The sequence below is a fragment of the Ascidiaceihabitans sp. genome, from assembly GCF_039986515.1.
Lineage (GTDB): Bacteria > Pseudomonadota > Alphaproteobacteria > Rhodobacterales > Rhodobacteraceae > Ascidiaceihabitans.
Map to the genome: position 1 here is coordinate 906749 of NZ_JBDWQO010000007.1, position 55814 is coordinate 962562.

Annotated in this window: 61 protein-coding genes and 1 pseudogene (2 of these 62 running past the window's edge); 35 read left to right on the forward strand and 27 right to left on the reverse strand. The window is 54.0% G+C overall.

Annotation, left to right across the window (positions count from 1 at the left end):
* A protein-coding gene (gene tgt, locus ABJL60_RS07085; protein WP_348373679.1) for a tRNA guanosine(34) transglycosylase Tgt crosses the window boundary here: on the reverse strand, positions 1-329 show its 5' portion. Its footprint begins 811 nt before the window's first position; 329 of the gene's 1140 nt are visible here — the first part of the coding sequence; the start codon lies at positions 327-329; its stop codon lies beyond the left edge, outside the window.
* A gap of 198 nt (positions 330-527) precedes the next feature.
* Here tgt and ABJL60_RS07090 point away from each other — a divergent pair, with 198 nt between their 5' ends.
* Positions 528-1940 carry a hypothetical protein gene (locus tag ABJL60_RS07090; RefSeq protein WP_348373680.1) on the forward strand — a complete coding sequence of 471 codons (1413 nt, stop codon included), beginning with the start codon at positions 528-530 and terminating at the stop codon, positions 1938-1940.
* Between the two features lie 123 nt (positions 1941-2063).
* Here the strand turns inward: ABJL60_RS07090 and ABJL60_RS07095 are convergent, their stop codons facing one another.
* Entirely contained in the window at positions 2064-2858 is a 795-nt protein-coding gene (locus ABJL60_RS07095; protein ID WP_348373681.1) for a hypothetical protein, read from the reverse strand.
* A 4-nt stretch (positions 2859-2862) separates the two neighbouring features.
* On the opposite strand from ABJL60_RS07095, the gene ABJL60_RS07100 reads away from it, so the two are divergent.
* On the forward strand, positions 2863-3198 hold the full coding sequence (locus tag ABJL60_RS07100; RefSeq protein WP_348373682.1) for a hypothetical protein: 336 nt from the start codon (positions 2863-2865) through the stop codon (positions 3196-3198).
* A 92-nt stretch (positions 3199-3290) separates the two neighbouring features.
* On the opposite strand, the gene ABJL60_RS07105 is transcribed toward ABJL60_RS07100, so the two are convergent.
* The 6 genes from ABJL60_RS07105 to ABJL60_RS07130 form a co-directional block, all read right to left on the reverse strand.
* Positions 3291-3860: a TetR/AcrR family transcriptional regulator gene (locus tag ABJL60_RS07105; RefSeq protein ID WP_348373683.1), complete on the reverse strand. Its 570-nt coding sequence runs from the start codon at positions 3858-3860 to the stop codon at positions 3291-3293.
* 15 nt (positions 3861-3875) lie between these two features.
* Positions 3876-4922, reverse strand: a complete 1047-nt coding sequence (locus tag ABJL60_RS07110) for an FAD-dependent oxidoreductase (RefSeq protein WP_348373684.1) — start codon at positions 4920-4922, stop codon at positions 3876-3878.
* Positions 4923-4925: 3 nt separating this feature from the next.
* Positions 4926-5657 (reverse strand): SDR family NAD(P)-dependent oxidoreductase, encoded by a 732-nt coding sequence (locus tag ABJL60_RS07115; RefSeq protein ID WP_348291280.1) that lies wholly within the window; start codon positions 5655-5657, stop codon positions 4926-4928.
* Positions 5609-6277, reverse strand: a complete 669-nt coding sequence (locus tag ABJL60_RS07120) for a cupin domain-containing protein (protein ID WP_348373685.1) — start codon at positions 6275-6277, stop codon at positions 5609-5611. The genes ABJL60_RS07115 and ABJL60_RS07120 overlap by 49 nt, the downstream gene beginning before the upstream one ends.
* A 35-nt stretch (positions 6278-6312) precedes the next feature.
* Positions 6313-6933 (reverse strand): glutathione S-transferase, encoded by a 621-nt coding sequence (locus tag ABJL60_RS07125; RefSeq protein ID WP_348373686.1) that lies wholly within the window; start codon positions 6931-6933, stop codon positions 6313-6315.
* A gap of 193 nt (positions 6934-7126) precedes the next feature.
* Positions 7127-7966: a LysR substrate-binding domain-containing protein gene (locus tag ABJL60_RS07130; RefSeq protein WP_348373687.1), complete on the reverse strand. Its 840-nt coding sequence runs from the start codon at positions 7964-7966 to the stop codon at positions 7127-7129.
* 75 nt (positions 7967-8041) lie between these two features.
* Between ABJL60_RS07130 and ABJL60_RS07135 the strand changes: the two genes are divergently transcribed.
* Positions 8042-8197, forward strand: a complete 156-nt coding sequence (locus ABJL60_RS07135; protein WP_348373688.1) for a hypothetical protein — start codon at positions 8042-8044, stop codon at positions 8195-8197.
* A gap of 581 nt (positions 8198-8778) precedes the next feature.
* Here ABJL60_RS07135 and ABJL60_RS07140 read toward each other — a convergent pair.
* Positions 8779-9198, reverse strand: a complete 420-nt coding sequence (locus ABJL60_RS07140; RefSeq protein ID WP_348373689.1) for an FCD domain-containing protein — start codon at positions 9196-9198, stop codon at positions 8779-8781.
* Between the two features lie 601 nt (positions 9199-9799).
* Here ABJL60_RS07140 and ABJL60_RS07145 point away from each other — a divergent pair.
* The 6 genes from ABJL60_RS07145 (at position 9800) to ABJL60_RS07170 (ending at position 14770) form a co-directional block, all read left to right on the forward strand.
* The gene (locus tag ABJL60_RS07145; RefSeq protein ID WP_348373690.1) at positions 9800-10783 is read left to right on the forward strand and encodes a TRAP transporter substrate-binding protein; all 984 of its coding nucleotides are present in this window, start codon (positions 9800-9802) and stop codon (positions 10781-10783) included.
* Between the two features lie 96 nt (positions 10784-10879).
* On the forward strand, positions 10880-11374 hold the full coding sequence (locus tag ABJL60_RS07150) for a TRAP transporter small permease subunit (protein WP_348291268.1): 495 nt from the start codon (positions 10880-10882) through the stop codon (positions 11372-11374).
* A complete protein-coding gene (locus ABJL60_RS07155) occupies positions 11371-12681 on the forward strand; it encodes a TRAP transporter large permease (RefSeq protein WP_348373691.1) in 1311 nt (436 codons plus the stop codon). Before ABJL60_RS07150 ends, ABJL60_RS07155 begins: the two co-directional genes overlap by 4 nt.
* A 94-nt stretch (positions 12682-12775) precedes the next feature.
* A complete protein-coding gene (locus tag ABJL60_RS07160) occupies positions 12776-13519 on the forward strand; it encodes a glucose 1-dehydrogenase (protein ID WP_348373692.1) in 744 nt (247 codons plus the stop codon).
* 16 nt (positions 13520-13535) lie between these two features.
* On the forward strand, positions 13536-13847 hold the full coding sequence (locus ABJL60_RS07165; RefSeq protein WP_348373693.1) for a cupin domain-containing protein: 312 nt from the start codon (positions 13536-13538) through the stop codon (positions 13845-13847).
* A gap of 2 nt (positions 13848-13849) precedes the next feature.
* Entirely contained in the window at positions 13850-14770 is a 921-nt protein-coding gene (locus ABJL60_RS07170) for a sugar kinase (RefSeq protein ID WP_348373694.1), read from the forward strand.
* A gap of 165 nt (positions 14771-14935) precedes the next feature.
* Here ABJL60_RS07170 and ABJL60_RS07175 read toward each other — a convergent pair whose 3' ends face one another.
* Positions 14936-16558, reverse strand: coding sequence for a thiamine pyrophosphate-binding protein (locus ABJL60_RS07175; RefSeq protein WP_348373695.1), 1623 nt, complete (start codon positions 16556-16558; stop codon positions 14936-14938).
* A gap of 129 nt (positions 16559-16687) precedes the next feature.
* Here ABJL60_RS07175 and ABJL60_RS07180 point away from each other — a divergent pair, with 129 nt between their 5' ends.
* Positions 16688-17149: an Lrp/AsnC family transcriptional regulator gene (locus tag ABJL60_RS07180; RefSeq protein ID WP_108828178.1), complete on the forward strand. Its 462-nt coding sequence runs from the start codon at positions 16688-16690 to the stop codon at positions 17147-17149.
* Positions 17150-17600: 451 nt separating this feature from the next.
* Here ABJL60_RS07180 and ABJL60_RS07185 read toward each other — a convergent pair whose 3' ends face one another.
* Positions 17601-17834, reverse strand: coding sequence for a hypothetical protein (locus ABJL60_RS07185; RefSeq protein WP_348291256.1), 234 nt, complete (start codon positions 17832-17834; stop codon positions 17601-17603).
* Positions 17835-18367: 533 nt separating this feature from the next.
* On the opposite strand from ABJL60_RS07185, the gene ABJL60_RS07190 reads away from it, so the two are divergent.
* Both ABJL60_RS07190 and ABJL60_RS07195 read left to right on the forward strand, forming a co-directional pair.
* Positions 18368-18634: a hypothetical protein gene (locus tag ABJL60_RS07190; protein ID WP_348291254.1), complete on the forward strand. Its 267-nt coding sequence runs from the start codon at positions 18368-18370 to the stop codon at positions 18632-18634.
* A 98-nt stretch (positions 18635-18732) separates the two neighbouring features.
* Positions 18733-19074: a zinc ribbon domain-containing protein YjdM gene (locus tag ABJL60_RS07195; protein ID WP_348373696.1), complete on the forward strand. Its 342-nt coding sequence runs from the start codon at positions 18733-18735 to the stop codon at positions 19072-19074.
* 65 nt (positions 19075-19139) lie between these two features.
* Here the strand turns inward: ABJL60_RS07195 and ABJL60_RS07200 are convergent, their stop codons facing one another.
* A complete protein-coding gene (locus tag ABJL60_RS07200; RefSeq protein WP_348373697.1) occupies positions 19140-20291 on the reverse strand; it encodes an amidohydrolase in 1152 nt (383 codons plus the stop codon).
* Positions 20292-20419: 128 nt separating this feature from the next.
* Positions 20420-20626, reverse strand: coding sequence for a hypothetical protein (locus ABJL60_RS07205; protein ID WP_348373698.1), 207 nt, complete (start codon positions 20624-20626; stop codon positions 20420-20422).
* Between the two features lie 360 nt (positions 20627-20986).
* On the opposite strand from ABJL60_RS07205, the gene ABJL60_RS07210 reads away from it, so the two are divergent.
* The gene (locus ABJL60_RS07210) at positions 20987-21226 is read left to right on the forward strand and encodes a hypothetical protein (protein WP_348373699.1); all 240 of its coding nucleotides are present in this window, start codon (positions 20987-20989) and stop codon (positions 21224-21226) included.
* Between the two features lie 45 nt (positions 21227-21271).
* On the opposite strand, the gene ABJL60_RS07215 is transcribed toward ABJL60_RS07210, so the two are convergent.
* The 4 genes from ABJL60_RS07215 to ABJL60_RS07230 all read right to left on the reverse strand — a co-directional run bounded on the left by ABJL60_RS07215 (position 21272) and on the right by ABJL60_RS07230 (position 24780).
* Positions 21272-21775 (reverse strand): hypothetical protein, encoded by a 504-nt coding sequence (locus ABJL60_RS07215; RefSeq protein WP_348373700.1) that lies wholly within the window; start codon positions 21773-21775, stop codon positions 21272-21274.
* Between the two features lie 87 nt (positions 21776-21862).
* Positions 21863-22546, reverse strand: coding sequence for a hypothetical protein (locus ABJL60_RS07220; protein WP_348373701.1), 684 nt, complete (start codon positions 22544-22546; stop codon positions 21863-21865).
* A gap of 3 nt (positions 22547-22549) precedes the next feature.
* Positions 22550-23956 carry a selenium-binding protein SBP56-related protein gene (locus ABJL60_RS07225; RefSeq protein ID WP_348291240.1) on the reverse strand — a complete coding sequence of 469 codons (1407 nt, stop codon included), beginning with the start codon at positions 23954-23956 and terminating at the stop codon, positions 22550-22552.
* Positions 23957-24021: 65 nt separating this feature from the next.
* Positions 24022-24780: an IclR family transcriptional regulator gene (locus tag ABJL60_RS07230; protein ID WP_348373702.1), complete on the reverse strand. Its 759-nt coding sequence runs from the start codon at positions 24778-24780 to the stop codon at positions 24022-24024.
* Between the two features lie 89 nt (positions 24781-24869).
* Here ABJL60_RS07230 and ABJL60_RS07235 point away from each other — a divergent pair, with 89 nt between their 5' ends.
* From ABJL60_RS07235 to ABJL60_RS07265, 7 genes are all read left to right on the forward strand, one after another.
* Complete coding sequence (locus tag ABJL60_RS07235; protein ID WP_348291237.1) at positions 24870-25982, forward strand: S-(hydroxymethyl)glutathione dehydrogenase/class III alcohol dehydrogenase; 1113 nt, start codon at positions 24870-24872, stop codon at positions 25980-25982.
* Positions 25983-25985: 3 nt separating this feature from the next.
* Positions 25986-26858 carry an MBL fold metallo-hydrolase gene (locus ABJL60_RS07240; protein ID WP_348291235.1) on the forward strand — a complete coding sequence of 291 codons (873 nt, stop codon included), beginning with the start codon at positions 25986-25988 and terminating at the stop codon, positions 26856-26858.
* Between the two features lie 37 nt (positions 26859-26895).
* A complete protein-coding gene (locus ABJL60_RS07245) occupies positions 26896-28110 on the forward strand; it encodes an FAD/NAD(P)-binding oxidoreductase (RefSeq protein WP_348373703.1) in 1215 nt (404 codons plus the stop codon).
* 446 nt (positions 28111-28556) lie between these two features.
* Positions 28557-29507 (forward strand): AraC family transcriptional regulator, encoded by a 951-nt coding sequence (locus tag ABJL60_RS07250; RefSeq protein WP_348291230.1) that lies wholly within the window; start codon positions 28557-28559, stop codon positions 29505-29507.
* 114 nt (positions 29508-29621) lie between these two features.
* Positions 29622-29984 (forward strand): hypothetical protein, encoded by a 363-nt coding sequence (locus ABJL60_RS07255; protein ID WP_348373704.1) that lies wholly within the window; start codon positions 29622-29624, stop codon positions 29982-29984.
* A 263-nt stretch (positions 29985-30247) separates the two neighbouring features.
* Positions 30248-30733, forward strand: a complete 486-nt coding sequence (locus tag ABJL60_RS07260) for a YHS domain-containing (seleno)protein (RefSeq protein WP_348291226.1) — start codon at positions 30248-30250, stop codon at positions 30731-30733.
* Positions 30734-31012: 279 nt separating this feature from the next.
* The gene (locus tag ABJL60_RS07265) at positions 31013-31729 is read left to right on the forward strand and encodes a hypothetical protein (protein WP_348373705.1); all 717 of its coding nucleotides are present in this window, start codon (positions 31013-31015) and stop codon (positions 31727-31729) included.
* Between the two features lie 279 nt (positions 31730-32008).
* Here ABJL60_RS07265 and ABJL60_RS07270 read toward each other — a convergent pair whose 3' ends face one another.
* The 3 genes and pseudogenes from ABJL60_RS07270 to ABJL60_RS07280 form a co-directional block, all read right to left on the reverse strand.
* The gene (locus tag ABJL60_RS07270; protein WP_348373706.1) at positions 32009-32770 is read right to left on the reverse strand and encodes a hypothetical protein; all 762 of its coding nucleotides are present in this window, start codon (positions 32768-32770) and stop codon (positions 32009-32011) included.
* A 234-nt stretch (positions 32771-33004) separates the two neighbouring features.
* Positions 33005-33175: pseudogene (locus ABJL60_RS07275) on the reverse strand (integrase core domain-containing protein); the annotation flags it as partial.
* Between the two features lie 125 nt (positions 33176-33300).
* A complete protein-coding gene (locus tag ABJL60_RS07280) occupies positions 33301-35871 on the reverse strand; it encodes a methyl-accepting chemotaxis protein (RefSeq protein WP_348373707.1) in 2571 nt (856 codons plus the stop codon).
* A 332-nt stretch (positions 35872-36203) separates the two neighbouring features.
* Here ABJL60_RS07280 and ABJL60_RS07285 point away from each other — a divergent pair, with 332 nt between their 5' ends.
* The 6 genes from ABJL60_RS07285 to ABJL60_RS07310 all read left to right on the forward strand — a co-directional run bounded on the left by ABJL60_RS07285 (position 36204) and on the right by ABJL60_RS07310 (position 39658).
* Entirely contained in the window at positions 36204-36548 is a 345-nt protein-coding gene (locus tag ABJL60_RS07285) for a hypothetical protein (RefSeq protein ID WP_348373708.1), read from the forward strand.
* Between the two features lie 134 nt (positions 36549-36682).
* Entirely contained in the window at positions 36683-37765 is a 1083-nt protein-coding gene (locus ABJL60_RS07290; protein WP_348373709.1) for a hypothetical protein, read from the forward strand.
* A 9-nt stretch (positions 37766-37774) separates the two neighbouring features.
* Positions 37775-38359 carry a hypothetical protein gene (locus ABJL60_RS07295; RefSeq protein WP_348373710.1) on the forward strand — a complete coding sequence of 195 codons (585 nt, stop codon included), beginning with the start codon at positions 37775-37777 and terminating at the stop codon, positions 38357-38359.
* A gap of 208 nt (positions 38360-38567) precedes the next feature.
* Complete coding sequence (locus tag ABJL60_RS07300) at positions 38568-38930, forward strand: SUF system Fe-S cluster assembly protein (RefSeq protein WP_108828111.1); 363 nt, start codon at positions 38568-38570, stop codon at positions 38928-38930.
* Positions 38931-38982: 52 nt separating this feature from the next.
* Positions 38983-39333, forward strand: a complete 351-nt coding sequence (locus ABJL60_RS07305) for an iron-sulfur cluster assembly accessory protein (protein WP_348373711.1) — start codon at positions 38983-38985, stop codon at positions 39331-39333.
* Position 39334: 1 nt separating this feature from the next.
* Positions 39335-39658 (forward strand): TfoX/Sxy family protein, encoded by a 324-nt coding sequence (locus ABJL60_RS07310; RefSeq protein WP_348373712.1) that lies wholly within the window; start codon positions 39335-39337, stop codon positions 39656-39658.
* Positions 39659-39664: 6 nt separating this feature from the next.
* Here the strand turns inward: ABJL60_RS07310 and ABJL60_RS07315 are convergent, their stop codons facing one another.
* Complete coding sequence (locus ABJL60_RS07315) at positions 39665-40570, reverse strand: 2-oxoglutarate and iron-dependent oxygenase domain-containing protein (protein WP_348289613.1); 906 nt, start codon at positions 40568-40570, stop codon at positions 39665-39667.
* 126 nt (positions 40571-40696) lie between these two features.
* Here ABJL60_RS07315 and tpiA point away from each other — a divergent pair, with 126 nt between their 5' ends.
* Positions 40697-41446, forward strand: coding sequence for a triose-phosphate isomerase (gene tpiA, locus ABJL60_RS07320; RefSeq protein ID WP_348373713.1), 750 nt, complete (start codon positions 40697-40699; stop codon positions 41444-41446).
* 153 nt (positions 41447-41599) lie between these two features.
* Here tpiA and ABJL60_RS07325 read toward each other — a convergent pair whose 3' ends face one another.
* From ABJL60_RS07325 to ABJL60_RS07345, 5 genes are all read right to left on the reverse strand, one after another.
* Positions 41600-42979, reverse strand: coding sequence for a TRAP transporter large permease (locus tag ABJL60_RS07325; protein ID WP_348289617.1), 1380 nt, complete (start codon positions 42977-42979; stop codon positions 41600-41602).
* A gap of 4 nt (positions 42980-42983) precedes the next feature.
* Positions 42984-43679: a TRAP transporter small permease gene (locus tag ABJL60_RS07330; protein ID WP_348289619.1), complete on the reverse strand. Its 696-nt coding sequence runs from the start codon at positions 43677-43679 to the stop codon at positions 42984-42986.
* Between the two features lie 67 nt (positions 43680-43746).
* Positions 43747-44754 carry a DctP family TRAP transporter solute-binding subunit gene (locus tag ABJL60_RS07335; RefSeq protein ID WP_348289621.1) on the reverse strand — a complete coding sequence of 336 codons (1008 nt, stop codon included), beginning with the start codon at positions 44752-44754 and terminating at the stop codon, positions 43747-43749.
* A 236-nt stretch (positions 44755-44990) separates the two neighbouring features.
* Positions 44991-46220: a sigma-54 dependent transcriptional regulator gene (locus ABJL60_RS07340; RefSeq protein WP_348373714.1), complete on the reverse strand. Its 1230-nt coding sequence runs from the start codon at positions 46218-46220 to the stop codon at positions 44991-44993.
* The gene (locus ABJL60_RS07345; protein WP_348373715.1) at positions 46217-48004 is read right to left on the reverse strand and encodes an ATP-binding protein; all 1788 of its coding nucleotides are present in this window, start codon (positions 48002-48004) and stop codon (positions 46217-46219) included. Before ABJL60_RS07345 ends, ABJL60_RS07340 begins: the two co-directional genes overlap by 4 nt.
* Positions 48005-48150: 146 nt before the next feature.
* Here ABJL60_RS07345 and ABJL60_RS07350 point away from each other — a divergent pair, with 146 nt between their 5' ends.
* Together ABJL60_RS07350 and ABJL60_RS07355 are read left to right on the forward strand one after the other, a co-directional pair.
* Entirely contained in the window at positions 48151-48786 is a 636-nt protein-coding gene (locus ABJL60_RS07350; RefSeq protein ID WP_348373716.1) for a LysE family translocator, read from the forward strand.
* Positions 48787-48892: 106 nt separating this feature from the next.
* Complete coding sequence (locus tag ABJL60_RS07355; RefSeq protein ID WP_348289628.1) at positions 48893-50074, forward strand: cytochrome P450; 1182 nt, start codon at positions 48893-48895, stop codon at positions 50072-50074.
* Here the strand turns inward: ABJL60_RS07355 and ABJL60_RS07360 are convergent.
* A complete protein-coding gene (locus ABJL60_RS07360) occupies positions 50071-50532 on the reverse strand; it encodes an Lrp/AsnC family transcriptional regulator (protein WP_348289631.1) in 462 nt (153 codons plus the stop codon). The two genes, ABJL60_RS07355 and ABJL60_RS07360, sit on opposite strands and share 4 nt — an antisense overlap.
* A gap of 146 nt (positions 50533-50678) precedes the next feature.
* Here ABJL60_RS07360 and cysG point away from each other — a divergent pair, with 146 nt between their 5' ends.
* From cysG to ABJL60_RS07390, 6 genes are all read left to right on the forward strand, one after another.
* Positions 50679-52073, forward strand: a complete 1395-nt coding sequence (gene cysG, locus ABJL60_RS07365) for a siroheme synthase CysG (RefSeq protein ID WP_348373717.1) — start codon at positions 50679-50681, stop codon at positions 52071-52073.
* Entirely contained in the window at positions 52073-52369 is a 297-nt protein-coding gene (locus ABJL60_RS07370; protein ID WP_348289637.1) for a DUF2849 domain-containing protein, read from the forward strand. The genes cysG and ABJL60_RS07370 overlap by 1 nt, the downstream gene beginning before the upstream one ends.
* A 1-nt stretch (position 52370) precedes the next feature.
* Positions 52371-54035, forward strand: coding sequence for a nitrite/sulfite reductase (locus tag ABJL60_RS07375; RefSeq protein WP_348373718.1), 1665 nt, complete (start codon positions 52371-52373; stop codon positions 54033-54035).
* A complete protein-coding gene (locus ABJL60_RS07380) occupies positions 54025-54825 on the forward strand; it encodes a phosphoadenylyl-sulfate reductase (protein ID WP_348373719.1) in 801 nt (266 codons plus the stop codon). The genes ABJL60_RS07375 and ABJL60_RS07380 overlap by 11 nt, the downstream gene beginning before the upstream one ends.
* Entirely contained in the window at positions 54822-55226 is a 405-nt protein-coding gene (locus ABJL60_RS07385) for a DUF934 domain-containing protein (protein ID WP_108828096.1), read from the forward strand. Before ABJL60_RS07380 ends, ABJL60_RS07385 begins: the two co-directional genes overlap by 4 nt.
* Before the next feature lie 71 nt (positions 55227-55297).
* On the forward strand, positions 55298-55814 hold the 5' portion of the coding sequence (locus tag ABJL60_RS07390; protein ID WP_348289648.1) for a ferredoxin--NADP reductase. Its footprint extends 332 nt past the window's final position; only the first 517 of its 849 coding nucleotides appear in the window; it begins with the start codon at positions 55298-55300; the stop codon falls past the right edge of the window.

Sequence of the window (55814 nt, forward strand, 5' to 3'; positions counted from 1 at the left end):
TTGCGCAGGCCGGCCAGTGACATCACCTGAAAGCCACCTGAATCCGTCAGGATCGGGCGGTCCCAGTTCATGAACTTGTGCAACCCGCCCAGTTTGGCGATGCGTTCCGCCGTGGGGCGCAGCATCAGATGGTAGGTGTTGCCCAGCAGTATATCCGCCCCCGTGGCACGGACACTTTCGGGCATCATCGCCTTAACGGTGGCCGCGGTGCCCACAGGCATGAACGCAGGTGTCCGAATGTCACCACGCGGGGTTTGGATCACGCCAGTGCGGGCTTTGCCGTCAGTGGCGTTCAAGGAAAACGAAAACGGTGTTTGGGTATCTGTCATATCCCCCATGTGCCGCACTTTCGGCCCATATCCAAGCGGATTTAAATGCGGCCCACCTCGGATCCGGGGGCGAAGTATCATCTGTTTTATGCACTGGCACCTACCTAAAGGGGAAGTTTGTGCACATCAGAGCACAAAGGGTTTACACGCCGCACCTGTGATCCCAAAAGTGACCCCATCAAATTTGAGGAACACTTTATGCCCGCCAATCCCAATTCAGCCGTCAATGACATTGTCGATGTGACAGAAACCGAAACCTCTGCGGGCAATGTGTTTTTAAATGACACGTTCGACAACGGCTATGACAGTCTAAGCGTCAATGGGATCGTGATCGCGGGCGAAGGTCCGACATCCGTAAACAGCACGTTTGGGACCTACACCATCTCTGGTGATGGAACGTATATGTTCACCCCTTTTGCATGGGTTGAGGGACATTCGTTTTTCAACCTCGATCTTGGATTGCAAGACACCGTTACCTACAGCGTGTCCGCCCAAGGCGAAACCTATGAGGCAGAGCTGATCCACAACATCACGGGCAGTGGTGACATCGCATATGTGTCGTCGCGACCAAATGCGAACGACCCCGCCGTGACAGAGTACCTTAACGAATTCCTCGAAGTGTTGTTTCAGGTGACGTCCACTGAAGGCACTTCGGTGGTTATGGAATTCGCTTTGGGCGAGGATTTTATCAACGGGTTGGCAAACACCACCTATGTCTATGGCACCGACGGGCAAGCGCACAGCGCAACAACGCTGTTCCAGACGGGGGCCACCACCACAACAACCTACGACTATGAGAACGAAGAAGATTACATCCTTCAGACCATTGTCACAAACGCCAGCGGAGCACCATTGACGTTGTTTCGGGCCTTGGACAACGGCGGCACAGTCGAGGCAACATACACAACAAACCCATCCGCCAATGTGGCAGCCCGTGCCAAGGAATATAACGCGGAAGGTGACCTTGCAGCAGACGTTATCCTGTTTAACGACGACCGTCTGGTGCGCACGCAATATGATGGCGCGGGCATCGTGGACCAAGTGTCCTTCTTTGACGAATCCGACGATGGGCTCGGGCAAATCTGGGAAAGCATCGTCACTGAATACGAAGGCGGTAGTGCAACGCAAAGAACCATAACCTACGACACGGGCGATGCCAAAATTACCCAATACGATGCGGAATCCGGTGCACGTACTGTTGGGCTTTCGGATGGATCAAACACCCGGTCCTGGGACTTGCGTGAAAAGACATTCAACGCAGAAGGCACATTTGTCGGGGACCATTTCGTCTTTGACAACGGCTTTGACAGAACGCGCGAATACTATGAGGACGGCTCTTTGCGCCGGATATTCATGGATGACGGTGCAAACACCAAAAGCTGGGACACATTGGAACGCGTTTACGATGAAGCGGGCGATCTTGCATCGGTACATCAGGTGAAAGACAGCGGCGACATTACCAGCTCAACCTACGCCACGGGCGGCATCTTGCAAACACGGGTCTTTACCGACGGGTCAGAAACAAAAGACTACTATTCCAAAACCTACACCTATGACGCGAGCGGAAACATCATCAACACTGTGACTGTGGAAGACGGGGTGTTTGGCTAGGGTCAGACCCCATTAAGCCAACACTTGTTGCAGTTCTGATCTGGCTATACGTCACCGATCACTGCAATCCTGCCCCTGTGTGTGTAACGGCGCACAGGGGTCATCTTTCGGCACGTCATTCCCTTACTTGGTTTGAAACCTTTGCAAAAATGCCTGCTTTTTCTTCTGCCCCAATTTGGACGCTGAATACGCTGCGCTGTCTTTCATATGGCCCATCGCCGCCATCGACATGATAGAAAAGATATAACCCGAACGCCGCTGCTGCATCGCGCGGGCAGCGGCCGCGCGATGCAGCATGGGGGCCTTCGTCGCCAAAAACATCCGCAGGCTTGCCCATAATATGTTTGGGTACAAAATGGTAGCCGCGCCGCACATTGATGAAGGCCGCATCGCCCGCCACAGCCGCGTCACACGCAATGTCACAACCGGAATTACCCGCACCGACAACCAGACCCTTTTGCCACGGAATTCATCCATGTGTCGGAAGCTGTTTGCGTGGCGCACTTCACCATCAAACGCATCTGTTTGTGATGCCCATGCAGGCATTTTGGGGTGCCATGTCGTGCCTGAAACACAAACCATCCAGCGATACTGCCGTGTCTCGCGGTGCGCCAGCGTCACATCCCACACGTCATTTGCAAACGTGGTCTGCGTGACTTCGGTGTTGAAAGTGATGTGATCGTACAAATTATAATGTCTGGCAAAATTCTTCATATAATCAAAAATCTGACGGTTTGACGGGTAGTTCGGATAGTAATCCGGCATCGGAAAGTCCGAAAAATATGAGTGGATCTTGGATGAGATGAAATAGGCGGATGCGTACAACGCGCCGGTGTTCCAATCGGAACAGTCTACCAGTTTTTTCCCAACAAAAGCGCAGTCATACACACACTGGTCACGGATATCATGCAGCAGCATGCACATGGCGTTGCAGGCGCAAATGGAAGGCATCCAAAGCCTTGATGACGCATCCGGGCGCGTTGATCAGATGGTGCGCGGCTACTCTCAATTTTTGAAAGACGAACCCGTGATGCGCGATATTCTGGGTTCAACGCAGGGCGACAAAAAACTACAAGCCTTGGACCAGAAAGACAGCCGCACAAACGGGGCGATGATGTTTGAGCGCATGAAACCCTTTGTTTCACAGCACGACCATAAGCGTCTTATGGTGGTTCTGTTTCTAAATGCGCATCTGACAGGTTCGTTGACCCGCCTTGCTGTGATGGAAGATGCGGATATGGCAGAAAGCTTGATATAGATTTACGTGAAAAGGCTGCAAGATGATCTTTTGTCGTTCAAGCCGGCCAAAACGCCTTGGGGGTCGGTGCACGGACAAAGCCGTATTCCAACCTAAGCGCGCAAACGTGCAGACAACACATGCATTGCAGCGTCGAAGCGCTCAGTATTTTGCGCCACGCGAGCCGCAAGTTGTGCGCCCTCTAACAAAGGAAGGGTGGCGGCCGCTTCGGCCATTGGATCCACAACATCTTTTATGGTTCCGTCGTCCTTGCCTTGCGCAAATGTCTTGGCCAGCCAATCAATCATCATCGATCTAAAGCGGTTCATTTCCGCTATCGTCTCGGCGGACAGGCTTTGGATGCTTGTGGAAAAAGACACGCAAAGACATAGGCTTTGCCCGTCATCAAGCGCACCACGATACCGCAAAACCAGCGCTTCAAGACGCGCCGCACCGGTTGTCTGTTCTTGATCAATCTCGGCGCAGGCCCTTTCCAAATCCAAATAATATCGCTGCATCAAAGCCACAGCCAATGTCGCCTTGTTTGAGAAATGGTGATGGATACTGGCCTTTGTGATCCCGACATCTGCCGCCAGATCCGCATAGCTGAATCCGTCAAAACCACGCGTTCGCGCAGCCTGCTCTGCCGAATCCAAAAGATTGGTTTTTGTGTCTTTGGCCATGTTCTAAGTCCGATTTTACAAGTTCAGTGTACTTAGAACATTTTCCGCAGCTTCCAAAGCACCTTCGATATAGCCGCCAAAAACCGGTGCAACTTCGGTCCCGGCGAAGTGCAATTTGCCGTCCCAAAGATTTGTCATAGCCTCGGCCAACCCGTATGTGGGATGCGCATAAAGCGGGGCTTTGTCTGCCTCGGTCGCGGTGAAGGGGTCAAAAGCCCAGTCTTTCACGTAAAGCTGGCGGGGCTCTGCCGCTTGTGGTCCAAACAATCTGACCAATTGTGCCAGCAGGTGCTGCCGCAGTATGTGTTCATCTGCACGGCCATTGGGTGGAACGCCGATAAATCCAAACAACGCATAAGGTCCACCCGTTGCAGGCGACGCGTCGTGGATTTCGACCATAGGTCCTTTGCGGCTCATGGCGTCGCCCGATAACCCTTCATCGCGCCAGAATGGCCGGTCGTAAACGGCAACAGCCTTGGCCTGCCCCGCCATCCACGTGGCCACACCCTGCATGGTTTGGATTGCACCAACAGGCAAAGCAGGCAAAAATTCAATCTGTGCGGCAACGCGTGGCGGCAACGCAAGCACAACGCGGTCGGCGCGGATTGTCTTAGTGTTGGACAGCGTGGCGATGCAGTGGCCCTCCAGATGTTCCAGCCGCGTCACCACCGCATTTCGCCGTTTTCGACCTTCGGGAAGGCCGTTGGCCAGTGCGTCTGTCAACGCGCCCAATCCCCCGGCAAGCCGCCACGACCCTTCCATGGATGAAAGCCCCTGACCGCGCTGGACCTGACCATGTTCGTTTTCAAAGGTCAGCACACCGTCGGCGAACTGGTCGAATTTTTGCAGATTCAATCGCGCGATCATGGCTGCAATACGCGGCTGACCGGGCCAGAACCACGCAGGGCCCATGTCAAAGTATCCGCCCGCATCACGGTGCGTCAGAATTCGGCCGCCGAACCGTGACCGCGCCTCAACCACCAGATAATCAGCGCCTTGGGCCTCAAGTCCATGGGCAAGTGCCAGACCAGACAGCCCCCCGCCCACGATCAATGTCTTCATACGTTAGAACCCTTCGGACGCCGGACGCAGATCAAGTTCGTGTGTCCATGTCGACTTTGGTTGATGGGCCAGCTGCCAATAGGCTTCGGCAATATCTTCGGGTTTCATCATTTTGGCAGGATCAAGGCTGTGCAAATCGCGCGATCGCGCTGTGTCGATGATCCCATCCAGAATGGCGTGGCAGACGTGTACCCCTGCAGGCTGAAATTCACGCGCAAGGGACTGCGTCAGGCCGCGCAACGCAAACTTGGCACTGGCAAACGCCGAAAACTTCGCCCCCCCGCGCAAAGACGCCGTGGCCCCTGACACAATGAATGTCCCACCACCTGCATCCACCATCGGCTGCACCGTGGCCTCTGCGACCAATACAGCAGACTGCACCATCGACGCCCATGTGCGGCGATAGTCCGCAAGTGATGTTTGCGCGAAAGGCGCGATGACCAGTTCCGCAGTGTTGTGCACAACAACTTTTGGCGGTCCGTATTTCGCGATGAGTTCCGAGATCACCGCCGGAACAGCTGCCTCATCGGTCAAATCCAATGTTTGAAAATCACCGACAGGCTTGACAGGGCGTGACCGTCCCAGACCCACGGGCGTAAACCCGCTCTGTTCAAACCGCGCCAAAAGGGACTGGCCAAGACCAGCCCCTGCCCCCGCCACAAGAACCAAAGGTTTATGCGTCCCCATCAGACAGCCGGCGGTTTCGCATGTGGCAGATGGCCAGTTTTCATCCATAGCTTTGCGCCATCAGAGCCGGCCGTCGCTGTCAAAGGTGCCCCTTCTGGCAAACGTAGCCAAGCCCCTTTGCCCAGCGTATCGCCACCCTCGGACACGGTGCCTGCAATCACCAGAACTTCGATGCCGCCCACGTCCGAATTTTCAAGTGTCGCCCCCCCGTCCAACTGGCTGTAGGTCACCGTTTCACGCGCATCACGGTGCAGTTCAGCTGTGGCGACACCGTCGACAGGTGCTGCCAATTCATCTGCCATAGCTTTGCGAAACTGGTTGCGGTCGTCCATATCGAACTGCCACAATTTCACAAATATCGTGCACCCCAGCGCCGATCCCGGTGTATGCGCGGTCGTCGGTGGGTTGCGCACGTAAGTGCCCGCGGGAAAGTCGCCATGTTCATCTTGGAACACCCCGTCCAGCACGATGAATTCTTCACCGCCTGTGTGTGTGTGCTCGGAAAATTTGCTTTGAGGTGCATAGCGCACGATTGTCGTGGCCCGTGCCACCTCTCCGCCGATGCGGTCCAGCATACGCCGATCCACACCCGGCATGGGTGACGCGTTCCACTCAAGCTGATCAGAGTGAACCACGACCCGCGTCTTAAAATCTGCATTCAGTTCCATGATATTGTCCTTTTCAACTTAAGTAGAACGGCTTTTTAACCGGCGATGCTAGGCCGAGAGGCCACTTTTGCCCGCCACGCCGTCAGATGCGACAGATTTTCCGGGATCTCCACTTTGGCAAAGTCTGCAAAAGCGAGACCCGCAAAAGCCGTTATATCCGCAACCGAAAATTCCGTTCCGGCAAGATAGTCGTTATCTGCCAGAACTTCATCAAGATATGTCATTGTCTGTGTTGCGGTTTCTTTTTGCCTGTTGCCCCACACTGCGCATTGATCCGTTTCCAAATCGGGCCCAAGACCAGGCGTAGCGTGGTGGAAATAGGTTCCAACGGCATTCAAAAGACCATTTTCGGCACGCAGGTTCATCATCGAAATTTGCGCCCGCTGCTTTGGCGTTGTTCCCGTCAGCGATGGGCCCTCAAAATGGCCATCGATGTATTCTGTGATCGCATTGCACTGCGAAATGTGGGTCCCGTCCGCCAATTCCAGGCAAGGAACCGCTGCATCCGGGTTCATTGCTTTGAACGCATCGGTGCGGTGTTCGCCGCCCATTACGTCTACCGCGATAAAGTCGACCTTGTCCGTCGCGCCTTTTTCCGCAAGCGCGATGCGCACGCGGGCCGGGTTCGGAAAACCCTCTGTGTCAAATATTTTCATGTTAGTATCTCCAGTTGTTGATGCCTAAACCTACTAGTAGGTAGATATTTTCAGCAAGAGTATTTTTCAGGCTTCCGGTCACATAACTGTGAAGTTGTACGGGGCAAGAAATGGCCACAGCCCCGGAAAATGCAAGCGGCTGTCCTTGCACACTATGATCCGATTTCCCGTTTCATAAATTCAACAAATGCCTTCACACGTGGCTTACGGAATGCAAACGGCAGTTGCACCGCGTGAATTGGCAATCTGCGAGACTGACAACCAGTAAAAGCTCAACCAAATGCCCCGTTTCCAAGTTGTCACCCAAAAATATGTCTGGGCAAATGAATATCTCTGAACCTGTCAGTGTCGGAACAAGACAGGCTGGCGGGCTGTTGGCCAGAAACGGACCTGTTACAGGCACCAGCATCTGCTGACCGTCGATCTGAAACGGCCAACGGTTTGGGCCCGGATTGTTGGAATCTCTAATGCAGATATGTTCGCCAAGGTGAATGAGGTGCTCGGGTTTGCCATGTCGCGCGATGTAAGATGGCGCTGCGACCACTTTCATGTGCGTCTCGCCTAGTTTGCGGACGATCAGACTTGAATCGCTCAGGTCGCCAATCCGGATAGCAGTATCAAACCCACCTTTTGCAAGGTCAGCCTGATGATCTGACAGGTCAAGCTCGACCGTCACATTCGGATGTTCTTTGACAAACTTGTCCGCGGCCGACGCAACTGCGGTGTCTCCATAAGTAAGCGGTGCGGCAACGCGCACAATGCCACTTAACCCGTCAGAACCTTCAAATTCGGAGTCCAATTGTTCCAATTCCAAAAGAACGCGCCGTGCCCCTTCCAAGTATCGCTCACCCTCATGGGTTAGGGACATGGACCGCGTGGTGCGGTGCAGTAAGGTCATACCAAGATGGTTCTCCAACTGCGCAACCCGTTTGCTGACAAGCTTGTTCGAAATGTTCAACCGCTGACCAGCAGCTGCAAAGGAACCCGTTTCCACAACCGCGACGAAGCGCTGCATCCCATCTAGCCGATCCATTCATTATCTCTGAATGCGCGATACATTTTCCAGATTATCGCCATTTCATAGAGAAAAAACCGTGACGAAATCTTGATGACCACACGGCCGTTTAACCTCAAAGCGCTCACACAACACGCCGCCCGATGGAACGGTGCACCACAAGGCACAGTGATAGGTCACGTTCACCTGCGTGTGGGAGATGTTGTTGCAGCCGCGAAGTTCATCTGCACCGAAATCGGAATGGTGTAAACTTTCCAACGGCTGTCAGCAAAGTGGTTCGGATCGGGTAGCTACCACCACCACCTCGCCGTCAATCAATGGCAGTCCCAAGGGGCAAGAATAAGATCCGAAGACAGCACCGATCCTTGGCCTCATCCCCCGACCGCAAGGAAAGCGGCATCGAAGTGGAAAAGCGAAAGCCCCGTTCATCAATTTGGCGTAGGTTCGATCCCTACCAGCGAAGCTAAGATAAGCCGCTAAGTCCGACGATTTGGTGGCTTTTTGTTTTGGTTCATTGGCGTGTTCTGGTTTTCGAAAGCACCACGCGGTTCCAATTGCTGTGCTATTTGCCCGACAGCATCGGTTTGTCCCGCCTGTGTTGGATCAGTTCTTTGACAGCCAAGCCGTCCAATCATTCACGCGCCCGGAAAGATCTTTGGCAGACGCTCTGCCCCGTGTTTCAGGCTTAGTGTGTATTGAACCACTGCTGGAAATTGCACCTGTGGCAGGATTTTCTCCAGTCCCTTTACAAACGCGGCCTATCGCCCTGCACAGGGGTGGACGGGAAAGCAACGGATTGAAACGCTGATCCGCACCCGCGCCAAACGGGTCTATTCATCAAAATATGCGTTGTGGGTTGTGTAAATCGCTTCGACTGTGGGGGTCAGACGGTCAAGATGTGTGCGCAGCACTGTATCAGCTGTTGCTGCATCGCCGCTGAACAACGCAGCCAACAGCTTCTGATGATCTTCATAAAGAACTTCCATCGCTTCTTTGCTGGTCAAGGCCAACATGCACAAACGATCAACCTGCGCCTTGTTCTCGGCGATGATCTCAAACGCGAATGCCTGTTTCCCCGAGGCGCAAAGAAGCTTGTGGAATTGATAATCAAGATCATGGAACAAGCCGACATCACTTTTTGAAATTGCATCCGCCTGTTCACGAAGGTTGGCGTTCAAAGCGGCATCAATGGATCGGTCCCGGTCCAGTGATGCGGCGCGGACAACTTCGAGTTCTACTGCGGCACGCACAAAACGGGCATTTGCAATCAGTTGACGCGAGAACGGGCGAACAACGGTCGCGCGTTGCGGCCGCACCAAGAGAAGATTGAGGTGCGCAAGTCGGGTAAATGCTTCGCGGACAGGTTGGCGTGAATAGCCAAAAGACTTCGCGACATCCGTTTCCGATATTTTAGTTCCAGGAAGCAATTCCAGTCGAACGATTCTGTCAAAAAGCTCCTCAAAAACCACGTCACTGCTGGTTATTCGTTCGGGGGCTGCCAATGCTACCATAGTCGTTTCTAACCTCAATTTCGATGCAGTGTCGCAGAAACTTATTTGGAATCATAGGGTAAATTTGGGATACTAGAAGTCACAATATCCCATATTTTTATAAGAAATATTCCAAGTTTTACTGTGTGGTGAAATTTATATGTTGACTAGTATCCCAGATGGAGTTTTGATTGCCCCCATGAGCGAAGGACGAGGTGCCGCGCTTGTCAGGGAGGAAAGCGACGATTGCCCGCACGGGGATTTGTTGCAGATCTGGCTTGCCGTTCCAAACCGCCCTCGCACAGATTGCCGGCCACAAAAGGCGGGTCAAAAAGTTTTGAACCTGATCTGGGAGGATAGAATGTTCAACTTCTCACTAAAAACCATGGCCGTTTCGGCAGCCTTACTTGGCTCTGTTACGGCAGTGAGCGCTGAAACCGTTTTGCGCGGCGCCAGCATGTTTGACGAAGACCATGCGTTCACAAAAACAATGCGTGAATTCGAACGCCTTGTTGCAGAAAACTATGATGGCGATGTGTCATTTGACCTGCGCTTGAATGGCGAATTGGGGGTTGAATCCGATTATGTGACCTACCTCAATCAGGGTGTCGCTGTGGATTACACGATCCTCGCGCCTTCAAACATGGCCGTCTTCTCTGACTCTATCCCCTTGATGGACATGCCGTTCCTGTTCCGCGATTTGGATCATTGGAATGCTGTCTTGTCTTCGGATGCCTTTGCCCCCCTCGAAGCGGATCTGCGTGAAGCGGCGGGCATTGTGATCGTCGGCTACCACGGTGGAGGCGTCCGCAACCTGGTCTCAGCCGAGCCAATCACCAGCATGGAAGAACTTGCCGATCACCGTATGCGCGTCATGGGTGCGCCTATTCAGGCACAAACCTTTGATGCTGTGGGGGCTGCGCCGGCAGCGATTGCGTACAACGAAGTCTACAATGCAATCCAGACGGGCGTGATTGCAGGCTTTGAAAACGAAGCGGCGTCGATCCAGAACCTGAAGTTCTACGAAGTTGCGCCGCATATTTCGCTGACACAGCACACCATTACAGTGCGCCCAATTGTGTTTTCTGCGAAAGTTTTTGATGCGCTGGACGCTGACCTTCAGGCCGCCATCAAAGCGGCTGGTGCCGAAGCAGGGGCGTTTGGTCGTGCATTGGAATCCGGTGCAGACGGTGAAATCCTGAAAGAAATGGAAGCAGCCGGTCAGGTTGTGATCCACCAATTCGAAGGCCGTGATCAAATGCTTGAATTGGTAGGACCGGTTCAGGACGCCTACGCGGCTCAGCTTGGTGCGACAGAGCTTCTCGAAAACGTTCGCGGTATGTGATCTCCCGGTTACCGGGCGGAGGACGGTTTTTCCTCCGCCCGTTGGCGCAAACTTTGGATGCGGCCTGCCGCGTCCCACTGCGAATTAGGGCAGATCATGTTTGGACGATATCTTGATAAGTTCTGCAAAGGGCTTCGAATTCTGCTTGGCGTTTTGATGGGCGCACTTGCCGTTCCCGTCGCGATGCAGGTTATCTCTCGCTATACGGGATTGATCCCGACATTTCTTTGGACCGAAGAACTGGCAACCTTCTTGTTTATCTGGATCGTCATGATCGGTTCTGTCGTCGCCGTCTGGGATGGTACTCATTTTGACGTCCGCATCACACGTGATGCCAAGGGACCTTTCGCGCGATTGGTACAAGACGGTGTCGTCCACGTTGCGATCATGGTTTTTGGGGCTTTGTTCCTGTTCTACGGCATTGAATATGCTGAATTTGGCGGCAAACAACGGTCGGTCATGATGCGCGCAAATCTGATGATCACACATATTTCTGTGCCAATCGCAGGCGGACTTTGGCTTTTGTTGTCCGGTTACCGTTTGGTCGAAGCCTTCACAGCATTTCGCAGCCGCGAAGGGACCCCGTCATGATACTTGATACAGGAACCGCGGCGGCCATTCTGATTGCTGGATTTTTGGCTTTGATCTTTATCCGCATCCCTGTGGCTTTTGCGTTGGGGCTGTCGACAATTCCCGTTGTGCTGCTTGAGCTGCGCCTGACACCATTTATAGTTCTGGACCGAATGTTCCAGTCTTACAATTCGTTCATCCTGCTTGCTGTTCCGTTCTTTTTATTGGCGGCGAACCTGATGAATTCAGGCAGAGTCACCGACCGCCTGATCGAGCTTGCCCGCGTCTTGACGGGCTGGATGCCCGGTGGGCTGGGTCATGTGAACGTCGCGGTATCCATGTTGTTTGCCGGCATTTCCGGGTCTTCCACGGCGGATGCGGCAGGCATAGGCAAAATCCTGATCCCCGCGATGCAGAAAGAGGGCTACGATACCCGCTTTGCCGTGGCAATTACGGCGTGTTCTTCGGTGATGGGGGTGATCATTCCGCCGTCGATCCTGATGATCGTCTGGGGCGGCGTCATGCAGGTATCTGTCGGGGCGTTGTTTCTGGGCGGTGCAATCCCGGGTCTGATGATCGGACTGGCCTTGATGGCGACGGTCTACGGCTTTGCAAAGGCCCGCAATTATCCGGTCACAGCCTCGCCCAACTGGGCCGAATTCTGGGCCGCTTTGAAGGGGGCTGCTTTGGCCCTGCTAACGCCCGTCTTTGTGATTGGCGGGATCGTTGGTGGCCTTGTAACGCCCACAGAAAGCGCCATCATCGCCGCAGGCTACGCACTGATCTTGGGCATGTTTGTATACAAAACAGTCACCCCCAAAGACCTCGGTGGCATTTTGTATGACACGGCACGCTTTGCTGCGATTTCGCTTTTTGCAATTGGCACGGCGTCGGCGTTCGGGTGGTTGTTGTCCTTCTATAACGCACCACGCCTGATCGTCAGCGTACTGACCGCATGGGAATTCGGACCCTTTGGCACGGCTTTGTTAATCGCGGCTTTGTTCTTGGTCTTTGGTCTGTTCATTGATGCGATCCCGACAATCATCATCCTTGGCACGGTCCTGATGCCCGTGGCACAGGCCGGGGGCATTGACCCGATCGCGTTCGCCATCATTGGCATTGTCTCGCTTGCGTTCGGGCTGGTTACCCCGCCCTACGGATTGTGTTTGCTTATCTCCGCAGCAATCGGAGGGCTGAATGTGGTGCAGGTCCTGCGCGAGGTTGTGTTCATTCTTGCGCCGATGTTGATCATCTTAATCTTGCTGGCTGCATTCCCCGAAATCATTCTCTGGCTTCCGAAAACGATCATGCCGGGGGCATTCCGATAACAACTGCCGCCTCCGCATGTCTTACGTACGCGGCGGCAGTCCACACATAAACAATCAAAGGCGGGGGCGCTCTCTCGCTAAAGGAAGGATCACTATGAAACTTGCAGGCAAAACCGCCATCGTTACCGGAGCAGGCCGCGACATCGGCGCAGCAATTGCAACCAAACTGGCCTCTGAAGGGGCCAATGTTGCAATCAATTATTTCTCTAGCTCCGAAGGCGCCGATGCCACCGTTGCTGCCATCAAAGCAGCTGGGGGCAATGCCTTCGCCATGCAGGGCGATCTAAACAAGGAAGCCGATGTAACAGCCCTTGTTGCCAAGACGGTCGAAGCATTTGGCAGCGTCGACGTTCTTGTAAACAATGCTGGCGGTTTGATCGCCCGGAAGACCATTGCCGAGATGCCCGTTGAACATTGGAACGCCGTCATGAGCCTGAACGTGACCAGCACGTTTCTTATGACACAGGCCTGTTTGGCTGTGATGAAATCTGGCGCAATCGTCAATCTGGCCAGCCAGGCCGGTCGGGACGGCGGTGGACCGGGGGCTGTTGCATATGCCACAGCCAAGGGTGCTGTGATGACGATGACCCGTGGATTGGCCAAAGAACTTGGTCCGGATATCCGCGTCAACGCCTTGTGCCCAGGCATGATCGACACTGACTTTCACAACATCCACACACCCGATGCGGGTCGCCGTGGCTTTGAAGCAAATGCACCATTGAAACGTCAGGGCCATGTAGATGACGCGGCCAACCTCGTTTTGTTCCTTGCCTGCGATGACAGTGCCTTTGTCACAGGCACCAATGTTGATCTGAATGGCGGCATGCTATTTTCGTAAAGTCAGGAGTCACACAGTGTCCCATTTTCCAATTGTCTCCACCGGTGCCCATGTCACGCGTCAGGTGCTGTCAGACCACCCTGACCTTATGGTTGTTGCCTTTCGGTTTGAAGCATCTGGTGCGATAGGTGCATTGCACGATCACCCACATGTGCAGTCAACCTATGTGGAAAGCGGCCGGTTCCGGTTCACACTCGGCGATACAGATCAGGAATTCGGCCCCGGCGACAGTTTTGTCGTCCCTTCTGGTCAAACCCATGGCTGCGTCTGCCTGATCCCGGGGACGCTTGTCGACAGTTTTACCCCGCGCCGCGATGACTTCTTGTAATCATGAAACGTGTTCTCGCAATTGGCGAATGTATGGCAGAGCTGGCGCCAGCGGGTCAGCCGCGCGATTTCACGCTTGGCTTTGCCGGAGACACCTTCAACACGGCTTGGTATCTGGCCCAAATCGCGCCTGATCTGGACATCAGCTATTTTACGGCGGTTGGGGACGACAGAATTTCACAGGATATGCGGTCGTTTATCGACGCAAGCGGGATAAATTCCACGGCTGTCCAAGTGATCCCCGACAAGACGGTTGGACTGTATCTGATCCACCTCAACAATGGTGAAAGAAGCTTTTCATATTGGCGCGATAGTTCGGCAGCAAGACAGCTGGCCGTCGATGTTGCAGCCCTTGAAACGGCGATGGCAGAGGCGGATTTCATTTATTATTCTGGCATAACACTGGCCATCCTTGATCAGCCGTCGCGGGAAAATCTGTTTCAGGCGCTGCGGCAGGCCAGACGACACGGTAAAGAGGTTGCATTTGATACAAACCTCAGGCCGCGTCTGTGGACCAACACACAGCAGATGACATCAACGACCATGCAGGCGGCAGCCTGCTGTGACCTTGTGATGCCGTCATATGATGATGAAGCCGTGTGGTTTGGGGATCACAACGCGCAAGACACAATTGAGCGTTATGCAAGGGTTGGCGTGCGCCAGATTGTGGTGAAAAACAGCGATCAGTCGGTGGTGTTCCAAACGCCAAACCAGCGCGGCACCGTGACGGTTGATCCGGTAACAGATGTCATCGACACAACCGCAGCAGGAGACAGTTTCAACGCAGGCGTTTTTGCTGAAATCCTAATGGGACGCGATATTGCGACCGGCATCGAACGGGGCTGTCAGTTGGCGCGACAGGTTGTTCAGCACAAAGGCGCGCTGGTGTCTGTGCCGCCCCAAGGCAAAGGCATTGCGCAATGAAAAAGACATGGCGCTGGCTCGGCCCTTCGGATGCGATTGCGATATCGGACATTGTCCAGACCGGTGCACGCGGCATTGTCTCGGCTTTCCAGACTTGCGCGGCAGCGGCACACTCAAGCCGACAACGGTCATGACCTGATCGGGGCTTTTCCCCTTTTAACCGGTTCAAATGCGCATGCGGGGCACGTCGCTGGGGTCCAATCGTAAATCGATCAAAATGGGCTTGTTGCGATCAGCGACTGCCTCTAACGCGCCTTCAAGCTGTTCTTTTGATGTCACTTCAATCCCTTCGCCACCAAGAGATCTCGCAACCTGCGCAAACGAAGGCCACTGGAATTGTGTTAGGCTGGGGTCCATTTTGCGATCAACAAACTGGATATGCTCGGCCCCATAGGCTGAATCGTTTGCAATGATCACGATCAGATCAAGACCAAGCCGAACCGCCGTGTTGAATTCGTTGATGCCGCCCATCATGAACCCACCATCGCCGCTAAAAAGAACAATGGGGCGATTCGGCGCTGCAACCCCGGCGCCGACGGCGGCCTGCAGCCCCAATCCGATGGCACCAAAGTTGACTGTGCTGACAAAGCTTTGCGGGTCCGGCACGGACACACGGCACCACACTTCCGTCATGAAACGCCCCCCGTCGGTGACCAGAATTTTGTTTTTTGGCAAGGCGTCTTCCAACTGCGTCAATGCCTGCACATAGTTGATAACACCCTCAGTCGCGGTGTGCGGTCCGGTCTCATGTGTGGCGAGTGTCCAAGGCTCAAGCTCTGCGGTAAAACCGCTTGCCGCAATCTCGGCTTCATCAAGCCAATACATGATTTTATCGGCGGTCAGCCCAGCATCAGCCACCAATGCGATGTCCGGATGCAAACCACCTCCGATTGCGGACGGCTGCACATCTATCTGGATGATGCGTTTGCCTGCCATCAGTTTGCCGCGATCCGTTGTAAAATCATGCAATGCTGTTCCAAAGCAAAGTATACAATCAGATTGCTGGGTCAGGTCATAGGCTGCCGGCGTCGATAAGGTTCCAAATATGTCAATGTTATAGGGGTGATCATTGAACAAACCCTTGGCTTGCAGGGTCGTCGCAAGCGGTGCTTCCAATCGGTCCGCTAGCGCGGTCAGTTGCTCGCGCGCAGCAAGTGCGCCGCCACCCGCCAGAACCAAGGGCCGTCTTGCAGATGCGATCATACCAATGGCGTTGTCCAGCAATTCGCTTTGCGCAACATCACCCGGAGCTGCAAAGACATTCAGGACCTGTTTGTCATAATCCGCTTCCTGCCACATGAAATCTGCAGGCATGTTAAGCACGATGGGGCGGCGTTCGACCTGCGCACGGTAGAATGCGCGCGCAACGTCCTGCGCCGTTGTGCCAGGGGTACGAAGCTGTTCAAATCCCGCGCCTGTGGCCATCACAATCTCGCGTTGATCAATGCTTTGCAAATGGCGTGGATTGTCCGCAGGCGTATCGCCCGCCAAAATGACAATCGCTGCATGGCCTCGCACGGCTTCGGTCAGGGCGGTCATGCAATTTGACAAGGCAGGCCCATGGGTGACGGTTGCCACGCCAACATCCCCGGACACTCGTGCAAAAGCAGACGCCATCAAAACGGTGCTTCCTTCGTGAACCGCTGGCACAAAATGCCCACCACAGTCCCGAACGAAACTGTCTACCATAAACAGGTTTGCATCCCCCATAAGCCCGAACAGTGTTGTCACCCCGTGATCGTGGATCGCGCGGGCAACGGATTGGTAGACATAGTTTTTGCGGCTCATAAAGTGTCCCTTTCTGCGAAGTTGAAACAAGTTTATCACTTGGATTTGGGGGAAATCGGTCGCATACATTGACTAATGTGTAATTGCTGGACCAATTATTTCTAAAAATGGCCAATATGAGGTGACTTTATTCTTGATCCGTTCGAAAAACTAATCCTGAAGGTTTTGCAGCGCGACGGGCGTGCCAGCAGTCAGGCGCTGTCGGATGCCGTTGGTTTGTCTCCCTCCCCGTGCTGGCGACGTGTCAAGCGACTGGAGGATGAAGGTTTCATTACCCGCTACGCCGCAATCGTGGACGGCAAAAAGCTGGGTTTGAACGCATTGGCCCATGTTCAGGTGTCTTTGATCAATCATGATGCTGTGTCGATAGATAAATTTCATGCCTTTGTTGAAACCAACGACCAAGTGCTTGAATGTGCGTCCATCACAGGCGACTTTGACTATATCCTCAAAGTTGCTGCAACGGATCCGGAAGCTTTGGAACACTTCATCATGTCCCGCCTTTTGCGACTTGGTGTCGTGCGCACGACCACCACCAATTTTATCTTACGGCAAATGAAAGTGTCCGGGGCACTTCCGGTCGATACGTAACGGCAAAATCAAGCCGACAGCGCACTGGCACCTTCCGGACATTGGGGATGTTCGTATAAATCACAGGAATGGCCGCATCATGATTGTCAGGTCTGGACACAAATGACATGTGCGATGACTTTGACCCCGTTCATAGCCGTTTGGGCAGCCTCTTTTCAGGACTGCCCGAAAAGAGGCGATGATGGGTATGCGCGCGGCTCAGAACGGCGCGAACCCGTCACTTTTTGCGGTTGGCAACACCCATCTTTTTACCGCACTGACAGCTTTTGGTACCGCGTTTCGTGGTGGGATCTGACCGTTCTCGCAATAAAGGTTAAGGTTGATGTTCAGCGTGACTGATGACGCATCGATGTGCGCCTGTAGCGGTCCATCAAGCCTGTGTAGAAATTCTGGAAACTGGGCGCGGCCAGATAGCCTTCGGACCGGGTGTTAAGCATCGCACCGCCCCTGTTCAAAGATATCCCGTAAGGCGGCCGCAGCGGAATGTCCTCCTATGTCGCCGCGTCAAGGTAGGCCCGCAGCGTCTGCAGCTTTTCGGGGTCGAAGAACTGGTTTTATAGGCATCGATTTCATCTGCCACGAGCGCTTTGTTGATGGTGCCCATCGCTTCGGCTTCGTCCGCGTCAAAATCGCGTGCGCTTAGGATGATTTCCAAAGCACGCCCCAGACCGGTTTGGCGTGCCATGCGCGACGCGCCAATTCGTGACCACCGCCGCGTGCAAACCCTTCAAACTTGGCAATTGTCGCCTGCGGAACTTTCGAGATGCGTTGCAGATGGCCTGAAAGTCCAGAAGCTGCGCCTGACGGTGGGGTTTGTGAACATGGTAGTTGACCGTGGCTGCCTGTCTCATCGGATGGTCCTTTCTGTCTCTTGGATTTGTAGACACCCCCCTTAAGGAATATAAAAACCAGCAAGATATGATTTCATTGTTCTGAAAAAGTATAAAATCGACATACATAGCCTCCGCCTTTTTGTTCTCGCCAGTGAAACCCTGAACATCAGCGCAGCAGGACGGACGCTGGGCATGGCACCTGTCGGACGCGCAATTCGATCTGATCAAGGGCAGCTATGACCTTGCCTTGCGCAATGCAGTTCTTGAAAATAGCAGCCTAACGGCCCGAAAATTGGCAGACGACACACGCGTCTTTTGCGCATCGCCAGCTTATGTCACGCAATAGGACGCACCAAGTGATCCGGACGATCTGAAGTCCCATCGCGTGATCGCCTTCCGCGATCTGGAACCCCGTCGCCTGATATCGCAAGATGGCGCACAGGCCGCGTTCGATCCAAAACAAGCAGCGCACCGGTTGATCCTGAATGACGGAATGACGCAAAAATGCGCGACCTTGGATAGTGCAGGGCTTTCTGTGAATTCGCGCTGGTTGGTCTATCCCCAAAGCAATGTTGTGTCTGCTAAAGTCCGCGTTTTTATGGACGTCCTTATTGAGCATACCGGACGGTCACCTGCATGGGCTGAAAGGTAGACGCAACGCGGTGTGACGTGTCCATGTCTAGATCCGGTTTGGGCGGTTTCTTTTCACAGGGTATGGATAGCCTCAAATTGTGGCGCTATAGCAATCCTATGACCGATACATTGCCCCCTTGCACAGAATGCGCCTCAACCTTCACTTATCAAGTCGATGCTTTGCTTAACTGTCCAGAGTGTGGGCATGAATGGGAACAGGGATTGCCATCGGATGACGTGGCAGTGGTCCGCGACAGTGTCGGCAACGTTTTGCATGACGGTGATACGGTCACTGTGATCAAGGATCTGAAAGTTAAGGGATCTTCTTTGACCGTCAAAGTGGGGACCAAAGTTCGTGGTATTCGCCTTGTCGACGGGGATCACGATATTGACTGCAAAGTTCCGGGCGTTGGCCAGATGGGGCTAAAGTCCATATTCGTAAAGAAGGTATCCGACTGAGTTTTGCCAGGGCGCCTCACGCGACGCCAATCCCTGCCTTTGCGCCTGCGTCGGGAATGGCAGTGCTAAGCTGATCCCAACAAATCGCGTGTGATGCGTTCAAAGATGGCGCTTCCAATCGGGATCAGATCATCGGGAAAATCATAGTCCGGATTGTGCAGTGCCGCATAATCTTCACCCGGCCCCAAACATAACATCGCAGCCTTGGCCCCCCACCCGAATACGCCAAAGTCCTCTGACGCACGCATAGGAACACCCGCATCACCGTAAGGGACATTGATTGCGTCCATGGCTTGTGTTGCTACGACATAGGCATCTGGATCATTGATGGATGCCGCAAAGTTATCGCAAACCTCAAAATCAACACTTAGCCCGAATTTCTTTGCTGCCGTGATGGCAAGGGTGCGGGCCTCGGTCTCAAGATGTTCCATGCCTTCGTCACCTGCTGTCCGCAGGGTGGCAAACACCTCGGCGGCACCCGGCGCAACGCCAAATGTTGGTTCGCCAATCTGAACATGTGTCACCGTCACCAAACGGAAATCATCATCAAGCGATCCCCCCTGCCCCAAAGCATCCAGCGCAAGGATCAATCCGGCAACCGCATGGGCCGGGGAAATCCCGTCTTCGGGGTCGGCTGCATGTGCGGTTTTGCCGCCAAGTTTGATCTTAAGTCCCAATGACGCGCAATTCACCAGTCCGGGACAGGTAGAGACGTACCCGAACGGCCGTCCGGGTTCGATGTGAATGGCAAACGCCCAATCTGCTTGAATGTCTTGATAGGCAGGATCGGCGACAACAGCTTTCGCGCCGCTTCCGTCTTCTTCTGCCGGCTGGAACATAAGCACGACACGCCCATGCGCCACAGGTTGGCGGGAAATCATGCGCCCCAATGCAAGCAGCATCGTCATGTGCCCGTCATGGCCGCAAACGTGACTCTTTCCGCGGATCAGCGACGACCACGCGATGTCGTTGCGTTCTTCAATAGGGAGCGCGTCAAGCTCGGCACGAAAAAGGACTGTTGGACCGTCTATTCCGCTGTCAAAAACGGCCGCCACGCCGTGACCACCCAATCCAGTCAAAATGCGTGTTGGTGATAGTGGTTTTAGTGCATCTGCTATTTTGCGGGCGGTTTCTACTTCTTCCCCGGACAATTCAGGATGGCGGTGAAGCGCACGGCGAAATTCAGTAAGATCTATCAAATCAAGGTTTGTTAGCATTTTTGCGCCGCTTTCGAAGTCAGTTCCGCTGATCAGTACCTGCCATAATCAAATCTGGGAACAAGTGCCATGCGCCATACGGCAACACCGCAAAGACATGCAAACGGGCAAGCCAATCGGCAGATGCCCTAAAACGGCCCCGGGTTTCCGGGATGCAGCGTATCAGACCCAAGGCCGGGCAAATCAATTGGATCGTCATCGCCCGTCATCCCGCGCATTTTTTTCAACGCCTCTTTCGCGGACGCCCATTTATCATGCGTCAGAATAGCATCGGGACGCACCAACACAGTACACACACCATTGAATGTGATGGTCCCTTGGCGGGTGTAGGTCATATCGCCAATCCTGTTTGGCGCATCCAGATCAAGCCAACGGACAATGCGCCAAGACCGGCAGAGACCTTGCTCATCCAGGTCAATGTCGCAACCGCGCTTTGCAGCTCGCTTAAGGTTGCACCTTCGTCTTGTAGCTTTTGGCCGCTTTGGCCGCATCCGAAATGGCCTTGGCGCCTTTCTGGACCTTACAAACATAGCCCTTGGCGTCTTTTACCTGATGCGATGCCGCTGATGCGGCCAGTCACACCTGCTGTTCGCGCATCGCGTAAATTTGTCAGAGCTTCCGAAGGGGAACCGACAAATGAGTTTCCCCGATTTTTAACAGCGCCAATTTCCTAGTTTGCCTCAAGGAGAAGAAACATGGGTCTTCCACGCGAGGTCGCACAAATCCTGCATTCGAATGAAGCTGCTAGATTGCGCTGTCACAAGTCTTGTGACGAAGCAAAGGGGTGTATCGGGTTGGAGGCCTTAACGCTTGAACAACTTCAGCTTCTATATAGCACCGAAGAAGGCTACAGGCTGACCAAATTGGGCGAAGATGCCGTGCAATACTCTCAGAATGCACCGTCTTTGTCTGTCCCTCCAATCTTGAAAAAATAGCTAAAGCTAACTCTGAAACTTCACCAGCGGCCCTAAGCAGACCTTTTAAACTTTTCCAGAGAACGGCAGCAAAAGCCCCTCTTCCACTGATGCTGCTTTTTTCCAATGACAGCTATCCGTGTTCCAAAACATCAGCAAAAAATATGGATGGCCATTGTTGCACATCTTTTCAGAGCTCGTTTCCGGATGTGGAAGACCGCGTCGTAACGGCGGGCAAGATCCGCGGTGGAAAGCCGCCGCCTGCTGATCATGATTTCGCAAGACCCAATGCGACCAGAAGTCATGGGGATTGCCTTTGCTATCGTGGCGCTGCCCAAGGACCTGATTAAACGGCCCATTGCGGACATCCAGCACCTGATCGCGATGCTGCGGTCGCAGTCCGCATAGCGGACATTGACCCGTGAGCGCAGCATCTTGGCGTGCTGTATGACAACTTTGCGGGACGAAGCCGCCTTTTTCGGTGGCGATTTTTGCTGGCGCAGCATTTCCTCGCATGTGCAGCAAAGCATATTCTGTAATGCAACGGTTTTCCCTGAAGCAGCTATTCACTTAGGTTGATCTTGCTTGGAAACGAGATCCTAAACTTATGATCTTCTTAATCTCAACTTGGATGCCCCGAAAGTCGTACATCTGACTTCAATGATGGACCCCAAAGGCAGAAAATATGCCAAACGCACCGACGATGATAAGGCTCAGCGCCCAAACCAAATCTAGGTTGAACCAACTTTTTGAAATGAATTTCAAACCGAACCAAGAATAAACAAAGATCGCAATCGCAGCACCCGCGAAAGTCATGGCAAAGGTATGCGTTGCGGCTACTAGAAAGGCAGTCACCACATTATTGCCCATGAGCGCTTGAGCAGCTGCATGGCCCGTCCCGGTCACGCTCTCGCCCGGCACCAAAAGCCCGCAAATACCAAGGTAGATCGGCACAAGCATCAATCCCGCACCATGCGCAGTGGCGGCAAGAAACGACCAAAGTCCTAGTTTGGCGGGATGAACACGGGCCAGAATTTTCGGGTGCCGACGATTAATCAGAAGATAAATACCCATAACGATCACAAGCACGCCTGCGCCGATCCGGATTTCATGCTCGTTGTTGATAAGAAAAACCATCATCGAGAACGGGAGCAAAATGACAATCATCGCGAGGAAGTGGCCTGTCGCCAGCATCGCGAGCGCCTTAACCATTGCCGATTTTTTACGCTCAAATAAGGCTGATGAAACAGCCAAAGGCCATCCCATACCCGGGTTCACGCCGTGGTAGACGCCCGAAAAAATGACGGCCCACCAAAGGGCCGTCAATGTCATATCTTCCATCAGTTATACCGACGGATAGCAGAAGCTGTCTGTTGAACAGTCCCCGCCTTCAAGCCGGATCTGGTGGGCGCGCATGTTCTCGGGGAAGTCGATGTAGAAGTCTTTATCCAGCGCAAAGCTTCCGTCCTCCCCAACATTTGCCATCACCATCTGTCCACCTTCTTGATGCGGGTAGAACTGGTTGTCCCAAGATGAGTAAAGCGAGTTCGTCCAGTACACGCGTTTCCCGTCACGGCTGATCTCGACCATCTGCGGGCCATAGATAACATCTTTGCCATTGGGGTGCTTGTGTTCTGTGGCGATACCGCCAAGCTCGACCTTGCCGTTCAATACAGGGTTCATCGGATCGGATACATCGTATTGATGCATCTCACCCAGCCCCCAGCAGGCCACATAGAGGTACTTGTCATCGAGGCTGAGATCGATGTCAGTGACCAATGGTGGCACAGCACCAAAGCCTTTCAGCAACTCAGGCAGGTTTTCGGGGTCTTCTGGGCGTGGATCAATGGTGATGGTCTTTTTGGACTGCCACACACCGTCGTCATCACGCCACCATGTGAAGATTGCGCCCTGCAGATTGGTTGTATCGACGACAACACCACAGAATCCATAGGATTTGGTGGGATCGTGGGCGGGTCGAATTTCGAGCGCCATTTGATAGTTTTCGCCAAAGTCCATCGTCTGGATGTTCTTACGTGCGCGCAGGTCCCAGAAGTGGATTGAGTGGCCGTATTTGTTGGACAACAGGTCCTCTGCGACGACGCCATTTTCATATTGCGGCGGCAGCCCCCATTCGGAGCTGACCATGTAGTCCTGCGGCAGGTTCCACCAGAAGTCATAGTGCTTGTCCTGCGCACCACGGTCCATCTCGTAGCGGCCGATGATCTCAAACGTCTCGCAATCCATGATGAAAATACCAGGAGGGCCGTCTGTCCCGTCCTCACCGCCGCCACCGAGGGTCGACACGTAGATGCCCTCAGGCCCGCAGTGGATTGTGTGAGGGCGCGAGTAACCTGTTTTTTCAAACAACTCTTCGGGTTCGATGATCTTGTGGATGTGTGCCTTCAGCGGATCTTTGACGTCAAAGATAAAGATGCGTGAAGACCGGATTCCGGGCACAATAAGGTACCTGCGTTCTACAAACGCATGCCCCGACAAAGGCGACAATGAGGACGAACAGGCGTTCCAGCCAAAGTGGTGGAATTCGTCGCCCGTGGTTTCGGTCATCACAGTGTGGACGATCTCGCCGTAAGTATCGGAGCCACTTCGCAGATCGATAACTGCCAACCCGTCATGCTGGTCCTTGTCTTTGCCAAGCATCACCGTAAATGCAAAATTTTCTGGTGGCGCTTCCATCGCAAGTTTCGCCGACGCGTGAAATGTTGGATCCGGTTTCATCGGTTTATTCATTTGTATTCCTCCCTAAGATTATCCCCACCTCCATGGGGTTCGAAACAAACGTGGCCTTGGTCTCCTCAAACCTCGCCCACGTTGCATAGTTGGATGGCACCGCTGATCTTTGTTGCAAGCTGGGTCAGCTGGTGCCCGATATTGTGTCTGTATTCCGTCCCGAACCGCCGGACCGGACCAACAGCGCCGACGCTGAAAGTGGCCCCGATGTTTCCGATGGTTACAGGGGCTGCGACGCTAGATATGCCGATATCAATTTCTTGGTCGCAGTCCGCAAACCCTTGGCGGCGGATCAGGTCAAATTCCACCAAAAGATCGTCCCGCGTGGTTTTTGTGTGATCCGTATATGCTTGCAAACCGCCTTTCATGATCGTGTCCTGAAATTCGGTTTCTGCAAAGGCGGCGATGGCCTTGGAGCATGAACAAGCATGTAAAGGACGTTCGCCAATCCCCGGATGAATAAAGGCACGGGCGGGGTCTTCTGGCGTTTCGACGTGGATGATTTCAACCTTGCTGTCACGGAACCGTGCAAGAAAGACTGTCTCATTGAACGTCGTGGCCGCGCCCTTCAACAATGGAGCGGCTACACGTCTTACATCGACATCCGACTTACCCAAAAGCGCGATCCGGATCAGCTTGTCGCCGATCACGTAACGTCCGTCATCATTTGGGTCTTCGATCAACCCTTGTTCATGCAAAGTTTGCATCAGCCGGTAACATGTCGGCTTCGGTATTCCGCTGGCTGTTTGAACTTCTGTCGCAGAAACAGGACGACCGATTACCGCAATAATTTCGAGCAAACTGATAAGGCGTTCGAGATGCATTTTAAATGTGCGCTCTTGTATTGCGAGACAACTTCTCACAAGATGAGAATGAATCGAATGAAAGATCAAGTAATTTTTTGGGAGCAAAAATGCGAACACGTGCCGCCGTCGCCCTTGAGGCTGGAAAACCATTGGTCGTTATGGACGTCGAATTGGACGCCCCTCGCGCCGGAGAGGTCTTGGTTGAAATCAAGGCCACAGGCCTGTGCCACACCGACGAATTCACCCGATCTGGAGATGACCCCGAAGGTATCTTTCCCGCAATCTTAGGCCATGAGGGCGCGGGTGTGGTGATCGAAGTCGGCGAAGGCGTAACGAGCCTTGAGGTCGGCGATCACGTGATCCCGCTTTACACACCCGAATGTCGCGAATGCGAATACTGCCTGAACCCCAAGACGAACCTATGTCAAAAGATCCGTGCCACCCAAGGCGCAGGGCTTTTGCCCGATGGATCAACGCGGTTCAAAATGCTCGATGGAACCCCGATCCACCACTATATGGGGTGTTCCACCTTCGCCAACCACACCGTAGTGCCCGAAATCGCGCTGGCTAAGGTGCGCAAGGACGCGCCGTTCGATAAGATTTGCTATATCGGCTGCGGTGTGACGACTGGTATCGGGGCCGTTATTAATACTGCCAAGGTCGAAATCGGATCGACTGGCGTGGTTTTTGGTCTTGGTGGGATTGGCCTCAATGTGATCCAAGGGCTGCGCCTTGCGGGGGCAGACCAGATCGTTGGCGTTGATCTGAACGACGGCAAAGTCGAGATGGCGACGCGGTTTGGCATGACCGATTTTGTTAATCCGTCAAAAGTGGACGGGGATCTGGTGGCCCATCTGGTCGAGCTTACGGGTGGCGGCGCGGACTACACGTTTGATGCGACGGGCAACGTTGGCGTGATGCGCACGGCGCTGGAATGCGCACACAAGGGCTGGGGTGAAAGCATCATCATTGGTGTCGCGCCCGCTGGAGCCGAGATCAGCACAAGACCATTCCAATTGGTCACGGGGCGCAGCTGGCGCGGCACAGCATTTGGTGGCGCAAGCGGGCGCACAGATGTGCCCAAAATCGTGGATTGGTACATGGACGGCAAGATCGAAATCGACCCGATGATCACCCATAAACTGAAGCTTGAGGACATCAATCACGGGTTTGATTTGATGCACGAAGGCAAATCCATCCGTGCTGTCGTAGAGTTTTAGACAATGCGGCAGTCCGTCCCAGAGGTTCACACGTTCTTTGATGAGGCCACGAATGCGGCATGTCATATCGTGAAGGACCCTGCCTCAAACGCCGTGGCGATTATCGATTCCATTCTGGATTTCGACGCCGCGGCAGGTCGGACCCATACGACACATGCCGACATGCTGATTGATGTGGTGACGCGGAATGGCTGGCAGGTGGCGTGGATACTCGAAACCCACGTCCACGCCGACCATCTGTCGGCCGCGCCCTATCTGGCAGAAAAACTTGGGGGCAAAATCGCGATTGGCGCCAATATCGCGGCAGTGCAAAAGGTCTTTGGTAAAATCTTTAATGCGGGCACCGCGTTCGAGATGGACGGCAGTCAGTTTGATCGTCTGTTCGAGGACGGTGATGTCTTTGCTATCGGAAATCTGGACGTCGTGGTCATGCACACTCCGGGGCACACGCCTGCCTGCGTGACCTACGTCATCGGCGATGCCGCCTTTATCGGTGACACATTATTCATGCCCGATTTTGGCACCGCGCGTGCTGATTTTCCGGGCGGGTCTGCAACCTATCTTTATGCCTCGATCCAACGTATATTGGCATTGCCTGATGAAACGCGCTTGTTCCTGTGCCACGACTATAAAACCAAAACCCGCGATACGTTTTGTTGGCAAACGACAGTCGCAGAGCAAAAGGCCAAAAATGTTCATGTCGGTGGTGGTAAATCCGAAGCAGAGTTTGTTGATTTTCGCACCAAGCGGGACACGCAATTGGCAATGCCAAAACTTATCATTCCGTCCATACAGGTGAATATGAATGCTGGAAAAATGCCCGCGCCTGATACGGATGGGGACATTTATTTGAAGGTGCCAATCAACAAACTGTAAGGCGCATCAGCACAAGGGTTGGGAGGCCCGCATCATCATGGCAGATCATCAAATTCTTATCGTCGGCGGCGGAGCTGCGGGAATTGCGACCGCAGCCAGCCTACACAAGCGTGACGCGTCGTTGCGGATTGCGATCATAGAACCCTCACAGACCCATTACTACCAGCCCGGCTGGACCATGGTTGGTGCGGGTATCTTCAAAAAGGAAGAAACGGCACGATCCACCGCCAGTGTAATGCCTTCATTTGTCACACATATTACAGGGGCTGTGGCGTCATTCCAGCCAGATGAAAACTCGGTCACCCTCGAAGACGGCAAAATGCTCAGCTATGAATATCTCGTGGTAGCTGCAGGGCTTAAGCTTGATTGGTCCGCGATTGAGGGGCTCGAGGATGCGCTTGGCAAGAACGGCGTGACCTCGAACTACCGTTATGATCTTGCACCTTACACATGGGATCTGGTTCAGAAAATGCGCGGGAAAGAGGCGATTTTCACCCAACCACCCATGCCGATCAAATGCGCAGGCGCGCCCCAAAAAGCGATGTATTTATCGTGCTGCACGTGGTCTCAGGCCGGCAAAATCAAAGACATCAATGTGTCATTCTGCAATGCGGGGCCAGTCCTGTTTGGCTGTGCGGATTATGTGCCTCCGCTGATGAAATACGTAGACAGCTATGGCATCAATCTCGACTTCGGGCACAATCTGGTAAAGGTCGACGGGCCCAATCAGACAGCGACCTTTAAAGTGACCAAAGAAGGTGAAGAGCCGCAGCTGGTCGAGCGCAAATTTGATATGCTGCATGTTTGTCCGCCCCAATGTGCACCTGACTTTATCAAGAACAGCCCCTTGGCAAATGAGGGCGGATGGTTGGCCGTCGATCAAGCGACGCTGCAAAGCACCATCGCGTCGAATGTCTTTGGCCTTGGTGACGTGACCTCTACCCCCAATGCTAAAACCGCCGCAGCCGCGCGCAAACAAGCGCCTATCGTTGCTGACAACCTGATCGCACTAATGAAGAGTGCCACAATGCCACAGGCCTATGACGGCTACGGCTCATGCCCGCTGACGGTAGAGCACGGCAAGATCATTCTGGCAGAATTCGGCTACGGTGGAAAACTGATGCCCAGCTTTCCTTGGGACAGCACAAAGCCAAGGCGCGCCGCATGGTTTCTGAAGAAATCGGTGCTGCCTTGGGTCTATTGGAATGCCATGCTGAAAGGCAAAGAATGGCTGACAAAGACGACGTCTTAGATTGCCGCCATTTTGATTGAGATGTTCGATTTAGTCCGGACAACGCTATGGGCGTAACCGTCAATGGTCTGCTGAAAGTCAAATGAATGACGGCTTCTAATGCCGCAATGCCACATGAAAAAACAGCGCAAACGCAGCATAAGTCATGCTGCGGCTGCACGAGGGTTCGCCAATAACGGATGTCGATGTTGTCGGCTGTGTATGCAATGTGCGCGTATTCCAAGTTGCTCATGTCAGCGACGTCTTGTGCAATTGCTTGCGATCCAAACAGGGCAATCGCGGCAATAACTGAGGCAATCGATTTCCTCATTTGAGCTTTCTCCCTAGGCTATCGGCATGTTTGGATACCTCTGCGCCCTCGAGCCCAAGAGTGGCCAAACATTCGAAATCCTGTGCAGATCGTTCAACCCTCTGTACATTCCCGTCAGTAAGAGTAGGTATTTCCCATGCTTGATCTTCTTAGCCATATCCTGACGAACCTTTCGATGCAGGGAACGCTGTACTTCCGCACATCGTTCTCAAAGCCTTGGGGTGTTGCCGTTCCGAGCTACGAGAACGTCGCTCGTTTTCACTTTGCACATCGCGGCGCCTGCTTAGTGTGTGTGGATGGTACAGACGATATCGTTGACCTCGCCCAGGGCGATCTTGTGATCATTCCGCATGGTGCGCCACACTCACTCTATTGTGGACATGAGCCGGAGAAGACAATCCTGCCGCTTGACGCGGTGCTGGAAAAGTCTGGTTATGATGGCTCAGGCGTTCTCGTTTATGGCGGGGAAGAGATGCAGAGCGAGACGCAGCTGGTCTGTGGGCACTTCTCTTTCGATCCGAGCTCGCGTCATGTCCTACTGGACCGTTTGCCACCGTACATTCACCTCAAGAATTATGGTGAAAGTGCCGGGCGCTGGATGGAAGCCACGCTCCGCATGATCGGGGAGGAAGCCGGTGGAGCAAAGTTGGGTGGCGACCTAATTGCATTGAAGATGTCAGAAGCGATCTTCGCGCAAGCCATCCGCAGCTTTATCGACGGCGATGAGGCAACGGAATGGGGGTTGGGCGCATTCTCTGACAAGAACCTCAGCCGCGCCCTTGATGCTTTTCACAAGACACCGACAGAGGGTTGGACGGTGGAAACCCTCGCCCAAGCCGCCGGCATGTCGCGGACTAGCTTTGCCGTTCAGTTCCACAAGACGATGAATATAACGCCCTTAGAGTATGTTACGCGTTGGCGGATGGAGCTTGCGAAGCGCGTACTACAGGAACCGGGCGCATCGCTTTCTGAAGCGGCTGAAAATGCAGGGTACTCTTCCGACTCGTCCTTCACACGTGTCTTCAAAAAAGAGACTGGGATGACACCAGCCGAATTCCGCAAGTCTCAAAACCTCGTTCGTACATAAGATTGAACGATCTGCGAATTTTTGCAGACTTCCGGACATGGATGCATCCGAACCCAGCGCCTAATTTGACCTCATCAATGCTGCGTCGCAGCTCAAACTCTGAGGAAAAATACCATGCGCTTTGTTACCAAAACGATACACGCTTACCTTGATTATCCCGTCGCCATTGGCCTTATCGCCATGCCATTCCTGTTCGGCCTTGGCGCTGACAACCCTCTGGCGTTTTGGCTTTCAGTGGTCACCGGCGTTGCGGCCTTCGGCCTGACGGTTCTAACCGATCACCATCTCGGCCTTATCCGTGTCCTGCCTTACAGCATCCACTTGGCCGTTGATGGGTTAGTCGGTGCCGTCTTTGTCATAGCACCTTTTGCGCTCGGCTTCACGGGCCTCGACTTCTGGTACTACGCGCTGCTTGGCGCCACCGTCCTCATGGTTGTTGGCCTCCATCAGCCGGAAGACGAAGCATTGAGCGCTTAAGCCTCAAGTTTAAGTTGGGGGGGGCCGCACAACATGTGCGGCCCTTTTCCCGTTTGAAGGCACCCTCGTTTTTTTCCAAGTAGGGGAATGAAGACTATATGACCTTCTCATTTCCCCCGAAATTGTCAGATAGTTCTAAAATTCATACGATTAGTTCATAGCAAAGCCAGATCTATTGTCAAAAAGTTCAAACTTGATATCTCAATCAGCACGAAATGGGCACTCGGCAGTCGGGTGCTCATAGTCAGAAAAAGGATCTTCAAATGTTCAAGAAACTCGCAATCACCTCTGCTCTTTTGACCGGTCTTGCTCTCAGCAGCACGGCCGCAATGGCAGCAGACGAACACAACGTTTCACGCGGCATCACCGCAGCCGGTGCACCTCTGGGCCTGCACGGAGTGGACCCGGTTGAGTTTATCGCAACTGCAAACCCCGTTGAGGGCACGGCGGCTTATACGGCCGTGTTCGATGATGTTGCATACTACTTCTCCACTGAAGAAAACATGAAGACTTTCGAAGCAGATCCCGCTGCATACCTGCCCCAGAACGGCGGCTTCTGCACATTCGGTGTGTCGGTTGGGAAGAAGTTCGACGGCGACCCTGAGTATCACGCTGTTATCGATGGTTCCCTCTATGTCTTCTTGAACCGTGCCATCTTTGATGAATTCAACAAAGACCGCGATGGCACCATCTCGAAAGCCGAAGACCAGTGGACGAACATTCGTAGCACAGCAGTCGAAGACCTGTAAGTTTCGCAGCAATAAGCTAATAGAAAGGGCGGCACATTGTGTCGCCTTTTTTTTTACAAAGCAGCCGTTCGAGCGATTGCTGCGAAGTATCCCTTTGCCGCGTACCGGACCTCGGCGCACAACGCAGCGAATGACCGCTCCCCAAACAACTCAACACTATGCAGAAGTACGTCATACATCCAATTCTCAGCCACAGTGCCACCGCTGCCAATAGGAACCTTGCACACATCATCTAAAAAATAGGACAACCAATGAAACGGCAGCCGAGGAGAACCCAGAGTGCCTTCAACGTCTGTTTTTACAATGGCTGCGATGTGTCTGGAATACATGTCCGCGAAAGGATACGATCTGGAAGATTGTACCATCGATCTCGATCTAGCTGATCAGATCGAAGGCCTTCCAAGCCGCAACCCTATCCAATCTATTCTTTCACCGGCAAAAAATGACTTCAACTCAAACAACAGCTTCTGGCTGATCATGCGCAAAGGCTCAGAAATTGTCGGCACCCTTGGGGCACGGTTTGACAATATTGGTGACAATGATGTCGGGATGCACTTGGCTCAGATGCACTCTCGACATTTCCCTCGGGACAGCAACACCAAGGTTATGTCGAATTTGGATGAAGACGCGGCAGCCATTAAGGACGGGCTGATCTACATGGGGGATGTGTTCTTTGCCAAAGAACACAGAGGCGATTTTGCGAAGACTCAATGCTTTTGTCAGTACGCATTTTGCCTGGCCTACGCGCGTTGGTGGCACAGTGCCGACTGGATCATCGCGTTGCATCGTCAAACAGACGCTTTGAACGGCAAAGTTCTACAACACGGGTTTACTTCGACCAGCTTCCCCGCCGTCCAAAATTGGTTATCTCCGCCCCACGGTCGGTCCGGGCAAGAGTATCTTTCCGGACTATCTAAACCGCATTTTTTGCGAAACATTCGAAGGTTTATCGAGAACCCTGACCTACTTGTAGATCCGATAATTCCGCGTCGGTAGCTGGCCTAGAATACACCTCTTTCGAAAAATTCCAGACGACCGGTTCATCATCGTGCCAAAGACCAGCCATAAGCATCGTGAAATACACTGTGATGCTTGCGTGTCCATTGTCTGACCAATGCAAGAGTTTACGGTCCTTGTAGGTAACGCCGTTTTGCAAGCGAACGAGCTGTATGTGGTCAGTTTTCGGCGCATGTCAGGTTTCGTAATATGCAACGCGATCACCAACTTCGGCATGTGACGCCAAAATGGACAGTTGGGTACTGGACAGGCTCATTCTTACTCTTCCTCGTTACTCAGCATGCAACCCAAGAATTGGGTGACATTGGCTTTGATTGTTTTCCATTCGGATAGGTGCGAACCGTTAAAGCGTGTGTTCACGTCAACGGCATGCGCTCGAAAATAGTGAGAGCATGTTTGATTGACGCCATAACCCTCTCTGGTACACCGGAACACGTCCGTTAGTGTGTTTGACGCGTCATAGCCTGAGTACATTATCGAGTGCATCACGACAGGACGTGCTGGTTCAGTTCGGACAAGATCCAAATTTGCAATGTAGTTTCGGGTTAGCCCGCCATGCAGTTCTGGTTTTGGAAATCGGATGCGGGTTAAGGACTTTAGTATTTGGGGTAAATCTGTCGTATCAGCGACCACAATACTCAAATGACGTTGCCCTCGCGTATCCCAAAACGCACGCAAGTCCCTGCTATAAATCGGCGCAAAGCTGTCCATGTCCACGCGAAATCCGTGGCTTGGCACCGTATAGCCTTCGTTGAAATCCCATCGCTCTTCCAGATAGTTGCGCGGCAGCTTGATCGGCAGCGTCTTGCCTTCCATCTCCATCCGCAGGAATTGGTTCACTGGCGCCTTGCTGCCCCATACATTCTCTTTCAGGTCAAATAGATGGTCGCAAAAATCCTCCGGAAGCCTGCTGTATGGGATGTCTGCAGGGTCTGATGTGGGGGCGTTAGAATCTGACAACACATTGTTTGGCAGCGTGCATACACACAAAGCCGCTACCCAAGCCCACTTCGAAAGCACGAATGCACCCCCTAATTCAAATGCGTATTTAAATCGCCAAAGCCTCGGTGTGCTAGTATGGAAATGCAGGACTGATGGCCAGTCGAAAACTACCTATGAGTGTACTGCATAAGTGTGGTGGCGTCAAAAGCTGTTGGAACCGAATTAAACATTTTCAGCGAGTGGGCGTGAATTTAGGAATGGTGGCAAAAACACAATGTTGAGCACCTGACCTGCCCCCGGAGGCTCCCTCATTCATAACGAGACTTTGCGGGTCTGGTTTTCATAGTTCTGGTCGTCGGTTTGGGCAAGCGCGGCGTGCGCGGGGCCCTCAAATTGCTCAAGCCTACGACGCGCTTCAGCGGGTGTTTGGTTCTCTAATGATGAGTGCGGTCTGATGTTGTTGTAATCATATCGCCAAAGGCTGCATAAATGAGTTGAGAGACCCGAACGTAAGCGGGACAAGACCAAAGAGAGATTGAGTAGCCTTTCGGTGCGAAAACTGAAGAGGACACATGCTCAGGAAGCCTTTTCCAGAGCAACAGATGTGATCAGAATTCTTCCCACCCTTCATTGGTCACGCTACCGCCACCAGTCGCTACGATCTTGGGCCTTTCTTTAGGCATCGCCTTAGTCGGTGCCGGACGTTTCATTTCAAGAACATTGGCTTCTTCGCCCGTACGAAACCGGGCCGTCGACAGCTTCAAACCATCAGCTTCGTTCGCCAACAGGCCACTTGCAGCAGTGACTTCTTCAAATGAAGCGGCTTGTTTTTGTGTGCTTTGGTCAATCTGGCTGATGGCAGCTGTGATTTCACCAACGCCACCAACCTGTTCGGCTATTGTGTTAGATATCTCATTAACCTCAGCTGAAATGCTCACCACGCTGACTGTAATCTCCTCTAACGAAGACTGCGCGCGAGACACGTTTTCAACACCCTCATACACGGCTGTGTCGCTCTTTGTGATGACCGTTGAGATCTCGTTTGACGCCTCTGCAGCTCTTTGCGAAAGCTGTCTAACCTCAGAAGCAACAACGGCAAAACCACGGCCAGCCTCCCCCGCGCGCGCGGCTTCCACGCCAGCGTTCAACGCAAGCAGATTGATCTGGAATGCAATGTCATTGATTACGGTCACAACACCTGCGATCTCTTTGGAGGCAGCAGCAATCCTATCCATTGACGCTGCGGCATCAGCTGCAACCTTCTCACTTGATTGCGCCGTATCCCGAGCAGCCTGTGCGTCCTTACTCACATCCGCTACATTCCCGCCAACCTGCTTGATGCTTGCAGAAAGCTCTTCAAGAGCTGCTGACGCCTCCTCAAGGGATGCCGCATTTTGTTCCGCCCGGTTTGACAAAACACCTGAGGTATCACGCAATTCAGCCGACGATTCCGCAAGTGTGCTGCCGCTCCCCGAGATCTCAATGATGAGAGACTTAAGCCCGTCTATCATATTATTGACATTGCCCTGCAGGTGCCCAAATGCACCGCGGAAGTCGCCCTCCATACCCTTAGTCAGATCCCCATCAGCGACACGCTCTAGCACTTGCCCAGTCTCGGACAGGCCCTGATCCACAGCACCCAGCAATTGGTTGATGTTTTCTGCAAGCTGGTTGAGGATTTGATCGGAGAACTTCGCCTCTACACGATTCGAAAACTCGCCACCGATGGCCGCTTCGACAACCGTGCCAAAGGATTTCCCAAGATCGATCATCATTGCCTCTCGCGCCTGCGCCGTCTCGCGATCTGAGGCTTCTTTTTCTTTTGCTATTTCAACCTCACGCAGTGCAGCTTTCTCTCGGTCTGCCGCCATCTCCGCCATCTCTTTACTGGCGGTTTCCTGCTCTTTGTTGCGGGCAATCAACTCGGCATCGGCAGATTGTAGGTCACTGCGCATGGTGTCCAGAGCTCGAGACAGATCACCGATTTCATCAAGACGATCTGTCTCCGGCACGTCACTGGACAATTCGCCTCTCGCGACATTTAACATTACGTCTCGTACGGACAGCAGAGGGCGTGTGATACTCTTGGCAAAAAGAATCCCAATCACCGCAGAAAACAACATCAGTATTGCGCCATTTGTGACAGTAGACTTCAGTAGTGTTGATATGTCAGCAAAAAGCTCCCTGTTTTCCTGCTCAGCAACGACGGCCCAAGATGTACCGGCGAACTGCATGGGTAAGTAGGCTGCTAAGGCCGGAGTCCCGGAAAATGTTGTAGTCTCTACGACGCCCGATGCCCCAGACAATGCTGATGCGACAGGCCCTACGGCGTTTTCATCAATTATGAACGCCTGCTCGCTGGCATTTCCACTCAACGCGCGCAAGGCTCTGTTGTCGCCGATGGCATAGACGACGCCAGTTTCACCGAGACCGGCCAAGGAGTCGTCAGTCACCCTGATTGCTTCCTTTTCAAACCTAACAATAAGGACGCCCAGGATTGCGCCGTTTGAGGCCTGTATCGGGGTCCCCATAAAGGCCGACGAGGTCGATTGTGCCAGTTCGTATTCCGAAAAGTCTTCAAAAACAAAGGGCGAGGCGTTTCCACCGTTAATCAAGTCTGCGAAGATGCGCGTAAGTCCAGTTTCCGCGATGCCTTCATCTGAGATGCGGATTGCGTAATCTTCGTGTTTCATCACACTAAAAAGAACGTTTCCATATTCGTCGACCAAATAAAGATCAGCATAGCCGTTCTTCTCAACCAGCGATCTCAAATATGGGTGAAACTTGCGATGGGCGCGGTTGTAACCATCACGGCCCTCAGCAAAGTCCAAAAAGTGCTTTTCCCCTTTTGGGTGTTCGTTGTCGATCACAAATCGCTGGCGCAAATGGTCGAATTTGTCTCCTGGGATGGCTTCAAACGCTCCGACAAAAGCTGTAAGGGCTCCACGAAATACAGGTGAGTTTGATTGCGAGACAACACTTGTTCGAAGCGCATCGAGTGATGACTTCAGAGATAGCCTTTTAGCGTTTGCGATACTTGTCAATCTGGTCTGCGCCTGGTTCTCCAAGATTTGATGAGCTGATCCAACCGCCATGTAAGCCATCATACCCACTGCGATACTGCATAGCACGACAATTGCAGCAGGGAGTTTGATTGCGATTCTTAAATTCCGGATCATCTCTACCTTTCAGCGCGGCCGCCTTAGAGGCCCCCTCTATAGATCGCGCATGTTCCTACTCATATAATCGACCGCTCCTTTCTAGGCAGTTAATACATGAGCTTCCAAAGCTTGGCCTGGCCATATTGACTGGTTTTTCGATCGCATCTTCAAGGCTGCCATTCGTCCATGTCGCAGCATTAGCTACAATGGGCTCTCTGCGGCCATTAGATCGATCACAGCATGTTCTGGCGGTCGATCCTACTGTACCAACATGGACGGCCCTACCCGCGAAAGGCTCTTCATTCTGGCCCACTCCGACATTCAAGGGATCGGGCAACAGAGCTTGCATTGTGGGCACGGCGAACGGGATACAATTCAAGACGGATCTGAACCAGATCGGCACCCAAACCGGGATCAAGAATGCAGGCAGCGCCTGGACACTGATGTGGGATCTAATGACAGCCGCGGGCTGGACACCCCAGCGCTTCCAATCTTCCCACAGGTTCAGAGTGATTTTGTTGAGTGGGGAAAAGCACTCGAGCGATCCCCTGAACTTAAACCCTGCATTCACGGACTGGATGATGGGCTGGCCTTCGGGCTGGACCGATCCGGTGCGGCCGGTAATGGAGTGGTCTCACTGGCTGCAGCGCATGCGTATTGCGCTTTGCGAGCTGAACTTGAGGGCTGCACTTTAAAACCAAGGTCATGATCAGTTGTAAGGTTGGAAACGGAGACTATGCAGCCGGTCCAACCTGTGCAACGGCCGCCACTTGCACGCTGCGGATGCTGAACGTTGGTTTCTGGACTAACGGTCAGCTAAACAAAGGCTGTGTCAAACCCCAGCGCAACGACCAAGGTTGTAGTCACCGGTAGAATCAATGCAGGCTTCCTTGAAAGAAATTTTGAGGGTAAACAGTTGGCAAAAGTGTCTAAAAAGACGGCTTCTATTCAGTATCGATACGTAAAAACAGAAGATCTATTCACAGGGTTTGATCTTCAAGACGTACTTGTAGACATTTTGCGTAGATCATCTGGTGCTGACGATCCAGCGTTGTCTACTTCTGTGCGTTTGCGAAAAAAAGATCTTGATCAAGACGGAAGTTTTTTTGTTCTTAACCAGATGTCAAACGAAGCCACATGGGATGGACCCGTTTTTTGTGGACAAATTATACACGTAAAAAAAGGTGTCGAAATTCCCGGTATTAACGGAACTGTCGACCAAGACATTCCGTCTCTAAAGCTTGCAAACTTTTCCGTCGGGAAGGAAAACAGCATTGTCGATGGAATTCTCTACTTTGCCATCGCTGGCAACCACGTAGGGCTAATTGAAGGGCAGAAAGCCCGCGGACGATCATTGGAACGCTTTTTGACGTCAATGCTGCAGGATGCGGAAGAGTTGGAACCAGGCGAAGCGATCCTTTTGCCTGCAAAAATTCAAGGCAAACTTCCTGAGATACGTTCAATGAAACTTTTACCAAAGAGATCCGCTGCCCAATCGGCTTCTAACAGAACAAAGCAACGCTCTCTCGCAGAAGCCAAGGGTAACGGAGCCACTGTTTTTGAGGTTCTCGAACTACTCGGTTGGAACCACGAGGAAATAGGTGCTCTCAGCGAAAGCGTTCCTGAAGGAGGTTGGATTGAGGGAGCTTTTAATGTACTGTTCAAACACGGCAAGTCTAGGGCCGCGATCAACCGCAAAGCTATTGAAGAAGCCGTTCGCAATCTTGACAACAGCTCTATCGGCTTGGTGGGCAATGGCTCTGAAAAAGGTGGACACATGAAGCTCTCAGAACCAAGATCTATTGAGTGCACCAGCGACATGCTGAACCCAGATGCAGCCATGCAAGCCATCGTGAAGGTAATGAAAAAGTGGGCGCAGTTGGGCCATATAGATTGTGACTTTAACAAATAAATGTGGGTATTGGCGCTCATAACTTTCTGTATAGGCTTCTGGTTCAATCCAACATTTTTGGGCGGCGATGTTCCTCAGATGTTGATTACTTTGTTTGGATTAATGTCCACAGGTATTCTACCTGCCATCTCTCTCTTGGTCGGGAACACAATTTCTGCGACATTTACACCAGCGAAGTTGGATGAGCTGGATGCAAAAACATCTTCGCTCATTGGCAAGCTGTTTAGCGTTTTAGCCATGCTACTCGTTGGAAGTGGGGCTATACTTGTGCATGAATCTGGCCTGCCCACTTTCAGCAACCCCTTCGGGATACCTTGGCTGGATGTTTACGCCAATGACGCCCCAGACCGCTTCGTTCAAGGCATAGTGTTTGCTTGCGCATTGGTTGCCACCGACAGGCTTCGACTTGTTTGGGTGACCTTTCAAAGCGTCCGTGAGCTAAGAATTGAAATTTCAAAAGCAGATAGTGAGAGGATCATCGAAGAGCGCGTCCCCAGTTCGTCTGCTCTGAAAGAAATGTTTCCTACAGATCCAGACTTTGGCTTGACTATCGATATTGCGGATAACAGCAATCCAAAGGGAAGTGATACATAACCCTTAAACACTGCTTTTTTAAACCTCGGTCGGCGTTAATCTTATTAAACACTTCAAAAGTAGTTTGCTGCAAATATCTCTGTCATTCACTGCAAAAATCCCTGTCACGCTACAAACAAGCAACTTCCCAAAGCATCGATTGCCCCTCTGGACGCAAGCGCACGCAATCCCTATATAATCACTCAGGAAACGTGAAAAGAGACCCGTGATGGACCAGAACAACGAGATGCTTGAAGGTGCGCCATTGATTGCGCCCTCTTCTACCGACCACCCGCTGTACGAGGCCGTCGTAGAGGGTTGCCGTTCGGTTTATGATCCGGAAATTCCGGTAAACATCTACGAATTGGGTCTGATCTACACCATCGATATCGACGCCGAGAATGCGGTGAAAATCACCATGTCATTGACGGCGCCCGGATGCCCTGTCGCAGGCGAAATGCCCGGCTGGGTTGCAGACGCCGTAGAGCCATTGCCAGGTGTCAAACACGTTGATGTGTCTTTGGTCTGGGAACCTCCTTGGGGCATGGACATGATGTCTGACGAAGCCCGCCTTGAATTAGGGTTCATGTAAGCAATTCCACAGATCCACGCAGGCAAGGCGTGCCCCCTACAGGAGCAGAAAAATGTTCTCGATCCCCGGAAAACAAGCCGTGTCCATCACATCAAAAGCGGCGGCCCAGATTTCCAAACTGATGGAAACCGGCGGCCACGCGGGCCTGCGTATCGGCGTCAAAAAAGGCGGTTGCGCGGGCATGGAATACACAATGGACTATGTCGACGACAAAGACCCCAATGACGAAGTGGTTGAACAGGACGGGGCCCGCGTCTTGATTGCGCCCATGGCACAAATGTTCTTGTTCGGCACTGAAATTGATTATGAAACCAGCCTTTTGGAATCCGGGTTCAAGTTCAAAAACCCCAACGTGACCGAAGCCTGTGGATGTGGCGAAAGTATCAAATTCGAAGGCATGTAAGATGGCCGTGTCCGACGAACAGATCGCTTTCGTTCATGATCTGTTTGAAGGTGTCGGGCTTTTAACCACACGCAAAATGTTCGGCGGGCTTGGGATTTATGCAGATGGCGTCATCTTCGCGCTGGTGATGTCGGAGGGCCAATTGCGGCTCAAAGGTGCGGGTGACATGGTCAAAGCCTTCGACGCAGAAGGGTGGGAACGCTGGACCTACACACGCAAAGGCGGCGCGGCCAGCTCTATGCCCTACTGGACGATGCCTGAACATTTGCTGGATGATCCCGAAAAGGCCAGCGCATGGGCACAGCGCGTCCTTGCAGCACTGTGATCAGGCCTACTGCTTTTGCAGATGCACATAAGTTTCCTCAAACCGTTTTGCCAGATGGTCCCCCGCCGAGATAACTTGATCTGACCCCGGAGGGGCCACATTAGTGTCATGGGTCGGGTTAAAGAACAATGGCACTGAAATACGCTCGTGCATGCCCCCCACCACGCGGTGCGGCGTGGCTTTTACGTCTCCGGCGGTCCAGAATTCCATCATTTCACCAAAGTTGATAACAAATTCACCCGGAGGCGCTTCGACAGCGATCCATCCGCCTCCTCGCTTGCGCACTTCCAGTCCCGGTGATCCATCGGTGGCCAGCAAAGTCAAACAGCCGTAATCGGTATGTGTAGCAATCCCGAAATCCTTGGCCGTCGCCCACACGGGGCGTTCCGGATAGTAGTTGCCACGCAACAAAACCATAGGTTTGGCGAAGGCCGCGTCAAAGTAATCGCGAGGCATGTCGGTGGCCGCAGCTATTCCGCGCAAAACATCCATCGCCACATCGCGGGCGTCATCATAATAGGCCTGAACCATTTCGCGGAAGCCGGCTGGAACTTTTGGCCATTGATTGGGCGCATAAACGGAAAGTTCAGCCAAAGGATCGCCCTTGGACAGCTCAAATCCGCTGTCGAAAAACTGTTTGTAGTCCGGGTTTGCATCCGGATCGACTTGTTCTGATCCAGGCGCACCCCAACCACGATTGGCACCGGTTCGTGCCATATCGATTTCACGTTTGGCGCTTTCAGGCAAATGGAAGAAGGCCCGGTACATTTCAATGACATCTTCAACACGGGACGGCGTCAGGGCGGTGTTATAAACGGTCGCAAAACCGACCCCCCTTGCCGCTTCGCCTAAAGCGGCCAGTGTTGCAAGGTCTCCTGAGCGGATAAGCTGTGCATCAAGTCTTGGGATCATGGAACGCATCCTTTTTCTGACACCCGCTGACTAACGCGCCGAAGCACAAAGGAAAACCCCGACATTGCTGCGATGCCGCGCAAATGCTATCAGGCGCAGCATCACGCAAATGCAGGACCCAAACACATGGCCAAAAAAATCGCAGCAGGCAATTGGAAGATGAATGGCACCAGTGCCTCCCTTAGTGAATTGGAAACACTGACCAAATCACACAGCACCTGTGACTGCGCGATCGTGATATGCCCCCCTGCCCCCCTGTTATTTCGTGCAGCAGACCTAACACAAGACAGCGTCATAAACATTGGGGCGCAAGACTGCCACACAGATCAAAGCGGCGCATTTACAGGCGATGTCGCAGCCCACATGATTGCCGACACGGGCGCGTCTTACGTCATCGTCGGGCATTCGGAACGGCGCGAAGCCTACGCAGAACGAAACCGCGATGTACGCAACAAAGCTGAAGCAGCGCGAGACGCCGGACTGACAGCGATTGTATGTTTGGGCGAAAGCCTCGAAGACCGCGAAGCCGACAACACTCTGGACATCATCGGAGGTCAATTGGCAGGGTCAGTTCCGAACGGGGCAACGGCGGACACAGTGGTGATCGCTTATGAACCTATCTGGGCGATCGGGACGGGAAAGGTCCCCACGCTTGACCAGATTATTCAAGTCCATGATTTTATGCGCGGCGAACTATGCGCCCGCTTTGGAACAGAAACAGGCAACCAGATCTCTTTGCTTTATGGCGGGTCGGTCAAAGCCTCAAACGCCGCTGAAATCTTCAAAGCGGACAACGTCGATGGGGCATTGGTGGGTGGCGCAAGCCTGCAGGCGTCAGACTTCAGCCCAATCATCGACGCCCTGAACACCGCCTAGGCTCAGGACCCATTAATCCTGTGGCGCTGGTTTGATGGGTCCTGAGCCTAGTCTTCCTTTCGCCCGAAATACTTCGGAGCGCGAGGCAGCGCCTCGCAATGCGCCGCCCCCGAAAAGGGGGCGGCAAAACATCACGCGCAGGCGCAGCCTGCCCTATTTGGTGATGATTTCAGGGCCCATCATCATGTTGGGCAACCACGTCGAAATCGCCGGAATATAGGTGACCATAATCAAGAACACGAACAACACAGCCGTGAAGGGCATGGCCGCCTTCACCACACGCATCATCGGCATGCCCGCCACACCCGAGGTGACAAACAGGTTCAGACCAACAGGCGGGGTGATCATACCGATTTCCATGTTCACAACCATGATGATGCCCAGATGAATGGGATCAATGCCCAGCTCGATCGCGATGGGAAAGACCAGGGGCGCTACGATCACCAACAGCCCTGATGGTTCCATAAACTGGCCACCGATCAGCAAGATCACGTTCACGATGATCAGGAATACCACAGGCCCCAAACCGGCCTCAAGCATGGATGCGGCGATGGCTTGCGGGATCTGTTCCTCGGTCAGTACGTGCTTGAGGATCAAGGCACAGGCAATGATGAACAATAACGTGACCGTCAGCTTACCCGCCTCAAACAACGCGTCGCGCGTGTCACGGTGGAAAAACACCGTGACCAGGGCAACGGGCTTTTCGATCAAAGTCAAATTGCGCACGTCTTCATCCTTGGTGCGCAACGGCCCCATGTCACGGTACACAAAGACCGAAATCAAAAAAGCATAGACCGCAGCCACTGCCGCCGCTTCAGTGGGCGTGAAGATACCGCCGTAGATGCCACCCAGAATGATGACAATCAGAAACAGGCCCCAAGACGCATCAAGGCCAGAGGCACGGATTTCACCCCACCCCAACCAGTCGCCTTTGGGCAGATCGCGCAGCTTGGCGACCACATAAATAGCCGTCATCAACATGAAACCCGCCATAAGCCCCGGAATGACACCGGCAAGGAACATGCGCCCCACGGACACATCCACCGCAGAGGCATAAACCACCATAACGATAGAGGGCGGGATCAGGATGCCCAAGGTGCCCGCATTGGCAATGACGCCAGCGGCAAAATCTTTGGTGTAGCCGACTTGGCGCATACCAGCGATCACGATCGTGCCGATGGCAACCACGGTGGCCGGGGACGATCCAGACAATGCAGCAAAGAGCATACAAGCAAAGACACCCGCAATCGCCAAACCGCCGGGCAAATGCCCCACGCAGGCAATGGAAAAGCGGATAATGCGTTTCGCCACGCCGCCCGTCGACATGAAGGTCGAGGCCAGAATAAAGAACGGAATGGCCAGAAGCGTGTAGTGTTCGCGCATCGCATCAAACATCGAATTGGCGACAGAGGCCAGCGAAGCATCGGAATAGATCAGCAAAAACAACGTCGAAGACAGGCCCAAAGACACCGCAATCGGCACCCCGATCAGCATCAGCCCGATGACCATCGAGAAAAGAAGTACAACGTCCATAGGTTCAGTCTCCTGCGTTCACATGACGCACGTTTTCGACGTCGTCTTCGGCTTCATGGCTGACGATCAGGCTGGTGGACACACCTGTCCACACACGCACAAAGGCCTGAATGAAGCGAAATAAAATCAGCGCCACGCCAAAAGGCAGAATGAAGCGCAAAACGACCATCGGGAATTTTTCGTAAGATTCATCGTAGTTGATCAAAGGTTCTAACCAGCGCAGCCATTCCACCATGGGAATGCCATTATCTGTCAGATAGCCACGAAAGGACGATCGACGCATCTCCTCAAATCCCGTCGGAAACCAACGGCCTGTGGTTTGCGGCAGGTTGGCAAAGTTGGCCCAAGCATCCCAGGCGCCTTTCATCAAAAGCACCGCAAACAGAATGCACAACGCGCCCGCAATCAACGCCAGCACGCGGCGGATGGGCGGGGAAAACAGGTTGGTGACCGCATCGACACCCAAGTGCGACGTGGTTTTGATCGCATAACTCGCACCAAAAATCACCAGCCATGCAAACAGGTTCGCCACTGCATCCAAACCCCAGATCAAGCCAGAATTAAATGCAAAGCGCAGCACCACATTAATAAAGGTGATCACCAGCATCGCGCCCAAAATCAGTGCAATCGCCGTTTCTTCGAACTCGTTGACCCAGCGCCCCACGCCTGTCAATTCGGCTTTGTTGTAATTGGACGCCATCGTCCTTCCCCCCTGTTTCAAACAGAATAAACCCCGCGCCAGACCAGCCAGCGCGGGGTTCTTGAGCTTAGTTTGTTGCGGCGTTGATCGCTTGGGCCGCGTCGATGTTTTCTTGGCCAACATCGCCTTTGAACTGTTCCCAAACGGGTTTCATAACGCTCACCCATTCTTCGCGCTGCTCTGCAGTCAGTTCACGCACAACACCGCCCGCGTCCAGAATGGCTTGCTTGTTGGATGCGTTCACAGCTGTGGATTCCGCGTTACGCGCCGAAGTGACTTCTTCGATGATCGTGCCAAGCTGGGTGCGCACACCTTCGTCCAGACCTTCCCACCAATCCACATTGGTCACCAACAGATAGTCGATGATGCCGTGGTTGGTTTCGGTCACGCCGTCTTGGACTTCAAAGAACTTTTTGCCGTAGATGTTGGACCAGGTGTTTTCCTGACCATCGACAACACCGGTTTGCAACGCGCCGTACACTTCGGAAAACGCCATTGGTTGCGGAGAGCCACCCAAAGCCGCCATTTGCGCTTTCAAAACGTCAGAGTTTTGAACGCGGAACTTGAGGCCATCGGCATCAGATGGGGATTCCAAAGGCACGTTGGCCGACATTTGCTTCATGCCGTTGTGCCAGAACGCGAGGCCCAAAAGGCCACGGCGCGTCATGCTTTCTTTCATAGCCTGACCCGTTTCAGAGCTTTGGAACGCGTCAACAGCCGCGATGTCGTTGAACATGAAGGGCAGATCAAAGATGCGGAATTGCTTGGTGAACTGCTCGAACTTGGACAGCGATGGGGCCGCCAGTTGAACGTCGCCTTGCAGCATCGCTTCCAGCACCTGGTTGTCGTTGTACAGTGTCGAATTCGGGAACACTTCCATGCAGGCCGTGCCGTTCATCTCGTCATTGACGCGCTGTTCCAGCAGCGAGGCGGCGATGCCTTTGGGGTGTTTGTCGGTGTTGGTCACGTGGCTGAATTTGATGACGATTTCGCCGTCATCACAAGCCGCCGCAACGGCACCAGCGGAGACTGTAAAGCTAAGCGCGGCCGCAGCCACAGCAGATACGAATTTCATGTGGTTTCCTCCCAGAAACATAGATGTAGCGCCACCTTTTGGGCGGCTTGCAGCAAGTGAACCACATCCACACCTCCGATGCATGGACGCGGAGGCACTAAAAACAAACTTGGATTAATTACAATGAAAACAGTTACTAACGCAGCTTTTTAAAAGTAAAACTCACGCACACAAACCCAAAGCGTGCGGATTTTCGCACAGCACCTGAACCATCTGTGCGGAAATCCGCACAGATGTTAGCGCCGGTAGTCTTCGGCGCGAATCCCGTATCGTTTCAATTTGTCGTAAAAGGTTTTCCGCGGCAGCTTTAACCCTTCAGCCGCACGGGCCGCCATCCCGTTGTGCCGCCCCAAGGCAGCAATCAGCAATGACCGCTCTACCCGCGCCATCTGTTCGCTTAGTCCCAGATCAGTGGCTTCCGTGACGTCTTCCGGCATGCCCAAGACAAACCGCATCGCCGCACTCATCAACGATCGCGCATTGCCGGGCCAGTTTTGCGCCATCAATGTGGCTTCAAAATCCGGGTTAATATCCGGCGCTTGCAAGCCTGCCTGTTCGCTGGCTTGGGCAACGTAATGGCGAAATAGGACGGGAATGTCTTCGGGGCGCTCTGCCAATGAAGGGATGCGCACAGTCATGGTGTTGACGCGGTAATAAAGGTCTGCATTCAAGCGGCCTTGGGCCACAACATCGTCCAGATCACGCGTGCTGCCCGCCAGCAGACGCGCTGTCGCGCCACCTTCCAGCACTTCTGCCAGAAACAATTGCGTGTTGGCAGGCAACAGGGCGATTTCATCCAGAAACAAGCTGCCGCCTTGTGCGTCTTGCAGCGCCGCTTCCAGATGCAGCACGGTCAAATCTGCCGCAGCCTGTTTCACAAATGGCGCTTTGGACCGTGTGGATGACAGATGGATCACTTCAGCCACTTTGGAAATACCGGTGCCGGTCGCGCCGGTCACAAGCACATCAGCATCCAATTGTGCAAACCGGCGCACCCGCGTGCGCATCGCTTCTGCCAGATCAGAAGACCCAAACAACATGCGCGCCGCAGGATCACCTGTTTCCACCAATTCCGTCAGACGACGGTTTTCCAAAACCAATGCGCGTGTCTTTAAAGCCCGCTCAAGAACAGCCAACAAGTCACTGGGGGCGCAGGGTTTTTCCAAAAAATCAAAAGCGCCCTGACCCATGGCCTGCACCGCCATCGGAATATCCCCTTCCCCTGTCAGCAAGATCACAGGCAGATCGGGGTCTTGGGCATGGGCATAATCCAAAAGATGAAACCCGTCGCGCCCCGGCATGCGGATGTCGGACAAGATGACCCCGTCAAAGCCCCTGTTGATGTGGTCTTTGGCCGCAACAAAAGACCCCACAGGCATTGGATCAAGATCGGCCAGTTCCAGCGTTTGCGACACCGCGTCCCGCACGGCTGCATCATCATCCACCACAAGAACAGATCGTGTCATGTTATCTTGCCATCCTCTTGCCAGTGATCCAGATGCACCATGAACACAGCGCCTTTGTCTGTGTTGGTGCCACGAATTTCGCCGCCAAAACTTTGCACGATGCCGTAAGAAATCGACAGACCCAACCCCATGCCTTCGGACGCGCCGACTTCTTTGGTCGAATAGAACGGGTCGAACACTTTGTCAGGCACTGAAATGCCCGGGCCGGTGTCTTCGAAGGTCACTGTCACAGCACCGAGCCCGTCCGGATTCCCGCCATCGGCTGGCGCTTTGCCTTGGACGATATGTATCGTGAGCTGCTTTTCAGCACTGTCTTGCATCGCGTCGGCCGCATTGCTGATCAGGTTTACAAACACCTGCCCCAAACGGACTTCGCCGCCACGCACATAGACAGGATTGTCAGGGCGGTTCACCTGCAACACAACACCGCAGGCGCGCAGTCGCGCCTCCGTCAGCTCAAGCGCCGACACCAACACTGCGCCCACGTCCACCCGCACAAGGCTTTCGCTTTCCTGCCGCGCAAAGGCCCGTAAATTTTTGATAATGCGCCCCATGCGCCGCGCCAGTTCCGAAATACGGGTCAAGTTTTCCGCGGCCCGTTCCGGTTTGTCACGGGCCATAAATTCGACGCCATTTTCCGCAAATGACCGGATTGCCATCAAAGGCTGGTTCAATTCGTGGCTGATGCCTGCGCTCATCTGCCCCAAAGCGCTTAGCTTGCCTGCTTGCACCAGATCAGATTGCGCCTGCGCCAGCGCGGCTTGCGCTTCTTCCCGCTCTGTTGCCTCAAAACGCAGCTGGGCGTTGCTGCGTTCCAGTTCTGTGGTGCGTTCGGCCACGCGGGCTTCCAATAACGCATTGGCCTGCGCCAATGTGCGTCTGCGTTCGGTCGCCACAAACAACACGGCCCCAAAGGCCAAACACAAGGCCGCAACCGCCGCCGCCTGCAACATCGCAAGGCGGCGCGCGGGCGACACATCCATCAACACTTCGCCCGTCATGCCAATCACTGGCAAATCGCGCGTGATATGCAATGCATTGGCAGGCAAATACGGGCCCCACCCCAATTGCCAGACCTCATGCGGCCCCAACAGGTAACTGTTAAAGGCAGGGGCAATGCCCGATGCCGGTCGCAATCCCGGTTGATCTTCGCGGCGTTGCCAAAACACCAGTTCAGAGCGGTTTGAAATGAAGACTTCGCCTGTATCGTCGGTGAAAAACACAGGCGGGTTGGACCCGACCCAATCCCATTCGATGGCCGCTATGTCTGCCGCCACCACCACAGCGCCCTGCACAGTGCCCGCCCCCGAAAAGATAGGGGCCGCGTAATAGTAAGCCCTGCGATCAAATGGGGCACGCAGCCCATGCGCACGTCCCAACGCCCCTTGCATAGCCCGGCGCACAAAAGGCTGCGCGCTGAGATCCAGACTGTCCACACCGCGTGCCGATGCCAACACAAAGCCATCCGTGTCCACAACCATCACATCCAAAGCGCCGGTTTTATCGACAATTTCCAGCAACCGCCTCCGCGTCACGGTGTCGACGATGCCACCTGCAATTTGGGCGGCGACAGGGCGGTCTGCCGTCAGAACTGCCAATTCGCGGTACCGCTGCAATTGCCCCGTAAGCCGATCCGCCGCCAAAGCGAGATCCACAGACCCCTGACGCGACAGCTGCCCCAAGGCCTGAACGTACCCGTAGCGCCACACCCCCGTCGAGATGGCCAGAACCACCACGCCAAAGCCGAACGCAATCACCAGTCTTTGAAAAATCCCCTGCCCCATTGCCACATCCTAACAAAGCCATGTGCAAAGGCCAGCCTACAAGCGGCACGGGCGGCAAAGACACCGTGCAAAATGCACAAACCATCGTTGCCCAATGCGCTATGGCAGCATAGAATTTTACTGAACGATCATTTGGGACATCACCGATGCCAGAGCTTTCTACCTTACTGCTTTTTGCAACCGCAGCGCTTGCTTTGACGATGACACCGGGGCCCGACATGCTGCTGATTGCGTCACGCAGTGCCGCGCAGGGCCGTGTCGCTGGGCTCGCCACATGGGCCGGGATCGCTGCGGGCACTTATTTTCACGCTTTGGCCGCGGCGTTGGGCCTGTCCCAGCTGTTTTTGGCAGTTCCCATCGCCTACGACATCGTGCGCTACATCGGCGCTGCATATTTGTTGTATCTTGCATGGGGCGCCTTTACCGCAAACACGCCGACCAACCCGAAAACAACTAAAAAACGGGCCAACCAAACAGCCACCCTTATGTTCCAGCAAGGATTTCTGACAAACTTACTGAACCCCAAAATGGCTATTTTTGTGTTGGCTCTGTTTCCGCAGTTTGTGACACCTCAGTCCGGATCCATCGCTGTGCAGATTATGGTGCTGGCCACGGTTCTGAACGGCATTGGTTTTTTCGTCAACGGCACGGTGATCCTTGCGGCAAGCCGGGTCAGTCATAGTCTTTCGCAAAACGGCATGCTTGCGAAATGGTCTCAGTATGCACTGGGCACTGTTTTTGCTGCGTTGGCCGCACGCCTCGCATTCGACACATCGCGTTAAGTCATCCGTCGTCCTTCTTGACCAAATGGGTTGTTTTGCACACAAAGCCCGCGAAAGCCCAAAAAAGACCATAGTCATCCAGTGCGCAACACGCCATGGATAGGACATGACCTTGCTTGTTCAATCCCCGCTAGACCCTGATTTTGTGCAAAACCCATATCCGTTTTACGCCAGAACCCGTGCCCTTGGGCCTGTGCACTTTTGGCAAGACTACAACATGCTGGCGGCCTTCGACCATGCAACAGTCCACGCCCTGTTGCGTGACAAACGGTTGGGACGCGCCAGACCTTTGGATCAAAGCGCCCCATCCCAAGACCATTTGCAAGCCTTTGATGCGATTGAAGAACATTCAATGCTGGATATGGAAGGCAACCGTCACAAGCGTTTGCGGTCACTGGTTTTGCGCGCCTTTACCTCAAAGCGCGTGGCAAACCTGGCCCCCGATATTCGCAACATTTGCACCGACCTGATTGCAGCGTTTCCGCGCGGCGCATTCGACCTTTTGCCGGCCTACTGCAGCCAAGTGCCTGTGCGCGTCATCGCCCGTCTGTTGGGCGTGCCCGAAGCCCACGCCCCTGATCTGTTGCGCTGGTCGAGTGCGATGGTTGCCATGTATCAAGCCAGCCGCACGGTTGATACGGAACACGCAGCAAACACCGCCGCTGCCGAATTCAATAGCTATTTGCGCGACTATATCAAAGTGAAACGCAATCACCCTGCCGATGATCTGATCACCCGATTGATTGCAGCGGAAGAAGACGGCGAAAAGCTGAACACAGATGAATTGATCGGCACCTGCGTTTTGCTTTTGAACGCCGGACACGAAGCAACAGTGCACAGTTTGGGCTTGGCTTTAAAAACGCTGTTGGAACACAACACCGACAGGGCTGCCTTGGCCCCGGATGCAATCGCCAACACCACAGAAGAGCTGTTGCGTTTCGACCCGCCCCTGCACATGTTCACGCGTTTTGCGTACGAAGACATCAGTCTAGGCGGGCATATTTTGAAGGCGGGTCAGCAGGTTGCGCTGATGCTGGGTGCCGCAGGCCGTGACCCCGCCCTTTTGAACGCCCCCGACACGTTTGACCCGATCCGCAAAACACCTGCCCATCTGGCGTTTGGGGGGGGCGTGCACTTTTGCGTCGGGGCTCCACTGGCAAGGCTGGAAATGCATGTCGCCCTGCCGATGTTGTTTGATGCACACCCCGACCTTGCCTTGGCGGCGACGCCCGAATTTGCCAACACCTACCATTTTCACCAGCTCAAGGCGTTGATAGTCACCCCTTAAAGCGGCAACATGGTCGTGGATTTGATTTCTTCCATAGACAACAGCGCCGTGACGTTGTGCACGCGCACTTCACCGATCAAAGCCTGATAGAATGCGTCGTAGGCGCGGGCGTTTTTCACGCGCACTTTCAGAATGTAGTCGATGTCGCCCGCCAAACGGTGCGCTTCTTGCACCTCGGCGCGGTCGCGCAGTGCTTTTAGGAATTTTGCCTGCCAATCCGCTTCATGCTCGGATGTGCGGATCAAAACAAAGAAACACGCCTCAAAGCCCAAGGCCTCTGCATCCAGAAAAACCGTCTGTTGGCCGATCACACCGGCCTCTTTCAGCTTGCGGATACGATTCCACACAGGGGTCTTGGAACTGCCAACTTCCTTTGCAATTTCATCCAAAGACTGGCTTGCGTCGCGCTGCAAAGCCCCAAGGATTTTCCTGTCTACATCGTCTATCCGAACGCTCATTCGCTTCATCCTCAAATCACAGTACAGGCGTTCTATTCCGGTGGTGACCTAGAACAAACGTCCTTATCTAAGCTGCGCACTAGCAACTTATCGGGAATATTTCCTATATTGAGGGTCAAGTCAAACAACCAACACAGGTGCTGCACATGGATCATTTTCCTATCTTTCTGGCCACATCAGGTCGGCGCATCGTGTTATCTGGCGGTGGGGATGCTGCCCTTGCAAAGCTGCGTCTACTTTTGAAAACGACAGCCCATATCAATGTGTTCAGCCCCGACGCCGCCCCCGAGATCAAAACATGGGCCACCGAGGGCAAACTAACCCTGATCCCCCGCGCGATGGAGCCCGGCGACGCGATGTGTGCTGCCCTGTTCTATGCAGCGGACGAAGACGCGGTTGAAGACAAACGCACCGCCGCCATCGCCCACAACGACGGCGCATTGGTCAACGTCGTGGACAACCTTGAAGACAGCCAATTCATCACCCCCGCCATCGTGGACCGTGATCCTGTGACCATCGCCATCGGCACCGAAGGGGCGGCACCTGTTCTGGCCCGCGCCATCAAGGCGGACCTGGAAGAAAAGCTGCCCAGCACGCTTGGCACACTGGCGCGTATCGGCAAGACCTTCCGCAAGATGTCCTACAGACTGCCCTTTGGCCGCGCACGTCGTGATTTCTGGCGCGACTACTACTTCAACGCAGGCCCCGCTGCGATGACAGACGGCGTCGAAGCCGTGCAACCCGCGTTGGACGCCCTTCTGGACGACCACCTGAACCGCAAAGCCCGCGAGGGCCATATCGCCTTTGTTGGCGCAGGCCCCGGTGATCCCGAATTGTTGACGCTGAAAGCCCGCAAAGCCTTGGACGAGGCCGACGTGGTCATTTACGACCGCCTCATTAGCCCCGAAATCCTTGAACTGGCCCGCCGCGAAGCGATCATGCTGGATGTGGGCAAAGAAGGCTTTGGCCCCTCCACCCCCCAAGAGGTCATCAACGATTTACTTGTGGAACACGGGGTGTCCGGCGCACAAGTCGTGCGTTTGAAATCCGGCGATAGCACCGTCTTTGGACGGTTGGATGAAGAAATAGATGCAGTGACCGCAGCAGACATCGGGTGGCACATTGTGCCAGGTATCACTGCGGCCTCTGCTGCGGTGGCCAGCATCGGTCAAAGCCTGACACGCCGTGGCCGCAATGCGTCGGTCCGCTTCTTGACAGGGCACGACATGCAAGGGTTCGCAGATCACGATTGGGCGGCTTTGGCCAAACCCGATCAGGTCGCCGCCATCTACATGGGCAAGAAATCCGCCCGCTTCGTGCAAGGACGCCTGATCATGCATGGCGCAGATCAAAATACGCCCGTCACCGTGATCGAAAACGCCTCGCGCCCCGATCAACGCGTGCTGTCCACGACGCTGGCACATCTGCCTGCCGATCTGGCAGAGGCCGAAATGTCCGGACCCGCCCTCACATTCTATGGCCTCGCGCCTCGTGCCGCTTCAGAAGCCGCCGCTACACTTATCACACGGGAATTTGCATAATGCCTAAAGCGTTCACACCCAAAATCGTCACCGCCAATGATCTTCTCAAAGGCGACGTGATCTATCAAACGCTCAACGGCTGGTCGCGTGATCTGAAAGACGCCGAAGTCCTGACGGATGAGGCCCACGCAGACCTGCGCCTGATCGAAGGCAGCCAACAGGTGAACAGCGTTGTGGGCGTCTATCTGGCAGACACAGAGGTCGTCGATGGCGTCCCCACAACCACCCACTTCCGCGAAGCGTTCCGGGCCAAAGGGCCTTCCAACTACAACCATGGCAAACAAGAGGTCGCATAAGATGTATCAGTATTCCGAATTCGACACCGATTTCATCGCATCCCGCAACGCCCAGTTCCGCGCTCAGGTCGAACGCCGCCTTGATGGCTCCCTGACCGAAGATGAATTCAAACCCCTGCGTTTGATGAACGGCCTTTATCTGCAACTGCACGCCTACATGCTGCGCGTGGCCATTCCCTATGGCACGCTGAATTCCGCCCAAATGCGTGTACTCGCGGATATTTCCGAAAAATGGGACAAGGGCTACGGCCACTTCACGACCCGTCAAAACATCCAGTACAACTGGCCCGAACTGAAAGACGTGCCAGACATGCTGGACGCGCTTGGCAAGGTCGGGATGCATGCCATCCAAACCTCTGGCAACACGATCCGCAACGTAACAGCAGACCATTTTGCAGGGGCGGCAGCGGATGAGATCGCCGATCCCCGCCCCGTGGCCGAGCTGATCCGCCAATGGTCGACAGACCACCCCGAATTCCAATTCATGCCGCGCAAGTTCAAGATCGCGATCACAGGATCGCCCAATGATCGCGCCGTGACCCGCGCCCATGACATCGGGCTGCGTATGGTCGAAAAAGACGGGCTGGCAGGTTTCGAAGTGCTTGTAGGCGGCGGTTTGGGCCGCACGCCCATGATTGGCAAAGTCATCACCGACTTCCTGCCACAAGAAGACTTGTTGCCCTACTTGGAGGCGATCGTTTCCGTCTGGAACCAGATTGGGCGGCGGGACAATAAGTATAAAGCGCGGATCAAGATCACCGTGCATGAACACGGCATCGACGAAATCCGCCGCTTGGTCGAGGAGCGTTTCGCGGTCCTTAAGGGTACGTTTTCTGGCATCGACCAGCAAAAGCTGGCCGAATACAAATCGCAATTCGCGGCACCGGAATTTGTGCAAAAATCCGAAGCAACGTTCAAAGACGCCTACCACCGCGATCCGTTGTTCCGCGCATGGGCCGACACGAACATCACGGCGCATAAGGCGGATGGCTATTCCATCGTGTCAATCAGCCTGAAAAAACACGGCGCCACACCGGGCGACGCCTCTGCCATACAAATGCGTCTGATGGCGGATCTTGCCAAACGCTTCGGGCACGATGAATTGCGCATCAGTCACGAGCAAAACGTGATCCTGCCGCATGTGCATAAATCCGACCTGCCCAGCATCCACGCGGCGCTGAGGGCGCAAGACCTCGCAACAGCCAATATCGGGCTGATCAGCGACATCATCGCCTGCCCCGGCATGGATTATTGCGCGCTGGCCACTGCCCGCTCAATCCCGATCGCTCAGGAAATCGCAACGCGCTTTGACGAACTCAAACTCGAACATGAAATCGGCAACCTGAAAATCAAAATTTCCGGCTGCATCAACGCCTGTGGGCACCATCATGTGGGACACATCGGCATCTTGGGGCTTGATCGCGCAGGCGTGGAAAATTACCAGATCACTCTGGGCGGCGACCACACCGAAACCGCAAAAGTAGGCGACCGCGCGGGGCCAGGCTTTGCAGCCGAGGACTTGATCCCCGCCATTGAGCGGATCGTGGACGCATACCTTAACATCCGCCTTGAAGGCGAAGAGTTCATCGCAACCTACCGCCGCCTCGGCATGGCCCCCTTCAAGGCGGCCCTTTACCCGGAAGCGCAGGCCGCCAATGCAGCCTGATCCCCGGCTTCATCTCGCCAAAAAAACCTCCGCCGGAGGCTCCGGCCGCGCAATCAGCGCAGGACGTGCGGCGCAGCTGAATGCACGCTACGCCCACGCAGGCGCCGCAGAAGTGCTGGATGCCGCCTTTCGTGAGGTCCCAGACATCGCATTGGTGTCCAGCTTTGGCGCGGATTCAGTTGTGCTGTTGCAATTGGCCGCCAAGGTCAAACCCGACGTACCGGTGCTGTTCGTGGACACTGAAATGTTGTTTGACGAAACACTTGAGCATCAAAAGCGCGTGGCTGAATTATTGGGCCTGACAAACCTGCATGTCATTAGGGCAGAAGATTCAAAAATCCTCGACCCGAATGGCACATTGCACAAAAGCGACACCAACGCCTGCTGCACTTTGCGCAAAACGGCCCCCCTGCAAAAGGCGCTGGCACAGTATGGCGGTTGGATCACCGGCCGCAAACGGCATCAATCAGGCACACGCCAACGGCTGCATATGTTTGAGGTCGAAACAGGCACAACCCGCCTCAAGGTCAACCCGCTGGCCTTATGGTCGGCGCAAGACACCATCCGCTACATGAAAGCGACGCAACTGCCGCGCCACCCGCTTGTGGCCAAAGGCTACCCCTCTATCGGATGTGCACCTTGCACAACCCCTGTCGCCGAAGGCGAAGACCCTCGCGCAGGACGTTGGCGCGAAACGGAAAAAGAAGAATGTGGCATTCATTTTGTAGACGGAAAAATGGTGCGGACCCCTGCGGTAGACAACGTGCCGCACTCAGGAGATATACAATGACGATCATCGTGACAGACGAAGGTTTTGCCCCCGAAACCTGGACGCGGGGCTACACGGCATTTGGCGATACGGCCAATGATGTGGTTGCGCTTGATGTGCCATCCGACATCAACCCCGATGACATCCAGATCACTCCAAGCCTGGAAATGGTGCGTGTGGACTTTCCCAGTTTTGCAGACGGGCGCGGCTTTACCATCGCGCGGATGCTGCGGCTGAAAGGCTACACCGGACGCTTGCGCGCGCGGGGCCACGTCATTGCAGACCAATACGCAATGGCGCGGCGCGTGGGCTTTGACGAGGTTGAGATCACACAGGACCTCGCCGCCCGGCAACCGCAATCCCAATGGCAGTTCCGCAGCGATTGGACGGCGAACGATTATCAGGCCCGCTTGCGCGGCTAAACGTCCCCTTTCCGTTCCACATTTTTCTAGCTACCAAGGAGGCGCAGGTGTAAATCTGCGTTGACATAGACATGACCGAGCAAACACCAGTGAACACAGCGACCGCCGCAAAGGCCCCGACCCTTCCCGATGCCCAGACCGTCACTGAAGTGAAACACTGGACGGACCGTCTGTTTTCCTTCCGCGTCACGCGGCCTGCATCGCTGCGCTTTCGGTCGGGTGAATTTGTGATGATCGGCTTGATGGGGGATCCGCACCCCGAAACAGGCAAGCAAAAACCGCTGCTGCGCGCCTATTCCATCGCGTCGCCTGCATGGGACGAGGAATTGGAGTTTTATTCCATCAAAGTGCAGGACGGTCCACTGACCTCCAAATTGCAACATATTAAAGTCGGCGATGAAATCATCCTGCGCCCAAAACCCGTGGGCACTTTGGTGCATGACGCATTGTTGCCTGGCAAACGGATCTGGTTCTTTTCAACCGGCACCGGCTTTGCGCCTTTCGCATCGCTGCTGCGTGAACCGCAAACCTATGAAGACTACGATGAGGTTATCATCACCCACACCTGCCGCGATGTGGCTGAGCTGG

Excerpts from the sequence above, each read along its gene's own strand:
- ABJL60_RS07090 (WP_348373680.1), top strand. The coding sequence starts at position 528 with ATGCCCGCCAATCCCAATTCAGCCGTCAATGACATTGTCGATGTGACA.
- ABJL60_RS07095 (WP_348373681.1), bottom strand. The coding sequence starts at position 2,858 with ATGCTGCTGCATGATATCCGTGACCAGTGTGTGTATGACTGCGCTTTT.
- ABJL60_RS07100 (WP_348373682.1), top strand. The coding sequence starts at position 2,863 with ATGGCGTTGCAGGCGCAAATGGAAGGCATCCAAAGCCTTGATGACGCA.
- ABJL60_RS07105 (WP_348373683.1), bottom strand. The coding sequence starts at position 3,860 with ATGGCCAAAGACACAAAAACCAATCTTTTGGATTCGGCAGAGCAGGCT.
- ABJL60_RS07110 (WP_348373684.1), bottom strand. The coding sequence starts at position 4,922 with ATGAAGACATTGATCGTGGGCGGGGGGCTGTCTGGTCTGGCACTTGCC.
- ABJL60_RS07115 (WP_348291280.1), bottom strand. The coding sequence starts at position 5,657 with ATGGATGAAAACTGGCCATCTGCCACATGCGAAACCGCCGGCTGTCTG.
- ABJL60_RS07120 (WP_348373685.1), bottom strand. The coding sequence starts at position 6,277 with ATGGAACTGAATGCAGATTTTAAGACGCGGGTCGTGGTTCACTCTGAT.
- ABJL60_RS07125 (WP_348373686.1), bottom strand. The coding sequence starts at position 6,933 with ATGAAAATATTTGACACAGAGGGTTTTCCGAACCCGGCCCGCGTGCGC.
- ABJL60_RS07130 (WP_348373687.1), bottom strand. The coding sequence starts at position 7,966 with ATGGATCGGCTAGATGGGATGCAGCGCTTCGTCGCGGTTGTGGAAACG.
- ABJL60_RS07135 (WP_348373688.1), top strand. The coding sequence starts at position 8,042 with ATGACCACACGGCCGTTTAACCTCAAAGCGCTCACACAACACGCCGCC.
- ABJL60_RS07145 (WP_348373690.1), top strand. The coding sequence starts at position 9,800 with ATGTTCAACTTCTCACTAAAAACCATGGCCGTTTCGGCAGCCTTACTT.
- ABJL60_RS07150 (WP_348291268.1), top strand. The coding sequence starts at position 10,880 with ATGTTTGGACGATATCTTGATAAGTTCTGCAAAGGGCTTCGAATTCTG.
- ABJL60_RS07155 (WP_348373691.1), top strand. The coding sequence starts at position 11,371 with ATGATACTTGATACAGGAACCGCGGCGGCCATTCTGATTGCTGGATTT.
- ABJL60_RS07160 (WP_348373692.1), top strand. The coding sequence starts at position 12,776 with ATGAAACTTGCAGGCAAAACCGCCATCGTTACCGGAGCAGGCCGCGAC.
- ABJL60_RS07170 (WP_348373694.1), top strand. The coding sequence starts at position 13,850 with ATGAAACGTGTTCTCGCAATTGGCGAATGTATGGCAGAGCTGGCGCCA.
- ABJL60_RS07175 (WP_348373695.1), bottom strand. The coding sequence starts at position 16,558 with ATGAGCCGCAAAAACTATGTCTACCAATCCGTTGCCCGCGCGATCCAC.
- ABJL60_RS07185 (WP_348291256.1), bottom strand. The coding sequence starts at position 17,834 with ATGGCACGCCAAACCGGTCTGGGGCGTGCTTTGGAAATCATCCTAAGC.
- ABJL60_RS07195 (WP_348373696.1), top strand. The coding sequence starts at position 18,733 with ATGACCGATACATTGCCCCCTTGCACAGAATGCGCCTCAACCTTCACT.
- ABJL60_RS07200 (WP_348373697.1), bottom strand. The coding sequence starts at position 20,291 with ATGCTAACAAACCTTGATTTGATAGATCTTACTGAATTTCGCCGTGCG.
- ABJL60_RS07205 (WP_348373698.1), bottom strand. The coding sequence starts at position 20,626 with ATGACCTACACCCGCCAAGGGACCATCACATTCAATGGTGTGTGTACT.
- ABJL60_RS07210 (WP_348373699.1), top strand. The coding sequence starts at position 20,987 with ATGGGTCTTCCACGCGAGGTCGCACAAATCCTGCATTCGAATGAAGCT.
- ABJL60_RS07220 (WP_348373701.1), bottom strand. The coding sequence starts at position 22,546 with ATGGAAGATATGACATTGACGGCCCTTTGGTGGGCCGTCATTTTTTCG.
- ABJL60_RS07225 (WP_348291240.1), bottom strand. The coding sequence starts at position 23,956 with ATGAATAAACCGATGAAACCGGATCCAACATTTCACGCGTCGGCGAAA.
- ABJL60_RS07230 (WP_348373702.1), bottom strand. The coding sequence starts at position 24,780 with ATGCATCTCGAACGCCTTATCAGTTTGCTCGAAATTATTGCGGTAATC.
- ABJL60_RS07235 (WP_348291237.1), top strand. The coding sequence starts at position 24,870 with ATGCGAACACGTGCCGCCGTCGCCCTTGAGGCTGGAAAACCATTGGTC.
- ABJL60_RS07240 (WP_348291235.1), top strand. The coding sequence starts at position 25,986 with ATGCGGCAGTCCGTCCCAGAGGTTCACACGTTCTTTGATGAGGCCACG.
- ABJL60_RS07245 (WP_348373703.1), top strand. The coding sequence starts at position 26,896 with ATGGCAGATCATCAAATTCTTATCGTCGGCGGCGGAGCTGCGGGAATT.
- ABJL60_RS07250 (WP_348291230.1), top strand. The coding sequence starts at position 28,557 with ATGCTTGATCTTCTTAGCCATATCCTGACGAACCTTTCGATGCAGGGA.
- ABJL60_RS07255 (WP_348373704.1), top strand. The coding sequence starts at position 29,622 with ATGCGCTTTGTTACCAAAACGATACACGCTTACCTTGATTATCCCGTC.
- ABJL60_RS07260 (WP_348291226.1), top strand. The coding sequence starts at position 30,248 with ATGTTCAAGAAACTCGCAATCACCTCTGCTCTTTTGACCGGTCTTGCT.
- ABJL60_RS07280 (WP_348373707.1), bottom strand. The coding sequence starts at position 35,871 with ATGATCCGGAATTTAAGAATCGCAATCAAACTCCCTGCTGCAATTGTC.
- ABJL60_RS07300 (WP_108828111.1), top strand. The coding sequence starts at position 38,568 with ATGGACCAGAACAACGAGATGCTTGAAGGTGCGCCATTGATTGCGCCC.
- ABJL60_RS07305 (WP_348373711.1), top strand. The coding sequence starts at position 38,983 with ATGTTCTCGATCCCCGGAAAACAAGCCGTGTCCATCACATCAAAAGCG.
- ABJL60_RS07310 (WP_348373712.1), top strand. The coding sequence starts at position 39,335 with ATGGCCGTGTCCGACGAACAGATCGCTTTCGTTCATGATCTGTTTGAA.
- ABJL60_RS07315 (WP_348289613.1), bottom strand. The coding sequence starts at position 40,570 with ATGATCCCAAGACTTGATGCACAGCTTATCCGCTCAGGAGACCTTGCA.
- tpiA (WP_348373713.1), top strand. The coding sequence starts at position 40,697 with ATGGCCAAAAAAATCGCAGCAGGCAATTGGAAGATGAATGGCACCAGT.
- ABJL60_RS07325 (WP_348289617.1), bottom strand. The coding sequence starts at position 42,979 with ATGGACGTTGTACTTCTTTTCTCGATGGTCATCGGGCTGATGCTGATC.
- ABJL60_RS07330 (WP_348289619.1), bottom strand. The coding sequence starts at position 43,679 with ATGGCGTCCAATTACAACAAAGCCGAATTGACAGGCGTGGGGCGCTGG.
- ABJL60_RS07335 (WP_348289621.1), bottom strand. The coding sequence starts at position 44,754 with ATGAAATTCGTATCTGCTGTGGCTGCGGCCGCGCTTAGCTTTACAGTC.
- ABJL60_RS07340 (WP_348373714.1), bottom strand. The coding sequence starts at position 46,220 with ATGACACGATCTGTTCTTGTGGTGGATGATGATGCAGCCGTGCGGGAC.
- ABJL60_RS07345 (WP_348373715.1), bottom strand. The coding sequence starts at position 48,004 with ATGGGGCAGGGGATTTTTCAAAGACTGGTGATTGCGTTCGGCTTTGGC.
- ABJL60_RS07350 (WP_348373716.1), top strand. The coding sequence starts at position 48,151 with ATGCCAGAGCTTTCTACCTTACTGCTTTTTGCAACCGCAGCGCTTGCT.
- ABJL60_RS07355 (WP_348289628.1), top strand. The coding sequence starts at position 48,893 with ATGACCTTGCTTGTTCAATCCCCGCTAGACCCTGATTTTGTGCAAAAC.
- ABJL60_RS07360 (WP_348289631.1), bottom strand. The coding sequence starts at position 50,532 with ATGAGCGTTCGGATAGACGATGTAGACAGGAAAATCCTTGGGGCTTTG.
- cysG (WP_348373717.1), top strand. The coding sequence starts at position 50,679 with ATGGATCATTTTCCTATCTTTCTGGCCACATCAGGTCGGCGCATCGTG.
- ABJL60_RS07370 (WP_348289637.1), top strand. The coding sequence starts at position 52,073 with ATGCCTAAAGCGTTCACACCCAAAATCGTCACCGCCAATGATCTTCTC.
- ABJL60_RS07375 (WP_348373718.1), top strand. The coding sequence starts at position 52,371 with ATGTATCAGTATTCCGAATTCGACACCGATTTCATCGCATCCCGCAAC.
- ABJL60_RS07380 (WP_348373719.1), top strand. The coding sequence starts at position 54,025 with ATGCAGCCTGATCCCCGGCTTCATCTCGCCAAAAAAACCTCCGCCGGA.
- ABJL60_RS07385 (WP_108828096.1), top strand. The coding sequence starts at position 54,822 with ATGACGATCATCGTGACAGACGAAGGTTTTGCCCCCGAAACCTGGACG.